The following is a 57,671-nucleotide window of genomic DNA, read 5'->3' on the forward strand; positions in this document are numbered from 1 at the left end:
CACTACTTCAATCACTTGTTGGTGGCGCCCGACGGAAAACGGTTCGTCTTTTTGCATCGGTTTCGGCGCCCCGGCGATCGAACGTTCACCACGCGGATGATGACCGCCGCGCTCGACGGATCGGACTTGCGGGTGATCGATCCGTCGGGAGCGACCTCACACTTCATTTGGCGCGATCCACGGCACATCCTGGCTTGGACCCGCCACGACCTGGCCGGTAACGCGTTCTACCTGTTCGAGGACGCGCCCGAGCCGAAAGTCGAAGTCGTGGGACGCGGCGTGATGACACGCAACGGACATTGCACGTATCTGTCGGGGAACGAATGGATTCTCAACGACAGTTATCCCGATCGGGATCGCTATCAAGAAGTCTACCTGTATCATGTGCCCTCGGGCCGCAAGGTCGTCTTGGGCCGGTTCCGCTCTCCGCCGGAATATACCGGGGAATGGCGGTGCGATACCCATCCGCGATCGAGTCGTGATGGAAAGTTGGTTGTTATCGATTCGCCACACAACGGGCAAGGCCGTCAGCTCCACTTGCTCGATCTTCGTGAGATCGTCGGTTGATCGGCGGATGGAAAAGGCAAGCGAACCGTCGACAAGGCATTCTGCGTAAAGAACACAGTGTGGAAAAGACGGTGGGGCAAACCGGCGGCAAGCAAAACCGAGAAAATTCGAAACCAGCGAAAAGTGAAAAAGGAGGCGGCGTGACGAGCGGGAAGCCGAAGCGGGTGGCGGTCATCGGAGCCGGAATTTCCGGGTTAGCGGCAGCTTGGAAACTCGTGTGCGCAGGCGACGGCGTATCGGTGACCGTCTTCGAAGCGGCCGATCGACCCGGCGGCGTTCTTTCGACCGTCGAAGCCGACGGTTTCCAGGTCGAACAAAGCGCCGACAATTTTATCACGACCGTGCCGTGGGGTGTGCGGCTGTGTCGGGAGCTGGGATTGGAACAGCGCCTCTGTCGCACCTCGCCGCAAGCACGGAAAACCTATGTCGTCTGCCGCCGAAGGCTGCATCCGCTGCCGGAAGGTTTCTTGATGATGGCACCGACCAAGATGTGGCCGTTGGCGACGACGCCCATCTTGAGTCCGGCGGGAAAACTTCGCGCCGCAATGGAATATTTCTTGCCCCCACGCCGCGACGACGAAGATGAGTCGATGGCCCATTTCGTGCGACGACGCTTGGGCCGCGAGGTGTTCGATCGACTCGTGGAACCGCTGATCAGCGCCGTCTATGCAGCCGACATGGAAAAGCTCAGTGTGTTGGCGACGCTGCCTCGGTTTCGCGAAATGGAACGACGCCACGGTTCGCTTATCCGCGCGATGCGTCATCAAATGCGCGAACGACGCCGCAAGGCCCGCGAAGCGGCGGCGAAAGAAGTATCGTCTAAAGGGACGCAATCCGACAGCGGCGCCCGGTTCAGCATGTTCGTGGCGCTTCGCGGCGGAATGGGAGAGCTTGTGGCGGCGCTGTGGTCGCGACTGGAAGAAGCCGGTGCCGATCTGCGATTGGGGACGCCTGTGACGCGAGTGCAACGGGAGGCGTCGCAGTGGCATGTCGAAGTCGATGGACGACCGAGCGAGGCTTTCGACGCGGTTATCGTGGCCGTGCCGGCTTCGGTCGCCTCGCCGCTCCTGAAAGCAGTCGATGCCGAACTTTCGGATCAGTTGGCGAGCATCGACTATTCGGGAACGGCGATCGTTTCAATGGGCTTTCGGCGGGATCAAGTTCGACATCCGCTCGACGGGGCGGGATGCGTCGTTCCGGCGGTGGAGAAGAGCCCGCTGTTGGCCTTGAGCTTCAGCAGCTCGAAGTATCCGTTTCGTGCGCCCGACGATTGCGTGTTGGTGCGGGCGTTTACGGGCGGAGCCCGTGACGAGAAAATGGTGACCGAATCACCGGAACGAATTCGTGACCTCGTCTTGCCCGAGCTGCGGACGTTGTTGGGCATTCACGGCGATCCGGTATTCGAAAATATCTCGCGCTGGCCCGGAACGATGCCGCAGTATCACGTGGGACATCGAGAGCGGACGAACGCGATCTTCGAGAAGGTGGCGGCGCACGCAGGACTGGCACTGGCGGGCAACGCCTACTACGGGGTCGGGGTTCCGCACTGTATTCGCAGCGGACAAGAGGCGGCTTGCCGTGTGCTCGGGATCGAACCGGAAGACGACGGCATGCCGCGATTCGGAACGGCCTGAATGTTCGGCTTGGAAACGGACGCTCGGCTCTTGTCAATTGCGTAGTCGTTCGAGCCTTGCGCGAATCTCGTTGAGTCGCCGTTCGAGCTTCTTCTGCGAAAAGCCGGAAAGTTGGGGTAATGCCTGTTCCCCCCAGTAGAGCGCTCGGCGGTCCATCTCGGCGGCAAGGTATTCGTCGCCCCCGTTGCCTGCGGTCACGGCCGCTTCGTGCCACGCCTCGCACAAAGCCGTCATCGTGTCGGCATCGAGATGTTCTTGGGCGTCGAGTTCCATGACGGCCAGGGTGCGCAGAGATTCCTGGTCGCCTTCGGCAAGAAACGCCAAGCCGCGTTTCCAGTCGTGTTTCGTGAAACAGTAGTAGCGTCCGACAACCGACTTGGCGCCGGCGTCGTCGGGGTTTTGTTGCAGGGCGGTTTGCGCGTCACGGAACGCCTCGAACTCGGCTTTGCGACGGGGAATCGCGTTGATCAAATCGCGCGATTGACGCATCAACGACGTGTCCCGCGCGTCCATGGCATGTTTGTACGCCGCATCTGCCAAGACCGAAGCCGCGTCGAAGTCGTCGGCGGAAAAACGGTTTTGACTCCAGCGCAAAGCCGAACGTGCGGCGGCGACACGTGCCGGTCCCGCCATGCCGCTCGGCGAATCGACGAGGTGATCGGTCAATACGTCGAGAAATTCAGCTTCGAAATACCGGCACATTTCCCTTACCGCCAATTCGACCAGCGTGCTGTTACCGCCCAGCAGCCCTTGGGTGATCGCCTCGTCGAAGAGCGCGTAGCGCGCGATCGGGTCGTCTTCGGTGGCTTTCGCATCCGCCAAAAGGCGTTCGCCGAACCGCACGTGTAATGTCATGCGGCGCGAGATGTCGGTTTCCGACGTCAATTCGCGGTACTCCGCCGCGTAAACGTCGCGGATCTCCGCGCGTTTGGCGGCCAAGGCGTTCTCGTCGACGGGAATGGGGATGCGTTGCGGCGGTTCAGAAGGCGATTCGGGGGCGGTCGCGTCGTCGTCGATCACGGCCGAGAGTTCCGCCGGAAGATTGTCCCGAGGAAAGCCTGCATCGACGGCCACGAGTACCGCATCACGCGCCCGATCGGGCGAGCCATCTCGATCGAGATGCCAAAAACACGCGACGGCCAGCAGGCGTGAAGGCCCTTCGGGAAGCTTCGTTTCGGCAAGACGCACCAACAGTTCGGGAGGCAGATCGGTCAGGGCATATTCGGCCTGTTCGTTTTCTCGCTGCACGACGAGACGTTCCGTCGTGTTCTCGACGACAACCGCTTGTTCGCCGTCGATATCCACTGTTGTTCCCGGTGTGAGGGCTTCGAGCCCCGATGCCGCGAAACGCCAAAACGATCGCCAAGCCTCGTATAGCAATTTTAGTTCGTCAAGTTTGGAGCGTTGTTCGCTCGATTGAGCCCACTGTTCGACGACGGGATACAGGTGCCGTGCAAGTTCCACATCGCGATCGGCCATTGCTTCGCGAAGCCGATCGACCGCAGTGTCGAAGTCGGAGATCTGGGTGATGTCGACCGTCTCCGTCGTTTCGCCGATCGGTTCGGAAGGCGGCGTCGGCGTATCCGAGGAGGTCTCCGGGCCGCCGATCGGCTCTGCGGGAACCGGAACGTCGTCCGATGAAGCCGAGGCCGATGTTGTCGGAGCGTCGGGAACCGCCGGATCGTTCGACGAATCGGGGGCCGCCGGGGATGGGGCAGCGGGCTGTGAGAGGGTGGCGTCTTGCGGCGGGGCGCTACGACCGCCCAGTAATAGGTAGAACCCCCCGGCTAGTAGCGCAAAGGAAAAGCTTCCTGCGACGAGATAGGCGATCCACGGCTGTGGACCTCCGGTGCGCGGAAGCGGAATTTCGTCGTCGAGCGAGACGACCGGCGCATCGGGCGCGACGCCCTCGGGTGCCACCGATGACAAAGGCGGCATCGATTTGACCTGTGCCATCCGCAACTGGGCGTCGTATGCCGCTTTGCTTTCGGGGTTCAGCAAGCAGACCTTGGCAGCGGCGATTTCATTGAGGATACGCTGTGATACGGCCGCACGCGGGCCATTTTGGAACATCCGCACGTAGGCCATCTGCCGATCGGCGGCATTGGCGATCACTTCAGGGTCCGACTCGAACAGCTCCAACCCCAGCAGCCGATAATGATTCGGCGGACGTTCCGGATCCCGGATGCCGAGCCACTGGACGTAGGGGTCGAACGAATCAGTCATGGAAACTGTCGCGGTCGTAGAAGCCGAACCATGAACGAAGGGCACATCGCCGGTGTCGACACGACCTCATTATGGGCCCTCGCCGAACGAGCGACAAGCAATGCTGCTGCGGCAAAGGGAAAGGACCGCCTCCGGGAAAGGAAGCGGCCCTTGTCACCGAGCAAAGTTACATCATCATGCGTTGCGTCACGGATTATAGGCCAATGCAGCGGGGGCGTTGTAACGTCCCTCGGCCGCCACGGCTTGGAGGAAGCGTTTGGCTGCCAGGTATTCCGAAGGCGTCATGTCTCGGATGTGGCTACGCAGAACGTTTTCCATGTTCTTGGCAAGAGTCGTCAACTGGGCTTGGAATGTCGCAGGGGCCTTGCCCTGGGCGCGGGCGGCAAGCAACGCATCCACTTGGGCTCGGTATTGAGCCAGCGATTCGAGTTGCAATGCGGCGGGCCAACGGACTTTTCCGGTGGCGGCATCGAATTGGGCTTCCGTCAATCGAACCGTGCGCACTGCGGAAGTCGGTTGGGCGCTCACTGCCGGACGGGCCTTCGGACGCGTTTGCATCGAGACGTAGGTGTCGCGCGCCTGACGCCGGTCATAGTACGTCTTGGCGGCTTTCAGGGTGTTGTCGAGCGACACCGAACGAGTTTGTTCCAGCATGTTCAGGGTCTTGGCATCGTTGGCACGGGCTTCGGCGATTGCGCGGATGAAAGTGCTCTGCGCGTTCAGCAATCCGGCTCGAGCTTGCATCAGTTGGGCTTCGCCCTGGTAGATGATTTGGGCGGGGCTGAGCTTCGGCGGTTCACCGGCGATTGCCACAGTCGTCATGATCCCGGCGAAAACAACACTCAGGCAGGCGAAAGAAATCTTGCGGTTCATCGTTTCAGTCCTTCCGTGATTTGAGGTGGGAAAGTAGGGAGGTGGGAAAGTTATGAGGTAGGAAGTGGGTGGGATTCTCACGTCGCTCCGTCAGAGATGTCGAATCCCGAGCGGTCCGAGTCGGGGACCTCGCGGTCCCGGTTTCGCACCGGCCGAACGCTCGGACCTTCGTCCGGCCGGTGCTTCTGGCAGTCGTTACTCGTTATTCCTCCTTTTTCAAGGATACGGTAGTCGTTCGTGCCGACGCCCATGGGGCGGGATGTTGATTTCGGTTCAGAATGCTTGTGCCACGTTCGCCGCCGCCGGGGCCTGGATCGCGTCGACGACCATCCGATCGAGGAACTTGCGGGCGGCCATGTAGTCGCTCGGCGAAAGCTCGCGAATTTGCGACCGGAGAGCCGTCTTGAGACGATCGGTCACGTTGCGGACTTTCACGTAGTAGTCACTGCCGACTCCGCAATCGCTCGGCTTACGGGCGGCGTACAGGGCTTGCAGTTCGTTTCGCAGCTTCGCGTAGCGGGCATCCAACAGGGCTGCCGGCCATTTGAGCTGACGGGTGACCGAATCCACTTCCGCCGGAGTGAGCCCTTGCATGCGGACGGCCGCGGTCTGTTGCACGGGCGCGGCGTGCTTGCTGTCGGAAGGCGAAGCCTGCGATTTCACTTGCAACGATACGTAGGCGTCGCGGACTTGGCGGCGATCGTAGTACGTTTTGCAGGCCTTGAGGCTGTTGTCGATTCGCAGGCCGCGGGTTTGCTCCATGGTCGCCAGCCGTTGGGCTTCGCTTTGCCGGGCCGCCGCCAACGATTTGATGAAGTTCGCTTGGGCGTTGATCATAGCCGCGCGGGCTTGCATCAGCTGAGCTTCACCTTGGTAAACGATTTGCATCGGATTGACTTTCGGCGTTTCGGCGAAAGCCGGAAGGCCGAGTCCGAAACTCACGACTGCCGCGAGGGTAATGATGGTCTTGTGCATCGCTAATCTCCTTCAACGTTTCAGGTGGGACAAAGTGAGGTGGGAAAGGAAAGGTGGGATGTGGTGTGGTGTTGCCGGGTGTGGTTCCAAGTTGCCTAGCGGCAACACCGAGCGGGAGCGGTTCTTGTGGTCCGAGTCGTCGTGGTCGATGCTCCCTAAGGTCCGAGTTCTACATGCCTGTTTGTCTTCTACTGTTCCGTTTTCGGTCCGAACGGTCTGGTCTGTGTTGCTTGCTCGAAGGTGTTCTTCTGCTAGGTGCTCTCTTCCTGTCCGAGTTTTGCGTCTATGTGTCGATGGCACCTCCTTTCTCTTGTTCGGATGAATGTGACGGGATCAGAAAGCCTCGGCGACGTTCGCAGCCTGGGTGATCGAGGGGGAAACGGCTTCGACGACCAGGTGGTCGAGGAAACGTCGGGCAGCCATGTATTCGGCAGGCGACATGTTGCGAATCTCGGCTTTCAGCAGTTGCTTCATGACGTCGACATGGCGTCGAACCTGCGTGTAGAACGGGCTGCCCACCCCGGCATCACCGGCGGTGCGTCCGGAGAACAATGCATCGAGTTGAGCTCGTGCTTGAGCGTATCGCTCATTCTGAAGTGCCCGCGGCCATACCAACCGGCGAGCGGCTGCATCCCATTCGTTGGGCGTTAGCCCTTGCATGCGAACGGCGGCCGTCGGTTTGGCGGCGACGGGGCGTTTGACTTGAGCCGTCTCACGGCCGGGGGAGCCGGTGGTTCCCAAGGCTTGGAACGTGTCATGGACATTTCGTTTCTCATAGTAGGTCTTGCATGCTTTCAGGTTGTTATCGAGCGCCACGCCGCGGGTTTGTTCGAGCATGTTGAGTGTCTTGGCATCGGATGCCCGTGCTTCGGCGATAGCCCGGATGAAGTTGCCATGGGCGGTAATCAGCGATGCCTGTGCCTGCATCAGCCGGGCTTGCGCGTCGTACCAGGTGCCCCCCGTGCTGCGGGAAGACGAATAGGACGACGAAGACGACGACCGCGAATAGGTCGGCGACGTCGCGAAAACCGCGGATACCGAAGTGACCGTCAAGGCACAGCTCAGCAGGCAAACAAGGGCGTGACGCATACGCATTGTCAAATCCTCCTGTTAAACTGAAAAAAATCGAACATTCTGTCGCCAACCTTTTACGTTGCTGGGTCGGGTTGGCTGGGGGAGCGCAAACCGGTGGCGCGGAATGCGCGGGATCCCTCCTTCGAGGGAAGCCGAGACGGAGCGGGGTGGTGCCTCGGCTCTTCAGGTGGGACCTTCCTCGACGCTTGTGATGACGGCTCCTAGCCGACGCTCAAACGCCGATTCGGAAGGCGAAGCGCCCAAACGGGGAGCTTCCATGACGTGGGGTCATGTGGTGTTCGGTTGTTGTAACTTGCGTTGTTTCAAGTTTTTATGATGCTGTTTCGGAAGGTGTTTGTGAGGGCGGTAGGTGGGAAATTAAGGTGGGTGTCTTTTGCCTTGATCACGCAATCGATTCGTAGCAAAAAGACGCCGGCAGGGGAAGGCCGGTTACAAATTTTCTCGGCATCCCGTGCTGTTCGGCTTGAACCTTACCTCCTCACATGTGGTGTTTTCGTCAAAATCGTTGCTGTGACTTCTTGTTTCCTGCGTTGGTGACGTGGTGCGTTTCACCCGCGTCACCAGGAAGTCGTACAACTTTGCAGACGTTTACCGAAAAATTTTATACGCCACAAGATCAATTCTCGAATTTCCCGTGCGATCGGTAAACAATGAGCAATGCATACGATACAATGGTGGATGCGGAAGGTGAGCCGACCTGACGCGACTCACCCCTACCGGGCGAATTCCCACCTGCCTGATTGGAAACGACCCTCCGGCAACGGATTGTTCCCGCCTTGGAGACGCGTAGGAGCCTCGATGGCTCGGCAAGCTGCCGTGATTTCCGGTAGACCATCGGCGCGTTACCGCGGCTTTGCACAGTAATCTTCAATCTTCTTGCGCGGGAGCGAACATGAGGAATCGTCCTACCTAGAGCGCATACCCGGTCCGGTTTCCATTCGATAGTCGATGGTGTGGCGATTGTCGGCTATGTCGAATGGACTGTGACCGAAAAGATTTCACGAGAGGTTCGCCGACATGAACGTCGGACAAGCGACAGCACGTATCGAGAAGACGAAGCCGAACGTTCCCGATGCGGAGTCGACGGCCGAGTTTCTCAAGCTGTTTGCCGCGCATCAACAGCGGATTCTCTCGTACATCTTTACTTTGTTGCCGAACGAGCAGGATGCTCAGGATGTCTTCCAGAAGGTCAGCCTCGTCCTCTGGAAGAAATTCGACGCCTTCGACCAAGACGGGGATTTCATGGCTTGGGCGTGTGGTGTGGCGTATTACGAGGTTCGGAATTTTCTGCGGGTATCGGCTCGCAACCGTTTGCAGTTCTGTGACGAGCTGATGGAAAGACTCGCCGACGAGCGAAGCGAACGGGAGCAGGATGCGGATCGACGCCTGGAGATCCTTAGGGAATGCATCAAAGAGCTGCCTGAAAGCGAACAAAGGCTCTTGATGCAGGCCTACGGCGAAGGGCGGCCGATTCGGGAACTCGCAGAAAAACAAGGTAAGGCGCCGCAAACGCTTTACAACCGACTGAACCTCATACGCCGCAAGTTGTTCCACCGTGTCCAATCCGCCTTAGCCGATTGAAACCCGTTGAGGTCAGTCGATGATATCCGAAAAGTTGCGCGAGGAGCTCTACGAGCTGCTCGGTGCACTGGTCGATGATCGTATTACGCCCGGTGAGCACCAGCGGCTCGAACAGATTCTGCTTTCCAGCGCCGAAGCCCGCAAGATCTACCTCGATTACCTCGAGATGAATTCCGGCATCTATCGCTGGGCACTCGAGGAACGCGAGGTCGAACCTCTGGAAAAGCTTCACGACGAGCTGGAAAAAGTTGTCGAACACCGTCGTCCGCCGGCGTGGCGACGCATGGTTGTCGGAGCTGCGGCCGTAGCGGTGGTCTTGGTGTCGCTCGTCCTTTGGGGCAGCGGCTTTCTGGGCCGTTCGACGAATGCCCAATCGCAAGCCGACGAACCGGCCGTGCCGGAATACGTGGCGACCGTGCTCCAAACACAGGGGGCCGTCTGGGAGTTGCCGACACCCGACTGCCGCGACGGTTGGCGGTTGACCGCCGGAGTGATGCGGTTGGAGGCCGGGCTTGCGGAGATCGTCTTCGATCACGGGGCACGTGTCGTGATGGAAGGGCCCGCCGAGGTTGAAATCTGTGATGCCGATCACGTCGATATAAAAGAAGGACGCATCGTCGTTCATGCGGTGGACGTGGACGGTCCCTTTCGGGTCGATGTACCGCAGGCGATGTTGCTGCCAAGGGAAGCCGAGTTCGGCGTCGAACTCGATCCGTCGGGAGATTGTCGCCTTCAGGTCTTTGAAGGCACGGTCCAGCGATCATGGATACACGACGCCATTCCCGAGTCCGAGCGTCTCGACACGTTGGTCGCCGGTGATGCACGCTCGTGGTCCGGTGCGGGGGAACGAGCGGTCGCCTTGGCCCCGGATCGCTTCGTCCGCCGGATCGCTCCCGGCGCCTACACCTCCGATTCGACTGCGTCTTTGCTCGCCCGCGAAAGTTTCGGCACCTATTTGACACATCATCTCGATGATTCGGCGGAAGGCTGGCAGAGTTCGTGGTCGATCGAGCGTGGCGGACGCGAGCTTGTAAACCCCGAAGGCGTCATCATGCGGACCGTCTCTGATCAGCCGGTCGGCCAAGGCGTGCTGGACGTCGTCGGCGATTTGCGAATGCATCGGCGCTTGGCCGATGCGGTCTCGTTGAACGAAACCGGCGTCTACTATTGGGCGTGGTTGCTCCAGGCGGGAAGTTTCGCCGCGGGCCAAGAATGCGAAGTTGAACTGACGTTGCACGATGCGCTTTCCAGTGACGCCGACGATGCGGTCGTCGTGCGGTTGTCGCCCGGTACACACACGATTGCGGTGCGCTGCGGCAAAGATCGTGTCGCGCAGGCGTTCCCGTTTCGGCCGGCAGAAAGCTACCTCGTCGTCGCGAAGTTGATGACCGGTAAGGGGAAGCTTCCCGAGCAACTCTTCGTGCGGGTCTTTTTGCCCGAGGAATCGGTCGATCCGGTCGAGCCGCTACATTGGACGTTGACGACTCAAGGTGCGGCCGTCGACGGTCGATTGGATACCGTAAGTATCGACGTTCGCAGCGCGGTGCCGGTGAAATTGGACGAATTCCGCCTGGCCGACCGATGGCGGGTGGCGGCGGCTCCCTGGATTCAACCCGTCGAAGTACCTCCGGAGTTTACTGCCGGTCTTCTCCGGTAGCGACCGTGCCGAAGGACTCGGCGACGAAAATCAAACAAAAAATAAGCGTCCCCGTGTCGCGATCGGGTCGTGTCGAACCTGAGCCGGGAAACGTGTCATGCCCAACCGTTTCGGCTCTCACGACCAAGTCGCGACGCAGGGACGCGTTTTTTTGTCGATGGGCTTTCTGCCCGCGCTTCAGCTTTTCTGCTTTTGAGAGCAGGCAAGACGAGGACGCTGAAATACGATTAGGAAAGCAAGACCGGCTATTGTCAGCGTCAACAGCAATTGCGCACTTGTCGGTTCGGGAACGGTTGTCGCGGCCGGAGTGTACGTGTATGCGACCTGAAGCCTGGCGTCGGAGATGACGTATTTCTCGTTGATGTAGGCCAGTGGCCTGCCGGCAAGGCAGGTGCTGCGATCCTCGATCGTCGGCGTCGTCTGGTAGAGACCGGTGACGATGAACTGCGCAAGATCGCCGGACGCCACATCGAGGATAGTTGTCGAAGTGCCGCTTGCCGTCGGGTTCCAGTACTTGCCCGAGAACGTTTGGGTCGGCAAATCGACATCGACGAAGAGATCAGGCGGGCTCGACAATCCCGGGAAATCGGTGACGACGTGGACCGGTACACTCCCATTAGGGAACACTTCGGAGAAGGATGCGTCGAATCAAGGGGACCAGGCGATTTCTAGCCGGCGCATATTCGCAGCAAACCGGTAGGAGGCTTTCGAAGATGGTGGATTTCTCCCAAGTGTCTTTACGCGCAGGGCATTTTCTTATGCGTCGAGAAGAGCTGGGGCGATCTGCCCGGATAAGGGGAGAGTGGGAACGCGTTAGGGGCTGCCCGTTCGAATCGTTTGCTCAGCGATCTTCGGCGGGAGAAGCTCTGTCTTCGGCCGCCTTTTTTCGCTGCTTTTCGATTTGTTCGAGTCGCTCGCGCATTGCTTCGAGTTGTTGCTTCAGCGTGTCGAGCGTCTGGTCATCGGTGGGGGGCATCGATGGGAGCGGGGGGAAGGGGAAGTTGCCCGGTGCGGCGATGGGCGGTGCAAGACGCCGTTGTTTCATCCCGTTGAGCATGTCTTCCACCGATTTGCGCACGTCGGCGGGCAGTTGATCGAGCGTGTTCTCGGTGACGTTGTACGTCTTTCCGTTGTGGACAACCTCGATCTTGGCTGGTTGGTTGTTGCTCTTGGTGATGCTGATGCGCATGTTGCCGGCCGGTTTGCCGCCCGCCTGGGGAACGCCCGGTATCGGAACCCGCAACGGCGGAAAGGCGGGGGCGCCGGGAACGAGCAACGGGGCTTCCGCTGAGAAATCCGGCTCGCGCCGTACGATCTCGTGTGGTTTGAAGTATTCGGGTGGACGTTTCTCCGGGGTCACCTGGACGGTCATCCGGCGGGCGTGACGCACGAGTTCGACGGAGATCGCTTTCGTGCCGTCGTAGCGGGCGATGTGTTTGACGAGATCCTCGACCGTCCGCAAGGGGTGAGCATCGGCAGAAATCAACACGTCGTGACGCTCGATTCCGGCTTTTTGGGCGGGACTCTTGGGGGCGACTTCCTCTACGAGCAGGCCCTTGTCCTCCAGCGAAAGCTGGGCACGAAGGGCATCGGAAAGCGGACTGCACGCCACACCGATCCAGTAGTCGGGAATTTCCTCGGCGTTTTCGGGAGCGGTTGCTTCCGTCGGACGGGTAGCCGCCGGTTGCGATTCCTCGGCCGGCGGAGATTCTTCGGCGCGGAGAATCTGCGGGCTCGTGCCGATCAGGGCCGCGACGGCCGCGACGATCAAGGCTTTCCGAAGCGACATGGGCTTACCTCCTTCGGTGAAAGCCGTCGGGCGGGAGGGACCAGGCGGTGAAGTTGCATCGGCCGATGGCTTGGCATTGAACGGGACGGGCAGGACGGGCACCTGACCGCCGCTTCGCCGTGCGTAGGCGGCCTGCACAAAGCATGGCTTTCGCAAAGCGATCGGTGGCGGGCGACCGCTGTGCGGTCGATCAGGCGACGCTTATTGAAAACGTTTGTGACGGATGAAACGAACTTCGTACTCATCGATCGGCATCACGGCTTGGCGACCGTCGGGCAACGATACGGGAACCAATTCGCGATGCTGACGGATCTCGTGACCTTGCTGCAAGAGGATATCGGCAATCTCCGGCGGTAGCGGCGTCGGCAAAATGCCGCACCACACATCTTCGGAGGGGCTTTCTCGCGGGATGACGGGGATCGACAAGGTTTCCACCTTGTTCGAGGATTGGTCGGAAACCGGCACAGTAACCCATTCCCACTGGTAGGGCGAATAGGTAGGGATGCTGGCAACTTGAGGGGCGGCGGGGGCCGCGGACGCGGGCACGCCGTTACGCGGCGGGACAGACGTTTCTTGTGCAAAGTCGAGCGCCGTGTTTCCGCGATGGGTCAGCCACCATGTATGGCCCCATACGCCCACCAGAAAAGCGATCGCGAATCCGGCTGCCATGGCCGTTAGTTTAGCGATTCGCGAGTCCCGGAACGGTCGGCGGCGTGGGGAGACCGAAGGTGCCTCGTGGTCGATTGCCGGAGACGTTGTTTCGAGAACCGGTGTCGGTGCGCGATTCGTCAGGTCGTCGACCATCTCCCCGATTGCTTCCCGCCATGTCTGCGCTTCGAGGAAGGCCAAAGCGCAACGTCGCCACAACGCGGGTTCGGCGTCCAACCGAGTGAGGAGCTCGCTTCGCTCTTCTTCGCTCAATTCTCCGTCGACGAGGCGGTCGAACAGTTCCTCGTCGAGCCTCGCATCGCGATTCGACGCAGTCATCGGTCGTTCTTCCTCGTCTCTTCCAAGTACAACAAGGCGTCTCTCAATCGCTCGCGTGCCCGATGCAGGCGGGTTTGGGCCGCCGAAAAACTGATTCCCAGGTGATCGGCGATTTGTTGGTATTTCCAATTCTGGGCGTATTTCAGCAATAGGATTTCACGATCCTTGCGGGCCAGGCAGTCGAGTGCCTGCCGCACCAGTTGGCGTCGCTCTCGATTGAGCAGCCAGCGCAACGGATCGTCGTCGGACTTCGGTTGTGCGGCTACGTGTTCGGCATAACGGCGCGCGAGTTTGCGCCGCCGACCCATCTTGCGGCGATACAAGAGCGCCTGTCGGACGGCCAGCCGGTAAAGCCACGGCGCCACCTTCGTCGGATCTTGAATCGGCGCCTGCTGTTTGACGGCTGCCAAGGCGACCTCTTGCATTACCTCTTCGACGGCCTGGCGTTCCCCCACCCGAGCGGCAACGACTGCGCGCAACCAGCGGTCATGGCGGCGCAACTGGTCGTTCCAGTCGATCGCCGGCCGTTCGGGCCGATGATCCGTCGATTTCGCGTGCGAGGCTACCATGCTCATCTCGCCTTGATCGTTACCGCCGCAGGCTCTCTGTTGCCGCAACTTCGCCGATCACGCCTCAAATTTCAAGACAAATAGCCTGTTAGGCGGGGTGGATTGACCCGAAGGCGGGGGGCTATGCATCTCGGAGGGGAGGGCGTTGGCCCACCTGCGCCGCCGATCGATACTCGCCGGGAGTTTGGCCCGTTTCTCGCTTGAAGACCACATGCATGTATTCGGGGTGGGTAAACCCGGCAATTTCGGCGATTTGTTCAAGAGAGAGGTCGGTTTCCGTCAGAAGTTGGCGGATTCGCTTGATCTGCACTTGGCGGATTTCTTTTTGCGGCGACCGTTTCAGATACTTCCGAAACCGCCGCTCCAACACACTACGCGAGAGCGGAACGTGTTTGAGAACATCGGCGACGGTGATGCCGCTACAGGCATTTTCGCGGATGAAGCGCGCGGCCGCGGCAATGTCGGGGTCGGGGATCGCGTAGATATCGGTCGACTGTCGTGTCTCGATACCCAACGGTGGGATGAAACGGTGGATCGATTCGGGGCTGTCGCCGTCCATCAGACGGTCGAGCATGGCGGCCGCCTCGTGGCCGATCAACTCGGCGTTGGGGATGATACTCGACATGGGCGGATCGCACAGGTCGCACAAGAGGTGTTCGTTGTCCACGCCGAGCACGGCGACTTCTTCGGGCACCGACGCCCCAATGTTATTGCAGGCGTCGAGCACGTGGAGTCCTCGGACGTCGTTGCCGGCAAAGATTGCGACCGGCTTGGGGAGTCCGGCAATCCAGTCGCTCAAATCGTGACGGAGCCGGTCCCACGACGGCGCTTCGGGACCGTACCAGGCCGATTGAAACACATGAACGTCATGCCCTTCAAGGCGACGGCGATAGGCTTCCAACCGCAACGCCGACCAATGTTCGTCCGAAAAACCGGCGAAGGCGAAGTTTTCGAACGCGCGTTCGAGGAAATGCTCGGCGGCAATGCGGCCGATTTCGAGATGATCGGACCAAACCAACGGATGATCGGCCGCCGGTCGCCGATCGGTGACATCGACGAACGCAATGCCTGACCGGTCGACGATCTTCAGCAACTGCGGAGTGGTGAACCGCGAGATGATGCCGTCGCCTTTCCAGCTCGGCAACCATTCCGGTAACCGCGACGTCAAGTCGCGCTGTTCGAGAAAGACCGACCAGTGATGATGCGAGGCCAAATACTTCGCGATCCCGCGGAGAATTCGGCGTCCGTAGTCGCTGGATGTTTCGACGATCAGGGCGACGCGTCGTTTTTTCATCTTGCACCACCAGCCGAGAATGTCAGGCGGAAGGAAGCGTGCAACGGTGGGGTAAAACACCTATATTAATCGCGACCTGCCGGATTGCTCGTGGCGTTGCCGGTTCCGGTGTGCGTCGGCATCGTCGCGATCGGAAATAGTTCTTAGCTGCTTCGCAGGCGGCACGGTGTGTGGCCGGTGTGAGCCGAAAGCGGCCGAGTCAAATCGAGGCGGCACGGTACGATTTCACATTGCACCTGGGTGAGCATTATACCAGAGGGTAGCAAAAAAACGTATGGCGGACTCTCAGATATTGTCGATCTTGTCGACAATGCGCAGGGCGAAACACGCTTCCAGGCCGTGTCGGCCGCGAAAAACGACGAATCCGCATCCGCCCCGGCTTCGGCGACGACTGTCGCTGCGGCGAAATATATCTCAATAGAAAAACGCTCCCTCTCATTGTGCATTCGCCCGGGCGACCTAAGATAGACTGGTGAGCACAACACCCATGAGCACACGCCCGGCGGAGAGTGAGCTGCTCTTCGCCGGGGTGGGCTTCCCCTTCCAAGTGCTCTCTATCCGAACGAACAAGCAGCACGAAAGTGCCGACGGAAACTCCTTCCGCCGAATGCGGGCGGAATGGGACGGGGGCGAACCAGTTCTTCGGGGCCGCTTCGACTGGAAGGGACCGAACGGGGATGGGAAACGCGACGAATCGCTTTCAGGAGTGGCGGCTCCGGAACTGGTCGCTTTTTTGCGCTGATTCGCCGGCACGCTCTTGATGTTTCGTGTTCCGGCTTCACGGGGGCACCGAAGCCCGGGGGGCGCGGTCTCGTCCGTAGCCCGCTTTTTTGATGTGGCGATCCAGACAATACTACCGCAGTGGTGGTGTTGCGGCTGTACGTGCGCTTTGCGGGCCTGCGGGCAATAAGAGTTCTGAGGCCGTCTTGCGCATCCGATCGGCGGGCGGAATGCGTGCGGATACAGCGTGCTCCGATTAAGCTGGGGATGCCTGGGCGGTATGTGGGGGATTGTTTCCTTTGCCGGGGAGAACGAACGATGCATGTCTTGCGTTGGGTATTGATTGTCGGGGTGTTTGCCGCTTCGGGTGTGATCGGCGGCGGGGACGGCTTGTTACGCGCCGACGATTCCCGCCCGAATATCGTGATCATCTTGGCCGACGACATGGGGTTTTCCGACCCGGGCTGCTTCGGCGGTGAGATCGAAACGCCGAATATCGACCGGCTCGCGGCCCACGGAGTGCGGTTCACGGAGTTTTACAACTGTGCTCGCTGCTGTCCGACGCGGGCGAGCCTGATGACCGGCTTGTATCCGCACCAGGTGGGGCTGATCTTCAACGGGCGCAGCCTCAAGAAGAATTGTGTCACGATTGCCGAGGCCCTTCGGCTTGCCGGGTATCAAACGGCGATGGTCGGAAAATGGCACTTGACGCATACGACCGTGTTGCCCGATCCGGCACGCCATCAACAGTGGCTCGATCACCGGTACGATCCCGGGATTCCTTTCGGGCCGGTCGACACGTATCCTGCGAACCGCGGATTCCAACGCTATTACGGCGTTATTTGGGGGGTGATCGACTACTTCGATCCCTTTTCATTGGTCGAAGGGACGACGGCCGTCGCCGACGTTCCCGACGACTACTACTTCACGAATGCGATTACCGACAAAGCCGTCGCCTATTTGAAAGAGATGGCCGAAAACGACCGGCCTTTTTTCCTCTACTTTGCGCATTGTGCCCCGCATTGGCCGTTGCACGCCTTGCCGGAGGACATCGCGAAATATCGCGGCAAGTACGATGACGGCTGGGACGCCCTTCGCAAACACCGTTTCGACCGTCAGGTGGCGATGGGGCTGTTCGACCCGGCGAATACACCGTTGCCGCCGGTGATGACGCGGGAGCGGAACTGGGATTCGCTCACGCCCGCCGAGAAGGCCTTCGAGGCCGCCAAGATGGAAACGCACGCGGCGATGGTCGATCGCGTCGACCAAAGTATCGGACGAGTGATCGATACCTTGCGTGAATGCGGCGAGCTGGAAAACACGCTGATTTTCTTCTTAAGCGACAACGGTGCCTCGCCTGAGATTCCGCAGCGCCCCGGCTACGATCGATCGTCTCAAACGCGGGAAGGCGAGCCGATCTTGTATTCCGGATTCGAGCGTCCCGGTCCCGAGACGACCTATACGGGCATCGGGCCTGCTTGGGCGAACGCGGCCAATACGCCGTTTCGTTATTGGAAGAAGGAGTCGTTCGAAGGCGGATGCCACACGCCGCTAGTCGTCTACTGGCCGAAGGGACTCAAGCGGCCGGCCGGCTCGTTTTGTGATGAACCGGGGCACGTGATGGATATTCTGCCGACATGTCTGGAGGTTGCCGGGGCGAACTATCCGACGCAATACAAAGGCAATGAGATTCTGCCGTTGGAAGGCAAGAGTTTGTTGCCGGTGTTGCGCGGCAAGAGTCGCGAAGGCCACGATTCGCTCTTTTTCGAACACGAGGGCGGACGTGCCGTTCGACAGGGCGATTGGAAACTCGTGGCGCTCGCACGAGGCGAATGGGAGTTGTACAACCTGGCCTCGGATCGGACCGAAACAAAGAACCTGGCTGATCGTTTTCCCGAACGAGTCGAGAAGATGGCCGCTGATTGGATCGAATGGGCCCGTCGGGTAGGACGGAAATTGGACGCTCAGGGGCGGCCCGTCCGGCAGTGACGAATCGACGCGAAGGCGAAAGAAAGTACGAATTCTCAATCTTGGGAGATAGACGCATGAACTGGAAATCGCAATGGGTGATCGGTGTGCTCGCCGCTGCGGTGGCGGGTTTCTTGCTTCCGCGCGGAGGGGTCGAGGCCGCCGAGGCCGAGAAGCCGAACTTCATGATCATCATCGGCGACGACATGACCTGGCACGATTGCCAACCCTACGGCAACTCGGTGATTCACACGCCGAACCTCCAACGGTTGGCCGACGAAGGGATGTGCTTCGACGCCATGTTCACGGCGACGGCGATGTGTGCCCCGACGCGGCAGCAGTTGTACACGGGGTTGCATCCGGTCCGGAACGGGGCCTATCCGAACCATAGCCGCGTGCGGGAGGGGACTAAGAGCATCGTGCACCATCTCGAATCGCTGGGGTATCGTGTGGCGTTGATGGGAAAAACGCACTACAAGCCGCCGGAGTCCTTTCCGTTCGAGTACCTGGGGGATATCCAACAAGGCAAGATCAACGAAGCCAAGCTGGCCGAATTCATCAATCGCGATCCCGATCAACCCTATTGCGTGGTGGTTGCCAGCCACGAACCGCATAGTCCGTGGAACATCGGCGATCCGGACCAATATGATCCGAAAGAATTCGTCGTACCGCCTTACTTGTACGATTGTCCCGAAACGCGTGAGGCGATGCGGGCATATTACGCCGAGATCACGGCCTTGGACGACGAAGTCGGCGTTTGCTTGAAGCTGGTCGATCAGTCGGCGCACGCGAAAAACACGTTGGTCATGTTCCTCAGCGAGCAAGGTTCGTCGATGCCGTTCGGCAAGTGGACCTGCTACGACGCGGGCATGAAGGCGGCATGCATCGTCCGCTGGCCCGGAAAAGTGAAACCGGGCACGCGAACCTCGGCCTTGTGTGAATACATCGACGTGGTTCCTACTTTCCTGGAGGCGGCCGGGGCCGATCCCGCGAAATTCGATACCGGTTGCCCCGATGCATTCGGCAATCGCGGATTCGACGGGCGGAGCTTCCTCGACGTTCTCTTGGGAAAGAAGGACACGCATCGGGAATACGTGTACGGGGCGCACACGACTCGCGGCATCATCAACGGTTCGGCCTGCTATCCGATCCGCGCGGTGCGCAACGAGCGATTTAAATACGTTTGGAATCCGAATTGGCAAGCCACCTTCTACAATACCGAGGGAACGCAGCCGGACGGCCTGCCGAAGCAGTGGCTCAAGCGACCGGAGGCCGCAGCGAAGGCCCGTGCCGAAGCGTACTATCACCGGCCCGAAGAGGAGTTGTACGACATTCAAGCCGACCCGTTCGAATTGCACAATTTGGCGAACGATCCGCAGTACGCGCAGGTCAAGAAAGAATTGCGTCGGGTACTCGAAGCCTGGATGAAACAGCAAGGTGACGAAGGGATCGGCACCGAGATGAAGGCTTTGGAACGCCAGGGAATGAGCGGAAACAAGACGTGGCGGCCTTATGATCCGGAGAATTCGCCGGCCAAGAAACCGAAACGGGTCCAATCGAAGGCGAACGCAAGAAACGCCGGTCGTGCCGAGTGACGATATCGGCGACGATCGGTGCGCATCGAATCCGAGGAAGCGGGGGCGTCGTGCGTGTCGGATGTGTTCCCCAACGCTGTGTGTATCCTGCATCGGAGGATTTCCCCCATGGCCAAGCTGATGCGTTGTCTTCTACTACTCATCGCGGCGTGCGCTGCGGTTGTCGTCGGGCCGTTTGCCGCCGTTTGCCGCGCGGCGGATCGTCCGAACTTGTTGATCATCCATGTCGATGAATTCAACCTCGACATGTTGGGCTGCTACGGAGGGGAGATCGTCGGGACGCCGAATATCGACTGGCTGGCCGCCCACGGGGCGAAATGCACGAAGTTTTACGCGACGACGCCGGTTTGTTCCCCGTCTCGGGCGGCGTTCGTGTCGGGATTGTATCCGCATCACACGCCGGTGACGACGAACAACATTCCGCTGTACGACCGGATCCGAACGTTCGCTTCCGAGCTTTCGGCGGCCGGATACGCGACCGGCTACGCCGGTAAATGGCATCTCGACGGCGATGGAAAACCGCAGTGGGCGCCCGAACGCAAATTCGGTTTCCAAGACAACCGCTACATGTTCAACCGCGGCCACTGGAAAAAGATGGAAGACACGCCCGAGGGGCCGCGTGTGGCTGCACGAAATGCGAAGGGCCAGCCGACCTATGACGTGGCAGGGGCCGATGAGAAATCGTTTACCACCGACTGGTTGACGACGAAGGCCCTCGATTTCGTGGGCGAGCATGCGTCGAAACCGTTTTGTTTCATGGTGAGCATTCCCGATCCGCACGGGCCGAACACGGTTCGTCCGCCGTACGATACGATGTACGACGACGTCGAGGTGCCCATCCCGGCCAGTCTGCACAAAAAACCGGAGCAAATCCCGGCGTGGGGCCGGCCCGAAAAAGGCGTGAACGAGGCCACGTTACGAAAGATCATGCCGCAATACTACGGCATGGTGAAGTGCATCGACGACAACGTCGGGCGCGTATTGGCCGAGTTGCGTCGTCGCGATCTATTGGAAAAGACGATCATCGTTTTCACGGCCGACCACGGCGATCTGTGCGGCGAGCACGGACGATTGAACAAGGGCGTGCCGTATGAAAAATCGGCTCGGATTCCGTTTATCGTCTACTATCCGCCGAAGATTCCCGCCGGAACGGTCGTCGACGAGGTGCTCACGTGCGTCGACTTCAAACCGACGATCTTGAGCCTGATGGGTGTCGAAGAGAAAACGCCGAGTCACGGACGCGATGCGTCGGCTCTGTTGCAGGGGAAAGCCGTGCCCGGATGGAAAGACATCGCCGTGATTCGGGGTACCGGACCGTGGTTGTGTGCGATCTCGGGCGATTACAAGCTGGTCGTGTCGGCGGTCGATCGACCGTGGTTGTTCGACCTGAAGGCCGATCCGTTGGAACTGAACAACCAGGCCGACAAGCCGGAATATCGCGACGTGTTGCGCCGGTTGGCTCGGGCAATCGTGGACTACGGTCGCAAGTACGACGATCCGTATTTGGAAAACGAGAAGCTCAAGCCTACGCTCGACGCTATCTTGAGCGAGTAGCGAGAGAACGAACGGACGTGCAACGGTCGTGTTGCCGAATTCCTTGTCGCCGGAGACGGAGCGCTCAGGCGGCGTCGTCCGGTTGTTCGTCACCGTGTCGATAGAAGATGACTTCGGCCCGTTCCAAGGTCACGAGGCCGCCGCCGGTGATGACTTCATCGAGGAACGGCAGAAAATCGCGAATGCGATCCGGTTGATCCACGATCTCGACGATCATGGGCAGATCTTCAGAGATTGCCAGGATTTTGCCGGTGTGAATGCGTCGGCTGCGGGCGCCGAACCCCATCGTACCGCGCCAAACGGTGGCGCCCGCCATGCCGCGACGGCGGGCTTCGCGAACGATTTGTTCATACAGCGGGCGTCCTTGGTATTTGTCCCGCTCACCGACGAAGACTCGCAGCAATTGCGCTTCCGAGGGTAAAGGCATCGGTTCCGAGCTCCCAATCAACAGTGCGGAAGAGGCGCACAGTCGCGCGAGGAGTATGCCCCGCTGCGCGTCATGGTACCGTGTAAATGCCCTCGGAGCAAAGCGGAATCCTCGTGAAGAAGGCTATAACATCTTGCCCACCGCGATCCCCAGGAAGACGCAGGCCAAACCCAGCACGTTTTGCACCGTCAAGTTCGCCAACGCCGCGCCGTATTGGGCATCGCGCAAGAACTGGCCGGTTTCGAAAGCGAACGTGGAAAAGGTCGTGAAGGCGCCCATGAACCCGGTGAGGACGATGAACCGGGTGTGCCCGCTGATCAACAAGCGATCTTCGGCCAGCATCCAGATCAACCCGAACAGAAAACATCCCAGGGCATTGACCGTCAGGGTGCCCCAGGGAAAGTCGGCGCTTCCGGTGAGGTTTTGGGCGGCGGTCGCCAGCAGATACCGGCAAACCGTCCCGCAAGCACCGGCCGCCGCGATGATCAAAATCGTTTGCCACATTTGAAACATCCTGGTGCGAAAGAGATCGGATCGACGCGGCGCGGGAATCCCGCCGGGCGGATCGTATCGCCGGTGCCTCTGAGACGCGGGTGATTTCTCGTTCGAAGCCATGGTCGATCGATCACCTACAAGGGCAAAAAGGGCGAGCCCAACAAGTAAACAGCGGAGAAAAACCGACAGCGCGGCGAAACTCCAATTATCATCGGTGATCGGGGCTGAAGAAAGTGCCGCCGGGGAATGCCTCGAAAGCCCCAAAATAGTTGCCGTCGCAAGTTCCGAAAGCAGGCTGAAACCTTTAGTTCCTGAACGCTCGAGACGATGAGGATTCGTTTTCCCATGATGAAGGCAATGCAGATGTACCGCCGGCTCGGATGGATCGGTGTGATGGGGATGTTGTTGGCCGCGACAACGGTCGCGCGGGGGCGTGCGGAGGAGCCGAAGCCCGAACGCCCCAATATCGTGCTGATCATCGCCGACGACTTGGGCTACGGTGACGTCGGTTTCAACGGAAGCCGTCAGATCGAGACGCCGAATCTCGATCGGCTGGCCGCCCGCGGCGTGGTGTGCCGTCAAGGATACGTGTCGTCGGCGGTATGTAGTCCATCGCGCGCCGGATTGATTACCGGGAAGAACCAGGTTCGGTTCGGTTACGACAACAATCTGACCGATTCGACGCCCGGATTCGATCCCGAGTATGCCGGTCTACCCGTCGGTGAGACGACGATCGCCGATCGGCTGAAGAAACTCGGCTACACGACCGGTATCATCGGAAAATGGCATCTTGGAACCCGTCCGCAGTTTCACCCGTTACAACGCGGTTTCGACGAGTTCTGGGGCTTCTTGGGCGGAGGCCACAACTACTTCCCCACGCCGCCGGGAACAGGATATAACGCCCCGATCGAATGCAACTACAAGGAACCGCAGCCGATCACCTACTTGACCGACGACATCGGCAACGAGGCGTGCGACTTCATTCGCCGCCACCGCGACAAACCGTTCTTTCTGTACGCGGCCTTCAACGCGCCCCATGCGCCGTTACAGGCTCCGGAGGCCGATCTGGCTCGCTATGCACACGTTGCCGATAAACGACGCCGCACATACTGTGCGATGGTGTACCGCCTGGACGTCAACGTAGGACGCATCATCGAGACGATCGACACGTGCGGTCTGACCGAACGCACGTTGGTCGTGTTCATCAGCGACAATGGCGGACCGGTCGATTCCAACGGTTCGATCAACGCGCCCCTGAATGGTCAAAAGGGCATCTTGCTCGAAGGCGGAATTCGCGTGCCGATGGTTTGGTCGTTGCCGGGCGTCTTGCCGGAAGGCGAAGTCTATGATCGGCCTGTCTGGTCGCTCGATTTCGTGCCCACGTTCGTGTCGCTGGCGGGTGGAACGGTCTTACCGAAGGAGGAACTGGACGGAACGAACGTGCTCCCGTATTTGACCGGCAAGTCGGAAGGCGGTCCGCACGATGAGATGGTATGGCGGTTTACGATCAGCGCCGCAATTCGGGAAGGCGATTGGAAGCTGGTGCGGCTACCCGACCGTTTGCCCATGTTGTTCGACCTCAGTCGAGACATCTCCGAACAGCACGACGTGGCGCTGGAGAATCTCGAACGGACGAAGGCCATGCTCAAGAAACTTGGAGACTGGGACGTGAGCCTGCCGCACCCGGTATTCATGGAAGGCTATAAGTGGAAACGGCGACAACTGGACCTCTACGACCGCCAATACCCGCTGAGCCAGCCGGAATAGCAGGCTGGGGGGAGGATTACAAGCGGCCGCCGAAAAGCCGGAGCGCACGAAAAAGGAGCGGAAAGCCTTTTGGTAACGAGACTTTCCGCTGCATGTTCTTTTGGGGAAGTACCGGAGGTGGGAGTTGAACCCACACGGGCCGAAGCCCACTGGATTTTGAGTCCAGCGCGTCTGCCATTCCGCCACTCCGGCGAAGATTTCCCTCTAAAGAGGGGGCTCGGCGACCGGCCGGAATAACCCGGCTCACCGCCTGAGCTTGTGCCTATTGTGTGCATCCGAGGGGCTCTCGTCAATAGGCCCGAAAACCCGCCGTAGGGGGTTCTTTTCTTCCAATTCTTGGCTTCGTGCACAAAGCAAATCGGGGTCACGACGGCGTTTGACACCGTGAATCGAAAAAAGGTATCTTTGCCCGGCTCGTAAAAGGGAAATGCACCGGCAAGAGTCGGCGACTTCCCCCAATTTGCGGATAGCACGTAGGGAATTGGATACGATGAAGCTCGTTCTCTTCGAAGATGCCAAAGTTCAACAGCTTTACCCGATGACGCTGGCACGGCCGGCGTTCGCCGTTTCGTGCGGATCGTATCGCCTGGTCGAGCTGGTCGGTCGCCTCGGGCTCGATGCCTATGCGATCGTACGCGAATATTTGCGGGCGATCGTCGAAGCGGAGTTCGGATTGGCGGAGCCGGAAGACGACGGCCGGACGAATCATCTGCTGTTCGTGAACGCCCGGGCGGTGCCGTCGATCGGCACATTGCGCGTCCTCACGCAATTGAAAGAGAATCGTTTACCCAAAGCCGTTCGGGGAGACGGCGAGATTGCGGCGGCGCTGGTCGACATCCGGCAGACGCCCTTACCCGACTCGCTTACGCCCGACTCGGTTGCGGGATGGCTCGAAAGCCTCGAACTCGAGTCGTGCGTCGAGCAAATCGAGATGAGCGCTTATCCGCACGAAGTGCTCAAGCATCATCTGCGCATCACGGCGGCGAATCTCCAAGACCGACTAGCGCAGGGTGATTATCGCGAGGTACGCGACGGCGTGTTCGTCGGCGAGAACGTGTCGCTGGGCGAATATCTCGTGGCCGATACGTCCGAGGGGCCGATCGTGATCGATAGGGACGCTTCGATCGGGCCGTTTTGCTTTCTCCAGGGGCCCGTGTACGTGGGCCCGGGAAGTAAGATCATCGAACATGCGGCACTCAAAGAAGCCGTCGCACTGGGGCATACCACCAAGGTCGGCGGTGAAGTCGAAGGCTCGACGATCGAGCCGTACACGAACAAGCAGCACCACGGCTTCTTGGGACACAGTTACCTGGGGAGTTGGGTCAATCTGGGCGCCGGAACCTGCAACAGCGACTTGAAAAATACGTATGGAACCGTGAGTGTCGAGTACCGCGGCAAGCGGGTCGCCACGGGGATGCAGTTCGTCGGCTGCGTGATCGGCGACTATTCGAAAACGGCCATCAACACGAGCATCTTCACCGGGAAGATCATCGGCGTGTGCAGCATGGTGTACGGCTTTGTCACGACCAACGTACCCAGCTTCACGAACTACGCCCGCACGTTCGGGCAGATGTCCGAGATTCCCGTCGAGGTCGTGCTGGCCGGCCAGCAGCGGATGTTCAAACGCCGAAAGGTCGAGCAGCGCCCGTGCGATATCGCCTTGATTCAGGCAATGCATGCGTTGACGGCTTCGGAACGCCAGCTCAGCGACGAGCCGCTTTCGTTCTGACGATCGCGCGAAACAGACCTTTTCAACCGCCTCGCCTTGGGGATGAAGACGTCCTCAAGGCGAGCTTCGTTTGCTTGCATTGCATGGGCGCGATAATTAGTCTGAGCTAATGCCTTCAGGAGGCGGGCCGTGCAAATAGCGTCTTCGATTTCTTGTCCCCCCAATTGGTTTACGTAGGAGACCGATTTCCATGAGGATGTTCCATCGTTGGACGTTTGCAGCGGCCGCGTTGTTGGTTTGCGCGTGGAGCGGATTGGTCGTTGCGGCCGATTCGCGTCCGAACATTCTGTTCATCATGGCCGACGACCACGCGGCCCACGCGCTGAGCTGTTACGGCAGCCGGATCAACAAGACGCCGAACCTCGATCGACTTGCCCAAGAGGGCATGTTGTTCCGGAACTGCTTTGTGACGAATTCGATTTGCGGTCCGTCGCGGGCGGTGATCTTAACCGGAAAATACAGCCATTTGAACGGGTTCGAACGAAACGGCCGCACGTTCGACGGGTCGCAACAGACGGTTGCCAAGTTGCTCCAAAAGGCCGGTTATCAGACCGCGATGGTGGGTAAATGGCACTTGCGGAGCGATCCCACCGGCTTCGATTACTGGCATATCCTCCTCGGTCAAGGACCGTACTACAACCCGCCGATGAAGACGCCCGAAGGCGTCGTGCAACACGAAGGCTACACGACCGACATCATCACCGACGAGGCACTCAAGTTCCTCAAGAATCGCGACCCGTCACGTCCTTTCTTCCTGATGTATCACCACAAGGCGCCGCACCGCAACTGGTGTCCGGGGCCGAAATATCTCGATTTGTACAAGGATGTGACGATCCCCGAGCCCGAAACGTTGTTCGACGATTACAGCGATCGGGGGACCGCCGCCAAACAGCAAGAGATGACCATCGCCGAACACCTGACGCCGCACGACTTGAAACTCGTGCCGCAGCGTGAAAAGTTCACTCCCGAGCAGGCGGAACGTTTCTACAACGCCTATGCCGATGAAAACAAGGCATTCGAAGAAGCCGAACTCGAGGGCAAGGAGCTCGTGCGCTGGAAGTATCAACGGTACATCAAGGACTACTTGCGGTGTGTCGCCTCGGTCGATGAAAACGTCGGCCGTGTCCTCGATTACCTGGACGAGACCGGCTTGGCCGAAAACACGATCGTGTTTTATACCTCGGATCAAGGGTTTTATTTGGGCGATCACGGTTGGTTCGACAAGCGGTTCATTTATGAAGAATCGCTGCGATCGCCGCTTCTCATCCGCTGGCCCGGCCATACCAAGCCCGGCAGCGTTTGTGAGCGGATCGTGTTGAACCTCGATTTCCCCGAAACATTCCTCGACGTGGCAGGCGTGCCGATTCCCGATGACATGCAAGGCGTCAGCCTGGTGCCGCTTTTGGAAGGGAAGAATCCTGCCGATTGGCGAAAAGCCATGTACTACCGCTACTACGAATTTCCGGCGGTGCACATGGTCAACAAACACTACGGGATTCGGACGGAACGCTATACGCTGGCATTCTTCCACGAACTGGGGGAATGGGAGTTGTACGATCTCGCAAAAGATCCCCATCAACTGCACAACGTCTACGACGATCCCGCGTACGCGACCGTGGTCAAGGAGTTGACGGCTGAATTGTATCGTCTCAAAGAGTACTACAAAGACGACGACACGATTCGGGGAGAGCCGATCGGCAAGCCGAAGACGAAGAAATAGCGGCCGTCGACGGCACAGATATCGAATCCGGCGTCGCAGATCGTCGTTTCTGCGGCGCCGTGTTCATCCTTGGACGATAGAATGCATTGTGCCGCTCGCCAGAAGGGCGGAGGAATCACCACGCAAACAGACACAGGGAGCAACATGCCATGAAACGGCGAACATTTTTGGGCAGGGCAGTCGGCGGCGGGGCCGGTGCCGTGTTGGGAGGCTGTTTATCGAACTTGCCTTCCGCCGAGGCGGCTCCGATCGACGCCTCGCCCACTGCCGTTGTGCCGCTGGGCAAGCACGTGAAAGCCTCGCGGATCGGGATGGGCTTCGGTATGCGCGGCTGGCTTCGCGAGTCGAACTTGTCGCGGCGAGGCCTGGATCACGCCAAGAAAGTCGTGCGCTACGCGTACGACGCCGGGATTCGTTTCTTCGATAACGCCGACTTGTACGGCAGTCACGGCTACGTGGCCGAGGCTCTGGCCGATCTGCCTCGCGACAGTTATGTGCTCTCGACGAAGATTTGGTTTCATCCCAACGGCCTGCCCGAGCAGGAACGCCCCGATGCCGACGTCGCCGTCGAACGGTTCCTCAAGGAATTGAAGACCGACTACATCGATGTCGTGCAAATCCATTGCATGTCGAAACGTGGATGGCCCGACGAGATGCGCAAGCAGATGGACATCCTCGAACGACTCAAGCAAAAGGGCGTCGTTCGCGCGCACGGCGTGTCGTGTCATTCGCTGGCGGCCCTGGAAGCGGCGGCCGAATCGGATTGGGTCGACGTCGTCCACTCGCGGGTCAACCACAAAGGTGTGAAGATGGACGGCAAACCCGAAGAAGTCGTGGCCGCGTTGCGAAAGATTCACGACGCCGGCAAAGGTGTCGTGGCGATGAAACTCTGCGGTGAAGGTGCCTTTCGTGACGATCCGAGTCTGCGCGATGAGTCGATTCGGTTCGTTCTCGGCACCGGTTGTGTCGATGTCATGATCGTCGGATTCGAGCTTCCCGAGGAAATCGACGATTTCAAGGCCCGTACGGCGAAGGCCTTGGCTGCCGTGGCGTGAGCGAACGACCGCGTGCGGCCGCCGTCGGTTACCGGGAAGCATTGATACGGAGAAAAACCGCCGATGAAAATCCGGTTGTTGACGGTGGTTGCGTCGGTCTGTTGTGCAGCGATCCAAAACGTTGGGACGGGCTTTGCCGCCGAAAAACCGGCCCTCCGTCCCAACGTCGTGTTCATCCTGGCCGACGATTTGGGGTTCGGGCATTTGGGGTGCTACGGTGGGAAAACGATCCGCACACCCCATTTGGATCGTTTGGCTGCCGACGGACTACGGTTCACCCGGTTTCACGCGGGAGCGAGCTTGTGCCTGCCCTCGCGCTGTTCGCTGATGACCGGCTTGCATACCGGGCACACGCGTTGCCGCGTGAACGGCGGCAGAGGACGTCACCCCGAGATCGCCGAGGAAGACATCACGCTTGCCCGCGTACTCCAAAGAGCGGGTTATTCGACCGCCATGATCGGGAAGTGGTCGCTGGGCGACGACTTTCGCGGTTGCGTCGTGAAAGAGCACGACCGAGACGGCACAGGTGCGATCTACAAGCACGGATGGGAGTATTACTTCGGCGAGCCGAACCAGACGTATTGCCACGAGTATTTTCCGCTCCAATTGTATCGATTCGATCCGCACGGCATGTTGGGGCCGGCCACGCCCGACGATCGTTTGGAAGTCGTGCCGCTGCGCAACGGGGACGATCGGAAACTCGATTACACGCATGACTTGTTGGTCGATCGGACCTTGCGTTTTCTGGAGGCTGCGGCCGAAGCCGAGCGTCCGTTCTTTCTTTACCTGTCGCTGACCGTGCCTCATGCGGACTTCGTCGTTCCCCAGTTGGATCCGTACACGGTCGACCGGCCCTGGCCCGAGGCAGCCAAGGCGTTCGCCTCGATGATCACGCGAATGGATCGCGACGTGGGACGCATTCGGCGGACGCTCGAATCGCTCGGAATCGCCGAGGATACCCTGGTAATCTTCACCAGCGACAATGGCGGATTTCCGCAATTCGACGAGATTTTCGACAACAACGGTCCGCTCGAGGGCTTCAAGGGACAGGAAAAAGTCGGCGGCGTACGGGTGCCGTGTATTGCGTACTGGCCGGGAACGATCCGGCCGGGGCGAGTGTCCGACGAACTTCTGGCCTTTTGGGATGTGATGCCGACCTTGGCGGAGCTGGCCGGAACCGAAACACCCCAACCCATTGACGGCGTCTCGTTCGTGCCGACGCTCCTGGAAAAAGGGGAGCAGGAACATCACCGTTATTTGTATTTTCGCCGAGCGTCGGCGAAAGATTATCTCGTCATACGCGGTGAGGGAGAAACGCGGTCCGACGAAGCGATTGCGGCCGAGGCCGAAGGAGAGGTCGTCGTGCCGACGTTTTCAGATCGCCCGTAATCGCATCTATGCCCGCGCTGCTTGCGCAAAAGAGTCACCGCAATACGCGAACGGCCGGTCCGACGGGCGGCGGATAGGTCCTCCAAACGAGCGTGCGGACGGCAAACTTCCGGTCGCACACTTGCCGCGAAGCGAGCGGTGGACGAGATGGTTTCGCGCGGCCGGTCAGCGGACCTCGATTTCGTTGTCGAGTTTTCCCGGAGCGAGCATCATCGCGGCATGTTGCGCCCGTTGCTTCATGTAGTAGGTCGGGCAACGGCCGCTGATGACGATTCCGTCCCGGTTGATTTCGACGTGGAGATGACGGACACAGCCGCCCGTCTCCCGCAGGATTGCTTTGGCGATGTCTCCCGCGAGTCGGTCGCGTTCGGCCTGGCTGGGACCGCGCACCGTCTCAATGGGGAGCATCTCGGTACGGACGACGGTTTCCTCGTCGTACGGTACGGAAGCCATGGTTCCCTCCAACCGGACGTCGGTGACAGATCCTTCGGTTCCGACGACACGTCCTGTGAAAGGAGACACTTCCATTGTCCCCGCCGATTAGGCACTCAGCGGGTACGGAGAAACCGGTCGGCACGACGCGACCGCGGTTCAATCCAGGTGCAAGTCTTCCGCTTCGTTGTCGGGAAGAACCTCGATCTCGTTGACCAAGTGCACATCGGCGTCTCGCAATACCGCGCGAACAACCTCCTGTGCCAATTGTTTGTGATAGAAGCTGGAAACGACCCCGGAGATGAGAAGCCGATCGTTATCTTGAACCACCCGCAACTGTTGCAATTCCACAATGGGACTCGATCGCAGTGCCGATTGGGCACGCGGTTCCACCGTGCGTGCGGGGGTAGCGGCTGTGGGTGTCGTTTGGCCGTCCATGGTATTACTACTTTTCCAAAACCCGGTCGACCTGGCAACGGTCGATCCGAGCTTCCAGTTGAGTTGCCCCGAACGAGCCGACTACGCTGCACATGGCGCCGGCAGAGCTTCCAAACTCGGCGTGTCGGCACACATTTACTCAACAGCAATGTATCGAAATGTCCCAAGGGCCGTCAAGTCTATTTCGTCAATTTTGAAGACAAAGCGCGATCAGGCAGCCGGCGGCAGTGTGGCCAAAGAAAAACCCGGCGAGCAGACGCCGGGTTTCTCGGCAGGAAACAGTAGCGACCGAGAAAACTCAGCCGATCTTGCCTTGGGCCTTGAGGTAGGCGATCACCTCGTCGGCTAATTCTTCCGGCGACTTGTTCGCCGAATCGAGAACCAGTTCCGGATTTTCCGGCGCTTCATAAGGGTCGTCGATTCCCGTGAAGCCTTTGATTTCACCTGCTCGCGCCTTCTTGTACAGTCCTTTCGGATCGCGAGCTTCACACACTTCCAGCGGGGCATCGACGAAGATTTCGATGAAATCGCCGTCGGCGAGGGACTCACGAACGCGGTTGCGGTCGACACGATACGGGCTGATGAAGGCTGTGATCGCAATCAAACCGGCATCGCAGAACAGCTTGGCCACCGCGCCGATGCGGCGGATGTTTTCTTCTCGATCTTGGGCGCTAAAGCCCAGTCCGAAACGCTTGGCGAACTCTTCGCCGTGTTTTTCTTTGAGCATTCCGGGGGCGGCATTCAAGCCGTGGCGGATGTTGTCGCCGTCGAGTACGTAGCTGTGCACCCCCATTTGGTGGAGCTTATGATCGACGAGATTGGCGACCGTGCTCTTCCCGCATCCGCTCAGCCCCGTAAACCAAAGCACACACCCCTTGTGCTTGTTGAGCGCCTCACGCTGCTCTCGAGTTACCGCGTGCTCGTGCCAGTAAACTTGTGCATCACCAGGATTCGTCATTGAAATACATTACTCCTTGACTGTGGGTAGATTGACGTCGCATGGAATTTGGCCGCTGAACCCGGTCCGCGGGCTGGTTGGTGCGGACGAAGAAAGCTCATTGTAGTAGGCGAGGCCGACACGGGCCAGTTGCACCCAATTCGGGGTGGCCGGCGGCCGATTCGCTTCATAAATATAACTTAACCCAGAAACATACTTTCGTATAGGGGCGGCGGGCTGGTAAAGGTAGGAAAGAAGGGTGCTTTGGGGTGGCGGCCGGCATTCGTAATTCCTTGGCCTGCAATGGTTTTCGGCTTGACGATTCTTGCGCGAACGCGCAAAAAAATGGGGTCGCAACGAACAGTCACCAGGGGTATAATCCCTTGTCCAATATACAGCCCTGTGGTTCGGGAGTGGTGGCCATGTCGCAAACGGAAACGGTGATGGGAAACAGCGAACATCAAGCAAAGACGGTTTTGGGACTTTCCGCCGAAACGATGTACGAAAAGTGTATGGCGCTGGCCCGAAACCTTTGGTGGAGCTGGCAGCCCGACGTGATCAACCTGTTTCGGGATCTCGATCCTATCCGTTGGCGACAATTGGGCCACAACCCGATTGCCTTGTTGGAAGAAATCACGCCGGAGCGGTTGGAGACCCGCGCGGCCGAGTTGGCCCTGTACAGCCGCATCAATCATGCGTATCGGCGGTTGCAAGAATATCTGCAAGAGGTCACCTTGTGGCGCCGCACAAATGCCGGTGTGCTGGGGTCGAAGCCGGTTGCCTACTTTTCGCTCGAGTACGGCGTTCATGAGTCGGTGCCCATTTATTCCGGCGGCTTGGGGGTGTTGTCGGGCGACCACTGCAAAAGCGCCAGCGATTTGGGCGTGCCGCTGGTGGCCGTCGGGCTGTTCTACGATCAGGGGTATTTCAAGCAAGTCCTGACCAAGGACGGTTGGCAGGAAGAAGAATACCTCGACGTCAAGCCGGAAAACCTGCCGATCGAATTGGCACGCGATGCAAACGGCGAGCCGGTTACCGTGTCGATCGATACGCGTAGCGGGCGGCTGTTGGCGCGGGTTTGGTTGATGCGGGTGGGCCGTGTCAACGTCTACCTGTTGGATACCGATACCGATGGGAACAGCCCCGAGGATCGCGAGCTGACAAGCCGGCTTTACGGCGGCGACATTCGGACCCGTATTCGCCAGGAGTTGGTCGTCGGCGTCGGTGGCGTGAAGGCGTTGCGGGCGCTGGGGATCAAACCCGGAGTGTACCACCTCAACGAAGGACACTGCGCCTTCGCCGTGCTGGAAGTGATCCGCGAGCGGATGCAGGACGATGGCCTCAGCTTTCAGGACGCTTTGCGGGAAGTGGCGCGGTGCACGGTCTTTACGACACATACGCCGGTACCGGCCGGGCACGACCGATTCGATCCGGGATTGATCGAAGAACACTTGGGACCGCTACGCGACAGCCTGGGGATTTCGCACGATCAGTTGATGGCGCTGGGCCGCGTCGAACCGGCTAACCCGCAAGAACCGTTCTGTATGACGGTCATCGCTCTGAAGGTGTCGCACAAGGCGAATGCCGTCAGCTGTCTGCACGGCCACGTGTCGCGTCGCATGTGGTCGAACCTGTGGTCGTGGCACGTCGAGGACGAAATTCCCATCGGGCACATCACCAACGGTGTCCACATTCCAAGCTGGCTTGCGTGGCAAATGAAGGTCTTGTACGACCGCTATTTCCCCGCCGGCTGGTACGAAAAGATGGGCGAGCCGGAGGCTTGGCAACACATCTATTCGGTTGATCCCGGTGAATTGTGGGAAACGCACTTGACGTTGAAAACGCAGCTCTTGGCGTTCGTACGCCGCCGTATCAGCAGGCAGTGCCGCCGCCGCGGCGAGCCCGACGAAGTCATCGAAGCCGCCCGAAACGTCTTGGATCCCGATGTCCTCACGATCGGTTTCGGACGTCGCTTCGCGACCTACAAGCGGGCAACGCTGTTGTTGACCGATCCGGACCGCTTGGCGCGGTTGGTCAACGATCCGAATCGTCCTGTGCAGTTCGTCTTTGCCGGAAAAGCACATCCCGCCGATCAGCCGGGTAAGGAATTTGTGCAGCGAATTGCAAACCTGCGGAACGATCCGCGGTTCGCGCATCGCATCGTGTTCATCGAGGACTACGACATCAACGTGTGCCGGCACATGATTCAAGGGGTCGATGTGTGGCTGAACAACCCGCGACGTCCGCTGGAAGCGTCGGGAACGAGCGGCCAGAAGGCCGTTCTCAACGGCGCCTTGAACTGCTCGATTCTCGACGGTTGGTGGGCCGAGGCCTACGACGGGACGAACGGGTTCGCAATCGGCCACGGCACGTCGCATGTCGACGACGCGATTACCGATCAGCGTGATGCCGAGTCCCTCTACCGCGTGCTGGAAGAAGAAGTGATCCCGATGTTCTACGATCGGGACGCCGACGGCCTGCCGCGGGCGTGGGTACGGCGCATGATGAACTCGATCAGTTCGTTGGCATGGCGGTTCAGTGCCCACCGGATGGTTGCCGACTACGTCAAGTATGCGTATCTCCCCGCCGCCGGCGGCGTGAGTTGCGACATGTCGAAATAAGGCGATCGTTCGCACGGCAAGTGGGGTGCCGTCGGCGAACCCTGCAAGCCTTTCTTCCGTAATGCCTTCCAAGCGATCGAGCCCTTTCGAGGGCTCGATTTTTCTTGATCTTCTTGAGAAAATCAGCGTTTTCGACGTGTCGGCCGTGTCGGCGAGACGTTCCGAATCGCGGTGCGGCGCGATCCTTTCGGGGATGAGGCTGCTTTCCTCGCGAGTTCCGACGAGGCCCTTCCATGCCTGCGGTATACGTCTATCGTCATCGTGTTCAGCCCGAGGAGATCGATCGCTTGGGGCACGTGAACAATGTCGTGTACCTGAAGTGGATGGAAGCGGCCGCTGTGGCGCATTCGAAGGCGCAAGGCTGGCCGGGAGATCGCTATTTGGAGCTGGGAAAAGGTTGGGTGGCGAAGTCCCACTGGATCGAATACCACCATCCGGCACGCGAGGGTTGGAACATCGTCGTTCGCACGTGGGTGGCGTCGATGCGAAAATCGAGTTCCGTTCGGCGGTACCGGATCGAACGTGAAGACGACGGCACGCTGTTGGCCTCCGCCGAAACCCGCTGGGCGTTTATCGACTACGCCACGGGTAAGCCCGTCCGCATCGCACCGGAAGTGATCGCCTCGTACGAAATCGTGGGAGACGAGCCCAATCGTTGACAGGTCTACGCGTCGTGCAGGAGACGGCAGAACGGGAGAACCGCTCATGAAAGTACTGGTTGTATTGGGACATCAACGGCCGGGCAGTTTTTGCCACGCCATTGCCGAGACGGCTGTCGACGAATTGAAGTCGCTGGGGCACGAAGTCGCGTTTCACGACTTGTACCAAGAACAGTTCGATCCGATTCTCACGAACGACGAGATTGCCTCTCCTGCGAACCCCGAACCGAAAGTGCCCGACGAGATCCAACAACACTGTCGTGAGTTGGTGGAATGCGACGGGTACGTGATTGTGCACCCCAACTGGTGGGGGCAAATGCCTGCGATTCTCAAAGGTTGGATCGATCGCGTGCTGCGACAAGGCGTCGCTTATGCGTTCACCGAGCAGGGGGTGGATGGGAAACTGAAAGACAAACGCGCGCTCGTGCTGACGACCTCAAATACGCCGCGGGACATCGAGTTGAAGGTGTTCGGTGATCCTTTGGAGAATCTCTGGAAGACATGTATCTTCGGTTTTTGTGGTGTCGAGCGGTTCAAGCGTCGTAACTTCGAATCGATCGTGCTGAGCACGCCCGAGCAGCGGCAGGGTTGGCTCGAAGATGCGAAGACGCTCGTCCACGAAATGTTCGGCGCGGAATAATGCGCTGCTCCGATGGGGGGGATTGTCGCTAAATCCGAGAAAATCGACGCAATCGGCAAAGCTTAACTGCCGATAAGTCGTAATGTGCCCGTGGGTGTTTCTGCGAGAACGGGCCATGTTCGGAGAGGGACGGACCCCTTCAGGAGGAGCAGTCGGATGCAAGTGAAGGTCTACGTGCCGAAGGTTGTCGAGATTCCGAGCGAATACCTCCCGGCGTTGGCAAAGCGGGCGGCGGACAGCCTCGGCGAGCGGGCCGAGGAGGTCTCGGCAACTCGTGGTCATCTTGTCCGCCAAGCCGTCCAGGACGGCTTGTTGCGAGATCTCGACTATCTGATCGGCGAGGACGGGACGGTCGATTTGGTTTGCGATCCCGGGATGGAAATCCCCCTTGAGTTGGACAACAAGACGCTGACGCTGGCGGAGCTGCTGGAGGCTCTCCAGTACAAGCGTAGTTGGACCAGCATGAAGGCCGCCCAATCCGACGCAGCATGATGTCCGGTTTGTTTGCCCAATTGCGAACTTTGGCGATCCGCGGGCGCGCGCCCGACGACGAGCGCAACGCTTCCGATGCCGCGCCCGAATCGCTCATGGTCGATCTGTTCGAGGCGCGCGAGAAGGCGCCCCGTCGAACGGATTCCGAGCCGACGCCGATCGATTCGGCGTCGCGCGACGGTTCGCAGGGCCAATCGACCGGTTCGGCGGAACGTGCCGCGTCGCTGCGTATGCCGCGGAATCGCCCTCGAACATCGGTTTCGTCAATCTTCGGTGACGAAAGGCAACCCGCACACCTGCCGCAGCCTTCGACGACCGTTCGATCGAGCGGAAACTCCGAATCGCCCAGCCGCGGGAGACCGGAGATATCGACACAAGCCGAATCGCTCGTTTCGCAGGTTCGGCGATTGCGGGTGGTTCGCGAGGAAGATTCCCGGCAGCCGTCCGGAAACGGAATCGCTCGATTCGACAACGTGCCCACGGCCGAGGATGGTTCAATTCTCCTGGAGTGTCCGACCGGCGAGCCGGAAGAAGCCTCGCGAGAAGTCGTGGGCCGACCGTACCATGTCAACCCGTATTGGCGTCGGACGACCAGCGAGGCGTTGGACCTTCGACGCATGATCGAGGAACGGCGCCGACAGTTGACGGCCTCACGTGCGGACAACATTCGAGCGGCCGAACCCGTTCATCACACCGTCGAATCGCGCCTTTCCGGCGGTTCCGGCTCGCCAGCGGATTCCGACGGACGCGTTGCGGAACCGATGTCCAGCCGCGCTTCGAAGAGAAACGCATCGGTGGACGTGGCGGGCGAGGCTCGTTCTGAAGCGGACCACGATGCAGCCGACGAAACCCAGATGCGGGAGAAGCTACGGTCCGAGCTGATGTGGGTCGTGCAATCGTGGCCTCGTCTTTCTCCGCAGGTTCGCGACGCCGTTCTGGCCGTCGTTCGTTCCGGCTTGACCGACGAGGCGTCGCCGTCGCGATCGGTAGCCGGCGTCTGAAGAAGACGGTGGTTCGGGGGCTCGTCGGGACCGCCAATCGCGGAATTTCTTTTCGTTGGTGCGATTCTTGCAAAGACGCCTGTTTCTAAGCGGTGTTGTCGGGTGAATAGGAAAGGTGCGTAAAGTGCGTGGGTTGCTTGGGGTTTGTCGTACGCGCCTTTTTTTGGGCGGAGATGGGTTTTACCCATCCGATGAGTAAGGACGACGGTGCGGACAGTATCGAGACAGTGCGAGGTGAAAAGGGGCGGTCGCCGATCGTCTCGATTTTTCAGCAGGTGAAGCGATGGCCATGGATTCGGCATCCCGCGGCACAAGCAGGCAACGTCCGTTGAGTTGTTCTCTGTGCGGCATGCGCTTCGTGCCTCCCGAATCGGCGCAGGATGCCGACGTGATCCATTGTCCGACCTGCGGGCTGGGGCATCCGAACCCCGATCGTCGGCGACGTGTGCAGGAGGAAGCAGAAACCGACCGATCGCCCGAGGCGGTTCTCGATCGCTGGTTGGAAGGTTCTCCGGTCGTTCAGGCTTCCCGGAAGAAAGAAGACTGGGAGCTCTTGGGGCGTTGGTGCCGAATGCATCCGGCGCTGTCGCTGTTCGTCGCGTCGGTTTCGGCGGCGGTCGTCGTGCTGGCCGTCACCTTGGCTTTCCGCTTGCAGACGGCCCAACGACGATTGGAACACGCAGCGGTTCGGTTTGCGGCGACGGCCGAGGAACGCGATACTCTCCGCAGTGATCTCCAAGAATCGCGCCGGCAGTTGCTCATTTGGAAGAATCGCGCCGAGGCCAATGCGGCCGCCCTACTCAGCGGAAAAGAGGAGATTCGTCGCCTCGAAACGCAATTGGCCGATGCCCGAAAAGAGCTCGCCGAGGTCCGACGGGAACAGCTTGCAATCCGGCAGGGGACCAGCCGAGCCTTGGCCGAGGAAATGTATCGTCGTTCGGTGGCCTTGTTGCGGCAACAGCCCGCCCAAAGTTTGTTTTTGGCGGGCGAGGCGATCGACGCATTGACGAGCACCGGAGATCGGCCGCAGCCCGAGATGGAGCAGGTGTTGCGCGATGCCTTGGCGGCGGCCGGCGGCATCGGATTGCTCGGGCACAACGGTCCGGTCGAAGCCATTGCAGTCAGTCCCGACGGCCGTTTCTTGGCGAGTGCTTCGCGCGACGGCACGGTGCGTCTCTGGGACTTGAACGCCTCGGATCCGGCCTCCGGCGTCAAACGGCTCAAAGGAGATGAGAGTCCGTTTACCGCCTTGGCGTTTGCCGCGGGCGGCGGCAAGTTGATCGCCGGTTGCGAGAACGGTTCCGTCTGGTTGTGGGACGTGGAGGCCGCGGGGAACGAATCGCAGGGCCTGCGGTTGCCCGGTCACCAGGCCAGGATCAACGTGGTGTGCGTCGGTCCCAACGGTCGTTGGGCACTGACCGCCTCGGGAGATTTCGGGGAAAACGACAATACCGCCCGATTATGGGATTTACGAGCGGCCGACCCAGCCGCGGCTTGCACGGTGTTGCGAGGGCATACCCGACCGATCCAAGCGGCGGCGTTTTCGCCCGACGGTCGTTGGGTGATCACCGCCGGTGAGGATCAGACGGTGCGCGTCTGGAATCTTGCTTCATCGTACCCCGCCGCCGAGCAAGTCATTCTCGAGGGGCACGAGGGGTGGATCACCTCGATCGCCGTCTCTGCCGACAGCCGGTTTTTTGTGACCGGCAGCTACGACGGGACGGCCCGAGTGTGGGATCTCGCCTCGCCGTCGGTCAACAACCCGGCCCTGGTGCTCGGTGGTCACCAGGGTTGGGTGTCGACCACGGCCGTCGATCCGTCCGGACGATGGGTCGCGACGGGCGGTTTCGACAAAGTCGTGCGTCTGTGGGACGTGCAGACTTTCGGCGCAACGCCCAAACCGATTTTGTTGCACGGACACGAGGGCCGAATCCAGGTGTTGCGATTCACGCCGGACGGTCGATGGCTGATTTCCGGCAGTGAAGATCACACCGCCCGCATTTGGAACCTGCAAGCTGAGGATCCGGCCGAAAATGCCATCGTGCTTCGCGGTCATACCGGCCCGGTCAGTGAAATGGTCGTCAGTCCCGACGGCCGATGGCTGATCAGTGCGTGCGACGGTACCGACGCCGAGCAGGACTACTGTATCCGCCTCTGGCCGTTGGATCTCAAAGAATTGGTGCGTGCCGCTCGCCTGGCAGCGGCCAAGCGGCTCAACGAGAGTCAACGCAAGGCCCTGGTCTTGGAAACGGCCGCGCGACTGGAACGTCAGAATCGATGAGGGCGCGCCGCCGGAAGATGCGGCGGAAAGTGAACTCTCGAAAAACGAGCGGTATTCTTTGCTTCCGCGAAGAGCCTATTCGTCGTGTGTCGGCCGAGTTCGTCCGGCAGACCGTTTCGTCATTGGGCTAGCGTCGCACGACCAGCCAGCCGGCCATCGCCCACACGCCAACGAAAGAAAGCCCCAGCATGGCTTGAACGAGGGTGAGATTCACGGTCCGATTCCTTGCGTGTTTTCTTCGGTGACGGACACGAGGTGTGTCCCTCTATTCGCTACGATGCCTTTCGGCCGTCGGATTATCGACGAGAAGATGCGCGCGGCTGGATTTTCGAATCGTGCCGCCGGAGAACCGGCAGGACGGGAGAAGACACCCCGCCTTGCCCAAAGTACCGATGTCAGGCATGCCGCGGACCATGAATCTCGGAGCTCAGGAGAACGCGATTCGCAAAAGAATCAGTCGGTCATCATGCCCTGGGCGAGCATGGCGGCGCCGAGAGCGCCGGTGCCGGCGTTGCCTTCGCGTGAGAAGGCGAGCAGGTCGTTCAGAAGCTCTTGCATCTGCGAGGCGATGCCGACCACGTAGGCGGTGCGATCTTCGTTCTGCTCCTCATCGATCGCTTGTTGCAGCCGCGCGGTTTGTTCGACCAAACCGCGACAGATGTGGCTCAGTCGTCGAGGCCGGTTGGTCAATTGTTCGACGCGTTCCGGCGCGAGCATGCCGGAAGCCGTCACCATATTCCGGAACCATCGGAGCAACGTACCGCGGCTGATCGCACCGACGGGACGGCCGTCGCTGACGATGATGATTCGTCGGATGGCCACCCGGCACATGAACTCGTAGATCGACCGAATGGGCGTATCGGCTTCGTAAGTAATGACGTGCGGACGCATCAACTTGGAAACCGGTTCATCCCATGACTTGAGCGTCACCAGGGCTGCCATTAGGTCTTTCTCGGAAAGGATGCCGATCAGCTCTCCGCGATCGTCGACCACCGGCGTCGAGGTGATTCGCGAGCGCAGGAAGTAGTCGGCCGCATCACCGATCGACATGTCGTGACGCATCGGGGCGACGATCGGCGTCATGACTTGTTCGGCGGTGACGCCGTGGAACAGATTGCCGAACGTTCCCGGCTGGTCCAAGTCCAAGTGTGCCGTTTCGCTGAGCGATTGGAATCGAATCACGCGATCCCGGCCGCTGCGCTTGGCGCACAACAAAGCCTGATCGGCCTGGTCGACCAGCATTTCGGCGGTAAGCGTATCGTCGTAGACCTCGGCGATGCCGATGCTGGCCGTGACCTGCAACGTCGTATTGCCGGCGTCGACATGCGTGGCCGAGAGCTGCTTGCGAAAACGCTCGGCCCATGTCTCGGCGTTGAGTTCGTCCGTTTCGGGAAGAAGAATGCAGAACTCTTCCCCGCCGTAGCGGGCAAGGATATCGCACTTACGCGTCGAGCGACGGAGAACGTCGGCCACAGTTCGCAACACGGCGTCTCCGGCCGGGTGACCGTGCACGTCGTTGATCCGCTTGAAGTAATCCAGGTCGACCATCACGCACGACAGCGACGTGCGATGCCGCTTTGTGCGGGCGAACTCCTTTTCGGCGATTTCGTAGAAGGATCGCTGCGTCAGCAATCCGGTGAGTGCGTCGGTACGGGCCATCTGCTGGAGTCGATGCTCCAACGCGAGCACCCGCTCACCGGCGTGAAGCCTCGCCAACAGCTCGCTTTGCCGAACGGGCTTGTGGAGAAAATCGTCGGCGCCGACGTCGAAGCCTTGGACGATCTCTTCGGTGGCCGAACGCCCTGTGACGAAGACGACGTACACGTAATGCGGCAGGGCGAGCGAACGGACTTTGCGGCACAATTCGATGCCGCTGATCTCGGGCATTTCCCAATCGGTGATCAGGAAGCGAGGGCATTCGTGTTCCAACAGTTCCAGGCCTTCCCGGCCGTTCGTGGCCGTTTGGACCTCGTACCCCGCCTTTTTCAACCAATGCGAAAGCAGACGCAGGACCGACGGGTCGTCGTCGACGAGCAAGACCTGTTTGAACGTGTTGGAGGTTTCCGCACGAAGATCCTTCATGATCTGCAAACGTCCTTGGTGCCGATCCGACTTCTTGAGTGTGCACACCGTTCCGCGCGGGGTTCACGCGATGCCTCGCAACGAAGACAGGTGCAGACTCTGCCCGAGATGCGTCCAGTCAATGGTAGCTTGCGTTTCCCGGGAGACGAGCGAAGGACAGGGGACAGGAGGGAAATTATTGTCGGGCGAATGCTTAGGTTTCCCTCTCAATCGTCCCGACCGATGATCACGCTATTCGCCGCACAAGCGGTAGATCCTGTGTGATCGCGAGAGTCGGCGTAGACGGCGCCGAAATAAGACAGGCGGGATACCCGCAGGCCCCCGCCTGTCGTCAAATTGCCGCGTGAAGCAGCGCTGCGTGCCTGTAAGATGCGGTTGCTATTCTTGCGGCATGGCAAGCAATCCCAGGCCGACGTCGATGAATTGACCGCCTTCCGTCTGACGGCAGTGAACGGCGATCGTGTTCTTTCCTGCCTTCAGGGCCGCTTTGGCCTCGGGTGCAATCGTCAGCTCGACGTAGTCGGTCGTGTAGCCGGTCGTCTTTGCTGCCAAGACACCGTTGAGGTAGATCTCGGCATCCTCGTCGTGGTGGACGACCAGAACGAGGTCGTTTTCGGCAAGATCGCCCGGCAGCTCGACGGAACGGCGGATCCAGATTTCCGCGCCGTCCCACTTCGTGCCGACGATCGCCCCCGGCGTACCTTCCGTGCCGAAGCCGCCCGAGCCTTCCGACCAGTGCGAATCGTCGTAATCTGCGGCAAACCATTCGCCGGTCGGGGCTTCGGTCGTATAACGCCAAACCGATTTCGCTTCGGCGGCGGTGGGAACGATCGTTACCAGACGCGGCACCTGCCCGCGATTCGCAGCGGCGATACGATCGATGTCGACCTTGACGATTTCGCGGTCATAGGTGAGCAAACCGTTGCATTCGGTTTCGACGTCGGTGATCTGCGTGTACACTCCGGCCGCCAGCCCCTTGGTTTCGGCCAGTTGCCACAACCGACGCATGAGCGCGATGTAACGGCTGTTCAGTTCCTCGGCATTCGCCATCGACCGATAGCCCCAGTTTTCCTGCGTCCAGAGGTGACCGGGAACCGCTAGTCCCAGGCCGCCGAATTCCCCCAACACGCCCGCGCGGCCGTCCTTGGGTTCGGGCGCACCCGGACCGGGGTAGCGATGGATATCCAACACGTCACCGACGCCTTTATCCGTCCAACCGCTGGCGTTGTTGATCAACCGGGTCGGGTCGAGAGAGCGGACGAACTCGACTCGGCTTTCGGTGTCGTGCTGTCCCCAGCCTTCATTGAAGACGACCCACATGATGATCGACGGATGGTTGCGGTGCTCGTGGATCATCTCCGCCAGTTCGATTTCAAACTGCTTCTTGGCCTCGTCCGACTTGTTGTTGCCGCTGGGCATATCTTGCCAAACGAGCAGGCCCAGCTTGTCGCACCAGTAGTACCAACGCTTCGGTTCGATCTTGACGTGTTTTCGCGTCATGTTGAAACCGAGGCGTTTGGTGATTTCGATGTCATATCGCAAGGCGTCGTCCGTCGGGGCGGTGTAGATCCCGTCGGGCCAGAATCCTTGGTCCAACGGCCCCATCATGAACAGCGGCTTGTTGTTCAGGTGCAGGCGGACGAAACCGTCGGCCGCTTTGGCGACGGATACCTTGCGCATGCCGAAATAGCTCGTCACCGAGTCGATTTCTCGGCCGTCGCGCAGCAATTCGACGCTCAGGTCGTACAGAAAAGGATCGTCGGGCGACCAGGTGCGAAGTTTATCGGCGGGAATCGTCAGAAAGATGGTTTCGTCCGGCTTGCCGGTCGCTTCGGCCACGATCTCGTCGCCTGCTTCGGCCGTCAGTCGGACGGTGACGCCTTCCGTGTCGCCGCCGACGAACACGGTCGCTTCAAGGCGGCGCTCGTCCAGGTTCGGATCCAAACGCAGGTCGCTGATCGCCGTCGTCGGCACCGGTTCCAACCACACCGTTTGCCAGATGCCGGTGCACGGCGTGTACCAGATGCCTTTGGGGTGTTTGACCTGTTTGCCCCGCGGTTGATCACCGGCGTCGCTCGGATCGAACACATCGACGATCAGCTCTTGCGGGCCGTCCGGCCGCAGCGCGTCGGTGATGTCGAAAGTGAACGCATCGTATCCGCCGCGGTGTGTTCCCAGTTTGCGGCCGTTGACCGTGACGGTCGCTTCCCAGTCGACCGCTTCGAAGTGGAGAAGGATACGCGATCCTTGCCACCCGGCCGGGACGCGAAACTCGCGTCGGTAACGCAGCCGCTCGGCTTGTTCCATCACGCCGGAAAGAGCCGACTCGACCGGGAAGGGAACCAGAATCTCTCGCGGTTCCGGCGACTCTCCGAGCGTGACTTCCCAAACACCGTTCAGGTTCAGCCATCGATGCCGCACCATTTGCGGACGCGGGTACTCGGCGTGCGCGTTCTTCGGCGAAACCTGTTTGGCCCAGCGGGTTGTCAGCGGTCCCTTCGCAGGCGACCACGCGGCGGCAGGTTGCGTGCTCGACAGCACGCCCGACAGACAAATCCCGACGAGAAGGTAATGGAACCTCATGCACAAGCCTCCTGTGTGAAAAAGGTGAGAAACGCAGGCGGGACGACGAATCGCATGAGGCGGTCACCCCAAGGAGGCAAACGGCGTGGCGCAATGTCGCCATGCACCTGTACTGCAGCTTGGGGGGACTTGCGCGCAAAGGCGACCGACCAATGCAAAAACGGGAAACGCCGCATCCCTGATAACGTCGCGGCTAGTTTAAATAGCCGATGCGGGCAATTCAAGTTGCGGCGTGTGAAAAAGAAGCCGTCGGGGGCTCGGCGTCAGCCGTATTTTCCGGGCGGTTTTCCGCTGATGTACTCTCGCCAACCGTCGAGATGTTCTTTGGGCAAGCCGATTTCGCGGGTGAACTCCGATTCGACCTGCGCTTCGGTGTCGGGAACGACCACGCGGACCTTTAGACGGCCGTTCGTCTTGTAGCGGAAGATGACGTCCACCGGCCATTTTTCCGGTAGTTCCGGCGGCAGGTTGTGAACCGTAACCCGCCCGATCGGTGAGCAGTCTTCCGGTGACGGGCTTTCCCCTTCGACGATTTCGACCAAGATCGATCGTTGGTTTGCCTTATGGGTGCGGAACGTGCGTTTCGCGGTGACCGGAAGATGCGTATTACGGGGGATGACGACGCCGGTGCGTCGCCGTTTCGTCAGCGGATCGACGCCCACGACTCCCAGGCTGTGCGAGTTCACGTTACGGATCCGAAACGTAGTCGGCTCGCCCCGGGCCTTGTCGAGGATTCGACCGGCATGATAGGCCGCACCTTGGGCCACGGCCTCATCGGCGGCGACCGACGTATCCGGCTCCTTGCCCGAGAGTTCCGTGAGTAATCGGCGAACCATCGGCATGCGCGTCGAACCGCCCACCAACAACACGCGATCGATTTCATCCCATGTCAGTCCCGAGGCCTTCAACGCTTGGACCGTCGTGAATCGTGTGCGGTCCAGCAAATCTTGCGTGGCCTCTTCGAATTCGGCGCGGCTGACCTCGAACTGCTCGATCTTGCCTTGGCATTCACAGGGAATGATCGCCTTTTGGCGGGCGGAGAGCGTTCGTTTTGCGTCTTCGCACTCGCGCCACAACTTACCGGCGGCGGTCGAATCTTCCCGCGGATCGACATAGTGCTTGCGGATGAATCGTTCGGCCACGAGGTCCACCAATCGCTGATCCCAGTCCCAGCCGCCCAGGTGGACATCGCCGTCGATGGCCAACGTCACGAAGTCGCGTCCTCGCAGCTCCATCACGGTGACGTCGAACGTCCCGCCGCCAAGGTCGTAAACCAGGATGCGTTGCGGACGATCGGTCGGGGCTTCATCGTCCATCAGCCCCTGTTGATGCCCGAACGCCAACGCGGCGGCCACCGGCTCGTTGATGATGTCGAGAACGTCGAGGCCCGCCATGTATCCGGCATCTTGGGTGGCCTTGCGGCGAACCTCGTCGAAATAGGCGGGCACGGTGATGACGACGTGAGAGAAATCGCCTAGTTGTTTTTGGGCATCGACCCGCAATTTGTTGAGGATGAATGCTTCGATGACTTCGGGAGGATAGTGTTTTCCTCCCAATACCTTGTGATACACGCGGTAGCCGACGTCGCGCTTCGAACACTCGGCGACGTGGTCCGATTCGACGGCGTAGGCCTTCAGAGCTTCCTTGCCGACGACCACTTCGTCTTCGTCGAATAGGACGACGCTGGGCGTCAGGCGATCCCCTTCGGCATTGACGACCGTGACGGGGCGTTTTGTCTCATCGAGGTAACACAAGACGGAGAACGTCGTCCCCAAGTCGATGCCGACTGCCGGTGTATCTTTCTTGACTTTCATACGCTCTTCCGATCCGCCGATGTCCGTCAACCTCGCGGGGACCACACGTTCCGAAGAACGGCGTTCCCGTGGCGATCACCGCTCGAACCGCGACTAGGTGCAATGTCGAACCATGCGCCCCCCAAAAACGGGGAATCCGTTTGCTCCACAAGTATACGCTATCGTTCGCCGGACAAGGTACCCCACCGGGCCGCTGCATTCAAAACAGATCAAGGATGGCACTGTCGGGAAGCAGCCATCGAACGATGAAATAGCCGAGAACGAGGCCGCCCAACGAAAACAAGACGAATCCCGTCCAAGCGATGGTCCATCGCGGTACGGAAAACCCGAACGGGGTAGGCACCCAACGGGTGCCGTTCGACGAAAACGCCCGTGAGCCGCCGTTGTTCTCGTGATCCGCCGTGCGGACGGTGGGGGCAGGTGCATCCGATGCGTGCGGCACTTTCAGCACGGCCGTTTTGCTCGGTGTAGTTTTGGCCGGAGCCGCCCCGTCGGCACCGGTGAGAAGCATCTCGCGGGTTACGAGTTGCCGTTCGGCTTTGAGCGATTTCTTTGGGGGCGATATCGGCGGCCGCGAGGGCGGCGAAACCGGAGGCGGTTCGGCAGGGGCGACTTTGGGGCTTTCCTGCTGGGATCGTGACGCCAATATTTCTTCGACGGCTTCTTCGATCGCATCGAAGCCGGGCATCTTGTCGACCGTCGATTGCCAGCGGGCGACTTGCTCGGGGGCAAGGTTGTCCGTTCGGCGGATGGTCAATTCGGCCCGGCAGTCCGTGTCGGGAATTTCCACTTTCACGTCCAAACGCCCGTTCGACCGATAGGCAAACGTCACCAATACCGGCCAACCTTTCGGTAAGCCCGGCGGCAGGCGTTCGATCACGACCGTGCCGATCCGCGAGCAGGCTGCCGGATCGGATGATTCGCCCTCGATCACGGGAACGGCCAGCGAGTCTTGGTTTTCGCGTTCGGTGCAAAAGACCTCTGTTTTCGAGACGGGCAGTTTGCTGTTGCGAGGAATGATCGGAATCTTCGTTTTGCCGCCCGTGCCGGGGTCGACTCCTTCAACCCCCAACGTGTGCGCGTTGACTTCGACGACCTTGAATGCGGCGACAGGCAACTCAGGATATTCTTTCGCGAGTCGATAGCCTGCGTAAATCGCTGCTCCGCGGGCGACGGCCTCGTCGGGATTCACGTTCCGACACGGCTTCTTGCCCGAGAGCGCCTCGAGCATTTGCGGGATCATCGGCATTCGCGTGGCGCCGCCGACGAGAAGGACCTCATCGACGTCGTCCCATGTCATGCCCGCTGCTTCGACCACATTTTGGGCCCGAACGGCCGTCCGCTCCAGTAAGTCGGCCGTGCAACGTTCGAAACGCGTGCGGGTGATTTCGGTCTCGAAGAAGCCCTCGTTGAGCATCACGCGAAAACGGGTTTTGCGTCGGGCGGTAAGGGCCGCCTTCGACTCGACGACGGCTTCGTACACTTTCGCCCAGCGCGCCGGATCGTCGCGCGGATCGGCAAATCCGGCGGCGACCATTTCATCGGCCAAGTCATCGAGCAATGCGAGATCCCAATCGTAGCCGCCCAACTCCATTTCGCCGTCGATGGCCAAGGTGTCGATTCGGCCCGGTTCGAGATGAACGAGCGTGACGTCGAAGGTGCCGCCGCCCAGGTCGAACACCAGCACGTTCATCGGCTTCCGCGAGCCGCCCTCGGCCGATAGATAGCCCAGCGATTCGCCGAAGGCGATTGCCGCGGCGGTCGGTTCGTTGAGAATATCGAGCACGCGCAGTCCCGCCATTTCGCCCGCGTCGGCGGTCGCCTTGCGTCGCGTTTCATCGAAGTACGCCGGGACGGTGATCACGCATTGCGATTCGCGGCCGACGTTCCGGACGATGTTTTCTCTCGCTTTTCGCAGGATACAGGCCTGGATGACCGGCGGCGGCAGGCGGCGTCCGCGGATCGTGCGGCTGAACGTCGGGCATCCCATTTCACGCTTGACCCAGCGAGCGACTTCGTCCGGGTGGAGGACCGCCAGCCGCTGGGCCTCGCGTCCGACGACGATCTCGCCGTCGGCGAACCGAACGACGCTGGGCGTCACGTTTTCACCCGTCTCGCCGAGCACGACCGACGTCTTGCCTTCGTCGTCGAGATACGCCACGACGGTGTTCGTCGTGCCCAAGTCGATGCCCACGGGTTTGGGGATGCCCATAAATCGACCGTCCGATTCGATACTGTGCTGCGATAAGCGGTCGCCCGACTGTGTTGAACTGCACGGCGACGAGGCCGCCTCGTTTCCGGCAACGCGGCCGAAAATGCGATGCGGCGGCGATCGAGAGAATCTCGCGCAACTCGATGAAGAGAGTCTCTCTCTGTTCCTATTTTGACTCTACTTGGCGGGTGGAGCCAAGACAACCGCCGACCGCGCCGCCGGGGCGTTTTCGAATGTCTGCCGATCGGGCATCAAGGGACGCGAAAAACGGCTCGAATTCGGGAGATCGTCTCGCCGGCGTCGAAGGTGTGGCGGCCGGGGCGGTAATTCAGGTAGAGACGATCGACCGCGCGCCCGCGGGAGGTTTTCTCGGCCCCTCGGTACGCGATGGACGCGCCGGGCGACAGATCGATCCGAAGCAGGTCGTCGATCTGGAGTTGCCGCACGTCGCCCCAGTCGTGGGCAGCCTTCGAATGCGCGGCAATCTCGATCGTGCGTCCGTCGACCGTCACGGCGCGCACGCCGTCTTCGAATATCCAATCGGTATTGTTTAGTATTCCGATCAATCCTGTCACGATTGGTCCCGTGGTAGTTTCGCGCTCTGCGACGAGGGTTTCGGAGAAGGTGAGCGTTCCGTCGGCGCGGGATCGGAGGTGGATGTCGCCGCGGATTGCGTCGCCGTGTCGGACGGTCAATATTGCTTCGAAGCCGGAGTCGGGCGCGGTCGTTTGCAAGGAAGGAAACTCGATGGAGACGATCTTCAGCGGCAGCGGCGAATCGTCATCGGCCGAGGTGATGGCGCCGAGCAAGCTGCGGGGTGTCGGATCGATCAAGCGGTCTTCTTGTTGCGGCAGGAATTGAATCAGCGGTTGCGCCCCCCAGCTCAGCGAATGGATCGCCTGCGGTGTTCGGTGGATCAGAATCTTGCCTTCGCGCAATTGGAGAATGCCCAACGGTGCATGGAAAACGTGCTTCGGGTCGGGAGGCGGTGCGAAATGCAGGTGAAGCCACGCGCGCCCGAGGGCCGAGGCAATGTCGGTTTGTGTCGAGGGGAAGAAGTATTGATCGGGATGGTAAATCGCTCCTTCCGGCGAACGGGCTTGCATCCGTTCGATGATCTCGACCGTCCGTGAAAGCAGCGGCCAAGCATCGGGATCGTGGCCGTAGACGTACACCAGCGAGTGCCGCGTCAGCGAAATCGGCTGCCGGAACAGCGTCCAATCCTGCCCGCTGGGATACACGTAGCTGCCGTCGGGCGTGATGAACCATTTCAGGTTGTCGTAAATGCCCTGCACATTGTACGTGAGGGCGTCGGGGGGACGACGGCCGGTCATCCGAAAATCGGTCGCCGCGGCAAGGGATAGGGTGAAACACCCCATGTAGTCCGGGTGCACGAAGCCGTGGTTTTCGACGGTAAAGTCGTCGAACATATTCGCACCGAGAAACTGTTCGCGCACCGGCCGTCCGTCGACGATCGTCTCCGATTTCGCATCGGCTGGACGCAGGAATGCCGAAAGCGCCCAGCGTTGGAATTGACGTTCCCATTCGGGAAACGCCGGATCGTCGGGCATCAAGAGCATGGCGGTCGAGAGAACCTGTGCGTTCCAGGCGTTCTCTTCGGCTTTCGTATCGTGGCGAAGTTGGAAAGGCGGATCGGCGCGTGCGATCCGCTCGGCCTCGTGCCGCACGACCTTCCGCACGCCTTCCTGGAGATCGGCCGGCAGCTCGTCCCACACGAACCATGCCCCGCGACCGAGCATTTGCGTCCAATGGGCCGACTGCCAGTGGTCGCCCCAGGGGCGGCCGTCGTCGGTGCGACGCGTACCGGTCTTGTGCGTCTCGACCAGGTAACGCATCATCGGCACGATCGTTTCATCCAAGAGTTCGCGACGCGAGACGCCGACGATCGCCGAGTCGTACGGCCCGAACCGGTACAAGAAACAAAAGGCTTGCAATGCCCCGGTGTTCGGGCGAATCCAATGTTCCACACTGCGGCTTTCGGTGAGCAGCTTTCGCGTCTCGTCGCCGTGCCAAGGATGCACCAGGCCCAGCAAGTAGTGGGCTTGCCGCATGTTGCACATATAGATGCGGTCGCACAACGCTTGCACCTCGGGAGAAGTGATTTCGGGGAGGTGCGGGCGCAACGGCGTTTCCGCCGCGGAGAGCGTGAGAGGTGCCACCAAGACCAACCACGCCGAAAGGGCGAGCATCGACACCAGGGTGATGTTTCCCACGAACGGCTGCTCGGGCCGGAATCGTCCGTTTGATCCGTTTCGTTGATACACTTGCTCGTCTCCTTCAACGGAGGTGGCGCTGCGGAACAATAACGGCCAATCGTGGGGGGACGAGGAGTCTACTTCGCGGCGGCACGGACGACGTATGTTCCCGCCGAAGCGGCGAACATCCACGTCCCGTCGTCCTCGCGCGTCGCCTCGATCGTTTTGCCCGATTCGTCGACGATTTCGACGCGGGTGAACGTGTCGGGGACCCGCACCCGGAGCGTTTGGGCCGTCGCGGGGGTCAGCTTTGCTTCCATCGATTCGGGCGTCCAGGTCAGGGCGACACCGACGTTGCCTCGCGCCCGCAGCCCTTCGATGCTGCCGGAGGGCCATGCGTCGGGGACGGCGGGCAGCAAACTGATTTCGCCGCTGTGACTTTGCAGCAGCATTTGGGCGATTCCCATCGTACCGCCGAAGTTGCCGTCGATTTGGAAGGGCGGGCAACTGTCGAACATGTTCGGCAATGTGCTCTGCGTGACAAGCTCCCCGAACAACTTGTGGGCTCGATTGCCGTCGCCGAAGCGTGCCCACAGGCTGATCTTCCAGGCCTTGCTCCAGCCGGTTCCGCCGTCGCCGCGGAACTCGAGCGACTTTCGAGCAGCGGCACATAGCTCGGGCGTGCCGCGCAGAGTGATTTCCTCTCCGGGGAAAACACCCCAAAGATGAGAAACATGCCGATGCTTATTGTTCGGGTCGTCCTTGTCTTCGAGCCATTCTTGGAGTTGACCGTATCGGCCGATTTGGTTCGGGGCGATTCTCGACCGCATGTCGAGCAGTTGTCGGCGAAATTCCGGATCCACGTCCAGGATTTCGGCCGCTTTCGCTGTGGCGGCGAACAGGTAGCGGATGATTTGATGGTCCATCGTCGGTCCCATCACCAGCCCGCCCTGTTCGGGCGAGTTGGACGGCCCCGAGATCAGCCAGTGCTCGGGTGACCGAGGATCTTCGATCAGGTAATGCGTGAAAAACTCGCAGGCCTTTTTCATGAGCGGATAGGCCCGCTCGGCGAGAAACTTGCGGTCTTGCGTGTACTCGTAGTGCCACCACAGATGCTGGCACAGCCATGCGCCGCCGGTGGGCCAAATGCCGTGGTTCGAGGCGTTGATCGGGGCGGTTCCCCGCCACAGGTCGAAATTGTGATGAAGGACCCAACCCGGGGCATCGTAATGCACCTTGGCCGTGCGCGCGCCCGAGATTGCCAACTCGTCGAGCACGTCGAAGAGCGGCTCGGCGCACTCCGAAAGATTGCACACTTCAGCGGGCCAGTAATTCATTTCGACGTTGATGTTCGTCGTGTATTTCGATTCCCACGGCGGCGTCAGGCTCTCATTCCACACACCTTGTAAATTGGCCGGTTGACTACCGGGGCGGCTGCTGGAAATCAGCAAGTAACGTCCGAACTGAAAGTACAGGACGGCGAGGTCCGGATCGTCCTGCTTGCCGAAATCGCGAATTCGTCGATCCGTCGTTTGGTGTACGGCTTCCGTCTTCGGAAGTGAGAATCGTACGCGATCGAACAGGGAACGATAATCCTGCACGTGACGTGCCAGCAACTTTGCGTAAGGGAGAGAAACGGCCTTTTCCAGTGTTTCGACACACCGGGCGGAAGGGTTCCCGCCGACGTCTTCGAAGTCGCGGTAGTTGGTCGCCGCCGTGAGCAGGATGGTAACGGCATCGGCCTCGCGGACCTGGAGCGTGCCGTCGAGGGCTTTCAGCGACCCGCCTTCGGGGCGGACGACCGCGCGGGCCTCGAACCGGATGACGCTCGGCAGGCCTTCGTTGGTGCGTTTGCTGATGTAGTCGGCGACGCGGCCGCGAAGGATGATCGTATCGTCGGCGATGCGCACGTCGTGTTCGGCGTGCGGCGTTTCCAGAGAAGCCGTGCAGGCGACTGCGCCGGGCTTGTCGGCTTCGATCCGCACGACGATGACTTGATCGGGATAGCTGGCAAAGACCGTCCGTGTGTACGTGGTCTCCCCGATGCGGTAGGTCGTGACGGCCCGCGCCGATGAGAGGTCGAGTTCCCGTCGATACTCGCTGATGTCCTGGGTATCGCCGAAATCCAAGTACAAGTCACCGCACGGTTGATACGGGGTTTGCCGTAGCGGAACGCTCATGAAATGTTGCGACGCCAAGGCCTGGGCTTCTTGCTGTTTTCCTTCGAACAGCAGACGCCGGATCTCGGGGAGATAGCGAGCAGCACCCGGATGCGAATAGTCGTGCGGGCAACCGGCCCACACGGTGTCTTCGTTGAACTGAATCCGTTCCCGGTCCGTTTTTCCGAACACCATGGCGCCGAGCCGGCCGTTGCCGATCGGTAAGGCCTCGGTCCATTTGGTCGCCGGTTTGTCGTAGGTCAGGCGAAGGGAATCGTCGGCCGTGGCGACGCTCGTCGCGGCCAGTGCCGTAATCAACAAGGAGGCGAAGCCGAGTCGGCGGGGTTGGAGAAAACGGATGCGCTTCATGGAAGGCCCTCTCTTTCGATTTCAGCAAGAAACGGGGGACCGCGAATCGGCAAAACCGGGGATGACGTGCCGCAGGGAGCACGGATTGTTTGCCGAAAGCGGTTTGTCGGTCGGCAGGCAACCGCGTTATTCGATTTCGGCGCGATATGTTTCGCCGGATCGAACGGAAATCTCCCACCGGCCGTCTGCCGTGCGTGCCGGAGCGAAATCACCGTCGGTCGCGGTCCACTTTACCTGGTCGACGGTCTTCGGGAAACGAACGAGATGACGTCCGTCGCTTTGGGGACGAAAAACGACACGCGTCGGTTTCTCGTTTTTCCAGTCGATGTCGATTTCGACGTTGCCGCGGGCGCGGAGGCCGGAGACCGAGCCGGCGCCCCAATGGTTCAGCGGCCAGGCGGGAAGAATCGCGATCTCGCCGGCATGGCTTTGTAGCAACATTTCGGCCAGCCCCGCGGTGCCGCCGAAGTTGCCGTCGATTTGGAACGGCGGGTGCGTGTCGAACAGGTTCGGCAGCGTCGATTTGATCAGCAACGCCTGGACGTTTTCGTAGGTCTTGTCGGCATCTTCCAACCGTGCCCAAAAGTTGATCATCCAAGCGCGGCTCCAACCGGTGTGTCCGCCGCCGTGCGCCAGGCGATATTCCAGCGACTTACGCGCGGCGTCGGCGTAATCGGGCGTTTCGGCCGGGGAGAATTGATGACCGGGATGCAAGCCGAACAGGTGCGACACGTGTCGATGTCCCGGCGAGGGTTCGTCGAACGGCTCGGCCCATTCCATCAAGCGGCCGTCGTCACCGATTTTCGGCAAGGCGAGTCGTTCGCGGGCTTCACGGACACGACGGGTGAACGCGTCGTCGATGCCCAATACTTCTGCCGCATCGAGCAGATTCGTGAACAAGTCCCAGATGATTTCCTGGTCCATGGCGCAGCCCATTGACAAGTGAGCTCGCTTGCCGTCGGGAGTTGCGAACACGTTCTCCGGCGAGGTCGACGGTCCCGAGACCAGTTTGCCGGTCTTCGGATCCTCACAAAGCCAATCGAGGCAGAATTCCGCCGCTTCCCGCATCACGGGATAACCTCGCGTTCGCAAGAATCGTTCGTCGTGCGTGTACAGGTAGTGTTCCCAGAAATGGCGTACACACCATGCGGCCCCCATCGGCCACATGCCGTAACCGGTCCTGCCGATCGGGCTGGTCCACCACCAGGCATCGGTCGTGTGATGGGCCACGAACCCACCGCAGTTGTACACGTCGCGGGCCGTCTTTCGACCTTGCGGCCGGAGGTTTTCCACCAGGTCGAAGAACGGTTCGTGGCATTCGCTCAGGTTGCAGACTTCGGCCGGCCAGTAGTTCATTTGAACATTGATATTGATGTGGTAGTCGCAATTCCACGGGGCGTTGATGTGTTCGCACCAGAGGCCTTGCAGATTCGAAGGCATGCAGCCGGGCCGCGAACAACTGATCAGCAGGTACCGACCGAACTGGAAATAGAGGGCGACCAAGCCGGGATCGTCGGCACCTGCTTGAACCGATTTCAGCCGTTCGTCGGTGGGAACGGAGGACTTGTCGGGACCGTCGATTGATAACGCCACGCGATCGAACAGGCGGCGATGTTCTGCGACGTGGTCGACCAACAGGGCGCTGTATCCTCGCTTCGCCGCAGCCGCGATCCAGTCGCGGCATTGTTGCAGCGGATCGTCGCGGTTGTAGGTCGTGGCAGCGGCCAGCAGGATCGTCAGGGCGTCGGCCTGCTCGACTTTCAATGCGCCGTCTTCGGCCTTGATGTGTCCGTTTTCCGGGATCGCTTTGAGCAACGCCTCGTAGAACACACCGGGGAATTCTTTGCCCGCGTCGACTTGGCCGTGCATTCGAAGCCCGTCGTTGCCGACGCACTCGGTTGCGAAATTCTCAGGCCGATCGAGTCGAAGCGTGCAGGTGATGCGGCCGGGTTCGTCGGCCTCGAGTCGAACGACCAGCACCTGGTCGACCGGCGAGCTGAAGACCGTGCGACGGTAGCGAACGCCCTGATGGGTGTACTCGACCGAAGCGACCGCCTGCGACAGATCGAGACGGCGCACGTAATCGGTGGCCTCGTCGTGCCCCAGGTCGATTTTCAGGTCGCCCAGCGTCTGGTAGCTGCGGATCCAGCGCGGCCCTAGAAACTCGCGTTGAACAAGCGCTTCGGCCTCGACGTAACGGCCTTCGAAGCAAAGTTTTCGGGCCTCGTCGAGAAAGCGATAGGCGCCCTTGCGGTCGCGATCGGCGGGCGAACCGGCCCACACGGTATCCTCGTTCAGTTGGATGCGTTCCTGGTCGGTCTTACCGAAGACCATCGCCCCGAGACGTCCGTTGCCGATCGGTAACGCCTCGGTCCACTTGGCAGCCGGTTGCTTGTACCACAGCACCGGCTTCTCGACGGCGAAAGCCTGGGTGGTCAGGAAAACAGCGACGACGATCGACAATCCGATCGACAACCGATGGGAGAGCATGCTGTACTTCATGGTGATCTCGAGTGCGTGAATGGGGGGAAGGAAACCTCTGACCGAAGATTCAGCGAACGATGCGGACGTCTCCAAGCCGATACCAGCCGTCGGACAACCTGCCTTCGATTCCCAGTTGGACAACGGGTGTGATTGTATTGTCTACAATGCCAATGTCCAAGGAGTAGGAACCGGCAGGAAGGGTAGCGGGCAGGGGGATCTCCGCTTGACATTCGACGGGCGGTCCCGGCGGAAGATCGGGCGGATTTTCCAGGAACGACTCGGTAAAGACCTCGACCTCGCCGGGCATCCAATCGTTGACGGTGATTTCCGTCGCATGCACGGTCGCATTGCCTTGCCGGTCCAACGGCCTCAACCGAAACGCCACATGGTACGGTCGATAACACGGTGCCGAACCGACGTTGCGCCACCGCATGGCGATGTCCAACGTGTTGTCCGGCGTCGCGACCGCGGGATACGACGCTTCTTCCAGCACGAATCGGTATCCCAGGCGGCGGAGAAAGCGTTCGACTTCGGCCCGAACGTTTTCTCCCTCGGGGAGCGGTGCCGACTTGTTGTTGATCGCCGAGGCATGCACGGCCAAGGCGTAGTTGAAGATATACCGCAGCGACCAGCCTTCATCGACCCATTTACGGATATCCCAGCAGGTTTCGAAGGCGACCGGCGCGCGTTTCCAGGCGTCGAGGGCATCGGCTGCGACGAGCCAGCCGGGATAGCCTTTCCGCATGTGGCACCACGAGCGCGAGAAACCACCCAGGTCGCCCAAACAGTCGGCACGCCATCCGCAGCCGTGGCGAACTGCGTAGGCGAGCATCTCTCCGCCGCCGATGAGCATCAAAAGCGGCGTCTTCCGGAACGATTCGAGATACGTATCCACGATGCGGCGTTGGGTTTCCGGGCTCGGCATCCCAAGGGAAGACGATTGCGACATGTGCCATTCGCCCCACCAGCCGACCGACCCGAGATCGATATGGCTGATATCGGGATGGCCGTCGTATCGCTTGCCGAGTCGACGAATGAAATCGAGATGGGCTTCGAGCACGACAGGATCGTCGAGGTCGGGAACTTCAAGGGGCAGGGGGGAAGCGCCATACCGGGTTGTTACGACGCGGCCGCCGATTTTTTCGAGCCAATCCGGGTGGTACGGCTGCTGCCGGTAGGTTGAGCAACACATCACGCGGAAGGCGAGTTTCTGACCGGCTTTGCGGGCAGCCGCCAGCTCCCGGTCCACGAGGGCCGTATCGATGCGCCCTCGCTCGGGTTCCAGCGTTCCCCAACCCCATCGAAGATAATAGATCGTCGAAGGAATTCCTTCGGGCAGATTCCGATCGTTGTCGGCGGTGTGATGGAACGTCTCCCAGCCGACATCGGGATTGGCGAGGATGGCGTCGGTCGGCTTGGGACGAACGACGATGCGATCAGAGGGCGGTGTTTCTGCTGCCGTCGGCATGGCCTCAAGAGGCGAACGCGCCCGGGATTCGGTTCCGCCAAGAACCGCCGAAAGAGGCACGCGGGCAAGGGTGATCGTTTCGTAGGGGTGACTCTTGCCGCGCTCGTACAGGCACAAGATCGTGCCGTCGTCGCGAACGGCCAGGCATGAATAGGCCGAAGGCCCTTCCCACAACACGAGCTTGGCGGGCCAGGTTCGGCAGTCGTCCAGGCTGGCTCGCAACGTCATCCGAACTCGGGCGTGGGAATCGGCAGGGTTCGAAAACAAGACCACACCCGCCTGTTCGGCAGAAGGAAAGCGATAGCGTCGGATGCTCGCTTGGCAAATCGGTTCGGGAAGCGATTCGTCGAAACGGACGGGCGACCACGTCATGCCTCCGTCTCGACTGACGGCGACGGCCCGACATGTCTTTGTGCGGTCGTAGTTTCGCATGTTCAGCAGCAGTCCGCCGTCCGACAACTCGACGGCCTCGCATTCGTTCCAGGCGGGTTCGACGCTGCCGCCTAGGTGCCATGTCTTGCCGTGGTCGTCACTGTAGATGATATGAGAGCCGCGATCCTTTGTATCGGCGACGATGTGATCGCAGGGAATGACGAGTCGACCGGATCGCATGGCAATGCCGCAACCCGGTCCGGTGGCGTACCATGTCCAATCGGGGCGCTTGAGCGATTCGGTCAGATCGACCGGTGTCGTCCAGGTGCGACCGTCGTCGTCGCTGGTGCTCAGCCACACCGTGCGCGTGCCCTTGCTCGTTTTTGCGATGATCTCGCTTTCGTGATCTTCTCCCAGGTTGTGAGTCATGAACAGGAAGATGCGGTTGGTCGTCGGATCCTGGACAGGGCAGGGGTTGCCGCAGGTGTTGCCCTCGTCGTCCCATACAACCTGAAGGGGGCCGAACGTTCGGCCGCCGTCTTCACTGCGTTTCAAAACCAGGTCGATGTTTCCGGAATCGCCCCGCCCGTTCTTTCGGCCTTCGCAAAAGGCCAAGACTGTGCCTGCTTTCGTAACGAGGACCGAGGGGATGCGAAAGGTGTGGTAGCCTTCCGTGCCCGAAACGAATACCGGTTCCTGCACGACGGCGGCCTCTGCCGGAGTTTCCGCGCTTACCCGATCGGAA

Annotated in this window: 41 protein-coding genes and 1 tRNA gene (2 of these 42 running past the window's edge); 19 read left to right on the top strand and 23 right to left on the bottom strand. The window is 60.3% G+C overall.

Annotated features, from left to right (window positions below; genetic code table 11):
* Together ACYQ2I_RS05585 and hemG are read left to right on the top strand one after the other, a co-directional pair.
* Nucleotides 1–567, top strand: partial view of a TolB-like translocation protein gene (locus tag ACYQ2I_RS05585; protein WP_460166014.1) — the 3' end only. The gene continues 711 nt to the left of window position 1, outside the view; only the last 567 of its 1,278 coding nucleotides appear in the window; the start codon falls outside the window, past its left edge; it ends in the stop codon at nt 565–567.
* A 140-nt stretch (nt 568–707) separates the two neighbouring features.
* A complete protein-coding gene (gene hemG / locus ACYQ2I_RS05590) occupies nt 708–2,201 on the top strand; it encodes a protoporphyrinogen oxidase (RefSeq protein WP_460166015.1) in 1,494 nt (497 codons plus the stop codon).
* Between the two features lie 33 nt (nt 2,202–2,234).
* Here hemG and ACYQ2I_RS05595 read toward each other — a convergent pair whose 3' ends face one another.
* From ACYQ2I_RS05595 to ACYQ2I_RS05610, 4 genes are all read right to left on the bottom strand, one after another.
* Entirely contained in the window at nt 2,235–4,427 is a 2,193-nt protein-coding gene (locus ACYQ2I_RS05595) for a hypothetical protein (protein WP_460166016.1), read from the bottom strand.
* A 186-nt stretch (nt 4,428–4,613) separates the two neighbouring features.
* Complete coding sequence (locus ACYQ2I_RS05600) at nt 4,614–5,300, bottom strand: hypothetical protein (RefSeq protein ID WP_460166017.1); 687 nt, start codon at nt 5,298–5,300, stop codon at nt 4,614–4,616.
* Nucleotides 5,301–5,573: 273 nt separating this feature from the next.
* On the bottom strand, nt 5,574–6,275 hold the full coding sequence (locus ACYQ2I_RS05605) for a hypothetical protein (RefSeq protein WP_460166018.1): 702 nt from the start codon (nt 6,273–6,275) through the stop codon (nt 5,574–5,576).
* 333 nt (nt 6,276–6,608) lie between these two features.
* Entirely contained in the window at nt 6,609–7,370 is a 762-nt protein-coding gene (locus tag ACYQ2I_RS05610) for a hypothetical protein (RefSeq protein WP_460166019.1), read from the bottom strand.
* 1,017 nt (nt 7,371–8,387) lie between these two features.
* On the opposite strand from ACYQ2I_RS05610, the gene ACYQ2I_RS05615 reads away from it, so the two are divergent.
* Together ACYQ2I_RS05615 and ACYQ2I_RS05620 are read left to right on the top strand one after the other, a co-directional pair.
* On the top strand, nt 8,388–8,951 hold the full coding sequence (locus ACYQ2I_RS05615) for a sigma-70 family RNA polymerase sigma factor (RefSeq protein WP_460166020.1): 564 nt from the start codon (nt 8,388–8,390) through the stop codon (nt 8,949–8,951).
* Between the two features lie 19 nt (nt 8,952–8,970).
* Entirely contained in the window at nt 8,971–10,608 is a 1,638-nt protein-coding gene (locus tag ACYQ2I_RS05620) for a FecR family protein (protein WP_460166021.1), read from the top strand.
* Between the two features lie 177 nt (nt 10,609–10,785).
* On the opposite strand, the gene ACYQ2I_RS05625 is transcribed toward ACYQ2I_RS05620, so the two are convergent.
* The 5 genes from ACYQ2I_RS05625 to ACYQ2I_RS05645 all read right to left on the bottom strand — a co-directional run bounded on the left by ACYQ2I_RS05625 (nt 10,786) and on the right by ACYQ2I_RS05645 (nt 15,247).
* Nucleotides 10,786–11,184: a hypothetical protein gene (locus ACYQ2I_RS05625; protein ID WP_460166022.1), complete on the bottom strand. Its 399-nt coding sequence runs from the start codon at nt 11,182–11,184 to the stop codon at nt 10,786–10,788.
* Between the two features lie 265 nt (nt 11,185–11,449).
* The gene (locus ACYQ2I_RS05630; RefSeq protein WP_460166023.1) at nt 11,450–12,397 is read right to left on the bottom strand and encodes a PDZ domain-containing protein; all 948 of its coding nucleotides are present in this window, start codon (nt 12,395–12,397) and stop codon (nt 11,450–11,452) included.
* Between the two features lie 201 nt (nt 12,398–12,598).
* The gene (locus ACYQ2I_RS05635; RefSeq protein WP_460166024.1) at nt 12,599–13,384 is read right to left on the bottom strand and encodes a hypothetical protein; all 786 of its coding nucleotides are present in this window, start codon (nt 13,382–13,384) and stop codon (nt 12,599–12,601) included.
* Complete coding sequence (locus ACYQ2I_RS05640; protein ID WP_460166025.1) at nt 13,381–13,959, bottom strand: RNA polymerase sigma factor; 579 nt, start codon at nt 13,957–13,959, stop codon at nt 13,381–13,383. Before ACYQ2I_RS05640 ends, ACYQ2I_RS05635 begins: the two co-directional genes overlap by 4 nt.
* A gap of 115 nt (nt 13,960–14,074) precedes the next feature.
* A complete protein-coding gene (locus ACYQ2I_RS05645; RefSeq protein WP_460166026.1) occupies nt 14,075–15,247 on the bottom strand; it encodes a XylR family transcriptional regulator in 1,173 nt (390 codons plus the stop codon).
* A gap of 487 nt (nt 15,248–15,734) precedes the next feature.
* Between ACYQ2I_RS05645 and ACYQ2I_RS05650 the strand changes: the two genes are divergently transcribed.
* From ACYQ2I_RS05650 to ACYQ2I_RS05665, 4 genes are all read left to right on the top strand, one after another.
* Nucleotides 15,735–15,989: a hypothetical protein gene (locus ACYQ2I_RS05650; RefSeq protein WP_460166027.1), complete on the top strand. Its 255-nt coding sequence runs from the start codon at nt 15,735–15,737 to the stop codon at nt 15,987–15,989.
* Between the two features lie 296 nt (nt 15,990–16,285).
* The gene (locus ACYQ2I_RS05655) at nt 16,286–17,956 is read left to right on the top strand and encodes an arylsulfatase (RefSeq protein ID WP_460166028.1); all 1,671 of its coding nucleotides are present in this window, start codon (nt 16,286–16,288) and stop codon (nt 17,954–17,956) included.
* A gap of 56 nt (nt 17,957–18,012) precedes the next feature.
* On the top strand, nt 18,013–19,530 hold the full coding sequence (locus tag ACYQ2I_RS05660; protein WP_460166029.1) for a sulfatase-like hydrolase/transferase: 1,518 nt from the start codon (nt 18,013–18,015) through the stop codon (nt 19,528–19,530).
* 108 nt (nt 19,531–19,638) lie between these two features.
* Nucleotides 19,639–21,084, top strand: coding sequence for a sulfatase-like hydrolase/transferase (locus ACYQ2I_RS05665; protein WP_460166030.1), 1,446 nt, complete (start codon nt 19,639–19,641; stop codon nt 21,082–21,084).
* A 64-nt stretch (nt 21,085–21,148) separates the two neighbouring features.
* Here ACYQ2I_RS05665 and ACYQ2I_RS05670 read toward each other — a convergent pair whose 3' ends face one another.
* Nucleotides 21,149–21,511, bottom strand: a complete 363-nt coding sequence (locus tag ACYQ2I_RS05670) for a DUF190 domain-containing protein (protein WP_460166031.1) — start codon at nt 21,509–21,511, stop codon at nt 21,149–21,151.
* A 123-nt stretch (nt 21,512–21,634) separates the two neighbouring features.
* A complete protein-coding gene (gene crcB, locus ACYQ2I_RS05675; RefSeq protein ID WP_460166032.1) occupies nt 21,635–22,015 on the bottom strand; it encodes a fluoride efflux transporter CrcB in 381 nt (126 codons plus the stop codon).
* Between the two features lie 336 nt (nt 22,016–22,351).
* Between crcB and ACYQ2I_RS05680 the strand changes: the two genes are divergently transcribed.
* Nucleotides 22,352–23,773 carry a sulfatase gene (locus ACYQ2I_RS05680; RefSeq protein WP_460166033.1) on the top strand — a complete coding sequence of 474 codons (1,422 nt, stop codon included), beginning with the start codon at nt 22,352–22,354 and terminating at the stop codon, nt 23,771–23,773.
* A 109-nt stretch (nt 23,774–23,882) separates the two neighbouring features.
* Here ACYQ2I_RS05680 and ACYQ2I_RS05685 read toward each other — a convergent pair.
* Nucleotides 23,883–23,965: transfer RNA gene (locus ACYQ2I_RS05685), tRNA-Leu, on the bottom strand.
* A 298-nt stretch (nt 23,966–24,263) separates the two neighbouring features.
* Here ACYQ2I_RS05685 and ACYQ2I_RS05690 point away from each other — a divergent pair.
* From ACYQ2I_RS05690 to ACYQ2I_RS05705, 4 genes are all read left to right on the top strand, one after another.
* On the top strand, nt 24,264–25,502 hold the full coding sequence (locus ACYQ2I_RS05690; RefSeq protein ID WP_460166034.1) for a putative sugar nucleotidyl transferase: 1,239 nt from the start codon (nt 24,264–24,266) through the stop codon (nt 25,500–25,502).
* A 190-nt stretch (nt 25,503–25,692) separates the two neighbouring features.
* On the top strand, nt 25,693–27,222 hold the full coding sequence (locus tag ACYQ2I_RS05695) for a sulfatase family protein (RefSeq protein ID WP_460166035.1): 1,530 nt from the start codon (nt 25,693–25,695) through the stop codon (nt 27,220–27,222).
* A 149-nt stretch (nt 27,223–27,371) separates the two neighbouring features.
* Nucleotides 27,372–28,277 carry an aldo/keto reductase gene (locus tag ACYQ2I_RS05700; protein ID WP_460166036.1) on the top strand — a complete coding sequence of 302 codons (906 nt, stop codon included), beginning with the start codon at nt 27,372–27,374 and terminating at the stop codon, nt 28,275–28,277.
* A 63-nt stretch (nt 28,278–28,340) separates the two neighbouring features.
* Complete coding sequence (locus tag ACYQ2I_RS05705) at nt 28,341–29,666, top strand: arylsulfatase (protein WP_460166037.1); 1,326 nt, start codon at nt 28,341–28,343, stop codon at nt 29,664–29,666.
* A gap of 165 nt (nt 29,667–29,831) precedes the next feature.
* Here ACYQ2I_RS05705 and ACYQ2I_RS05710 read toward each other — a convergent pair whose 3' ends face one another.
* The 3 genes from ACYQ2I_RS05710 to cysC form a co-directional block, all read right to left on the bottom strand.
* Complete coding sequence (locus ACYQ2I_RS05710; RefSeq protein WP_460166038.1) at nt 29,832–30,119, bottom strand: hypothetical protein; 288 nt, start codon at nt 30,117–30,119, stop codon at nt 29,832–29,834.
* Between the two features lie 138 nt (nt 30,120–30,257).
* Nucleotides 30,258–30,536: a BON domain-containing protein gene (locus ACYQ2I_RS05715; RefSeq protein WP_460166039.1), complete on the bottom strand. Its 279-nt coding sequence runs from the start codon at nt 30,534–30,536 to the stop codon at nt 30,258–30,260.
* A gap of 298 nt (nt 30,537–30,834) precedes the next feature.
* Nucleotides 30,835–31,494, bottom strand: a complete 660-nt coding sequence (gene cysC / locus ACYQ2I_RS05720; protein ID WP_460166040.1) for an adenylyl-sulfate kinase — start codon at nt 31,492–31,494, stop codon at nt 30,835–30,837.
* 401 nt (nt 31,495–31,895) lie between these two features.
* Between cysC and glgP the strand changes: the two genes are divergently transcribed.
* The 6 genes from glgP to ACYQ2I_RS05750 all read left to right on the top strand — a co-directional run bounded on the left by glgP (nt 31,896) and on the right by ACYQ2I_RS05750 (nt 39,167).
* Complete coding sequence (gene glgP / locus ACYQ2I_RS05725; protein WP_460166041.1) at nt 31,896–34,094, top strand: alpha-glucan family phosphorylase; 2,199 nt, start codon at nt 31,896–31,898, stop codon at nt 34,092–34,094.
* 233 nt (nt 34,095–34,327) lie between these two features.
* The gene (locus ACYQ2I_RS05730) at nt 34,328–34,753 is read left to right on the top strand and encodes an acyl-CoA thioesterase (RefSeq protein WP_460166042.1); all 426 of its coding nucleotides are present in this window, start codon (nt 34,328–34,330) and stop codon (nt 34,751–34,753) included.
* A 46-nt stretch (nt 34,754–34,799) separates the two neighbouring features.
* Nucleotides 34,800–35,393 (top strand): NAD(P)H-dependent oxidoreductase, encoded by a 594-nt coding sequence (locus tag ACYQ2I_RS05735; protein ID WP_460166043.1) that lies wholly within the window; start codon nt 34,800–34,802, stop codon nt 35,391–35,393.
* Nucleotides 35,394–35,549: 156 nt separating this feature from the next.
* Nucleotides 35,550–35,885 (top strand): hypothetical protein, encoded by a 336-nt coding sequence (locus ACYQ2I_RS05740; protein WP_460166044.1) that lies wholly within the window; start codon nt 35,550–35,552, stop codon nt 35,883–35,885.
* Nucleotides 35,882–36,886, top strand: a complete 1,005-nt coding sequence (locus ACYQ2I_RS05745; RefSeq protein ID WP_460166045.1) for a hypothetical protein — start codon at nt 35,882–35,884, stop codon at nt 36,884–36,886. Before ACYQ2I_RS05740 ends, ACYQ2I_RS05745 begins: the two co-directional genes overlap by 4 nt.
* A 289-nt stretch (nt 36,887–37,175) precedes the next feature.
* Entirely contained in the window at nt 37,176–39,167 is a 1,992-nt protein-coding gene (locus tag ACYQ2I_RS05750) for a hypothetical protein (RefSeq protein ID WP_460166046.1), read from the top strand.
* A gap of 453 nt (nt 39,168–39,620) precedes the next feature.
* Here ACYQ2I_RS05750 and ACYQ2I_RS05755 read toward each other — a convergent pair whose 3' ends face one another.
* From ACYQ2I_RS05755 to ACYQ2I_RS05790, 8 genes are all read right to left on the bottom strand, one after another.
* Nucleotides 39,621–41,249 (bottom strand): diguanylate cyclase, encoded by a 1,629-nt coding sequence (locus ACYQ2I_RS05755; RefSeq protein ID WP_460166047.1) that lies wholly within the window; start codon nt 41,247–41,249, stop codon nt 39,621–39,623.
* Nucleotides 41,250–41,627: 378 nt separating this feature from the next.
* On the bottom strand, nt 41,628–43,832 hold the full coding sequence (locus tag ACYQ2I_RS05760) for a glycoside hydrolase family 2 protein (RefSeq protein ID WP_460166048.1): 2,205 nt from the start codon (nt 43,830–43,832) through the stop codon (nt 41,628–41,630).
* Nucleotides 43,833–44,095: 263 nt separating this feature from the next.
* Nucleotides 44,096–45,646, bottom strand: a complete 1,551-nt coding sequence (locus ACYQ2I_RS05765; protein ID WP_460166049.1) for an Hsp70 family protein — start codon at nt 45,644–45,646, stop codon at nt 44,096–44,098.
* A gap of 199 nt (nt 45,647–45,845) precedes the next feature.
* A complete protein-coding gene (locus ACYQ2I_RS05770; protein ID WP_460166050.1) occupies nt 45,846–47,858 on the bottom strand; it encodes an Hsp70 family protein in 2,013 nt (670 codons plus the stop codon).
* Between the two features lie 251 nt (nt 47,859–48,109).
* Entirely contained in the window at nt 48,110–50,143 is a 2,034-nt protein-coding gene (locus ACYQ2I_RS05775; RefSeq protein ID WP_460166051.1) for a hypothetical protein, read from the bottom strand.
* Nucleotides 50,144–50,211: 68 nt separating this feature from the next.
* Complete coding sequence (locus ACYQ2I_RS05780; protein WP_460166052.1) at nt 50,212–52,602, bottom strand: glycoside hydrolase family 95 protein; 2,391 nt, start codon at nt 52,600–52,602, stop codon at nt 50,212–50,214.
* 126 nt (nt 52,603–52,728) lie between these two features.
* A complete protein-coding gene (locus ACYQ2I_RS05785; protein WP_460166053.1) occupies nt 52,729–55,104 on the bottom strand; it encodes a glycoside hydrolase family 95 protein in 2,376 nt (791 codons plus the stop codon).
* 49 nt (nt 55,105–55,153) lie between these two features.
* On the bottom strand, nt 55,154–57,671 hold the 3' portion of the coding sequence (locus ACYQ2I_RS05790) for an exo-alpha-sialidase (RefSeq protein ID WP_460166054.1). Its footprint extends 104 nt past the window's final position; the window shows 2,518 of its 2,622 coding nt (coding positions 105–2,622); its start codon lies beyond the right edge, outside the window; the stop codon is at nt 55,154–55,156.

The sequence above is a fragment of the Thermostilla marina genome (assembly GCF_054657455.1).

Bases quoted from the DNA above. Each gene is read 5' to 3' on its own strand.
- ACYQ2I_RS05605 (WP_460166018.1), bottom strand. From the start codon at position 6,275: ATGCACAAGACCATCATTACCCTCGCGGCAGTCGTGAGTTTCGGACTC.
- ACYQ2I_RS05710 (WP_460166038.1), bottom strand. From the start codon at position 30,119: ATGGCTTCCGTACCGTACGACGAGGAAACCGTCGTCCGTACCGAGATG.
- ACYQ2I_RS05700 (WP_460166036.1), top strand. From the start codon at position 27,372: ATGAAACGGCGAACATTTTTGGGCAGGGCAGTCGGCGGCGGGGCCGGT.
- ACYQ2I_RS05760 (WP_460166048.1), bottom strand. From the start codon at position 43,832: ATGAGGTTCCATTACCTTCTCGTCGGGATTTGTCTGTCGGGCGTGCTG.
- ACYQ2I_RS05785 (WP_460166053.1), bottom strand. From the start codon at position 55,104: ATGAAGTACAGCATGCTCTCCCATCGGTTGTCGATCGGATTGTCGATC.
- ACYQ2I_RS05615 (WP_460166020.1), top strand. From the start codon at position 8,388: ATGAACGTCGGACAAGCGACAGCACGTATCGAGAAGACGAAGCCGAAC.
- ACYQ2I_RS05640 (WP_460166025.1), bottom strand. From the start codon at position 13,959: ATGAGCATGGTAGCCTCGCACGCGAAATCGACGGATCATCGGCCCGAA.
- ACYQ2I_RS05705 (WP_460166037.1), top strand. From the start codon at position 28,341: ATGAAAATCCGGTTGTTGACGGTGGTTGCGTCGGTCTGTTGTGCAGCG.
- ACYQ2I_RS05680 (WP_460166033.1), top strand. From the start codon at position 22,352: ATGATGAAGGCAATGCAGATGTACCGCCGGCTCGGATGGATCGGTGTG.
- ACYQ2I_RS05780 (WP_460166052.1), bottom strand. From the start codon at position 52,602: ATGAAGCGCATCCGTTTTCTCCAACCCCGCCGACTCGGCTTCGCCTCC.
- ACYQ2I_RS05670 (WP_460166031.1), bottom strand. From the start codon at position 21,511: ATGCCTTTACCCTCGGAAGCGCAATTGCTGCGAGTCTTCGTCGGTGAG.
- ACYQ2I_RS05645 (WP_460166026.1), bottom strand. From the start codon at position 15,247: ATGAAAAAACGACGCGTCGCCCTGATCGTCGAAACATCCAGCGACTAC.
- ACYQ2I_RS05610 (WP_460166019.1), bottom strand. From the start codon at position 7,370: ATGCGTATGCGTCACGCCCTTGTTTGCCTGCTGAGCTGTGCCTTGACG.
- ACYQ2I_RS05660 (WP_460166029.1), top strand. From the start codon at position 18,013: ATGAACTGGAAATCGCAATGGGTGATCGGTGTGCTCGCCGCTGCGGTG.
- cysC (WP_460166040.1), bottom strand. From the start codon at position 31,494: ATGACGAATCCTGGTGATGCACAAGTTTACTGGCACGAGCACGCGGTA.
- ACYQ2I_RS05765 (WP_460166049.1), bottom strand. From the start codon at position 45,646: ATGAAAGTCAAGAAAGATACACCGGCAGTCGGCATCGACTTGGGGACG.
- ACYQ2I_RS05695 (WP_460166035.1), top strand. From the start codon at position 25,693: ATGAGGATGTTCCATCGTTGGACGTTTGCAGCGGCCGCGTTGTTGGTT.
- ACYQ2I_RS05620 (WP_460166021.1), top strand. From the start codon at position 8,971: ATGATATCCGAAAAGTTGCGCGAGGAGCTCTACGAGCTGCTCGGTGCA.
- ACYQ2I_RS05745 (WP_460166045.1), top strand. From the start codon at position 35,882: ATGATGTCCGGTTTGTTTGCCCAATTGCGAACTTTGGCGATCCGCGGG.
- ACYQ2I_RS05730 (WP_460166042.1), top strand. From the start codon at position 34,328: ATGCCTGCGGTATACGTCTATCGTCATCGTGTTCAGCCCGAGGAGATC.
- ACYQ2I_RS05755 (WP_460166047.1), bottom strand. From the start codon at position 41,249: ATGAAGGATCTTCGTGCGGAAACCTCCAACACGTTCAAACAGGTCTTG.
- ACYQ2I_RS05650 (WP_460166027.1), top strand. From the start codon at position 15,735: ATGAGCACACGCCCGGCGGAGAGTGAGCTGCTCTTCGCCGGGGTGGGC.
- ACYQ2I_RS05595 (WP_460166016.1), bottom strand. From the start codon at position 4,427: ATGACTGATTCGTTCGACCCCTACGTCCAGTGGCTCGGCATCCGGGAT.
- ACYQ2I_RS05665 (WP_460166030.1), top strand. From the start codon at position 19,639: ATGGCCAAGCTGATGCGTTGTCTTCTACTACTCATCGCGGCGTGCGCT.
- ACYQ2I_RS05770 (WP_460166050.1), bottom strand. From the start codon at position 47,858: ATGGGCATCCCCAAACCCGTGGGCATCGACTTGGGCACGACGAACACC.
- ACYQ2I_RS05635 (WP_460166024.1), bottom strand. From the start codon at position 13,384: ATGACTGCGTCGAATCGCGATGCGAGGCTCGACGAGGAACTGTTCGAC.
- ACYQ2I_RS05600 (WP_460166017.1), bottom strand. From the start codon at position 5,300: ATGAACCGCAAGATTTCTTTCGCCTGCCTGAGTGTTGTTTTCGCCGGG.
- ACYQ2I_RS05655 (WP_460166028.1), top strand. From the start codon at position 16,286: ATGCATGTCTTGCGTTGGGTATTGATTGTCGGGGTGTTTGCCGCTTCG.
- ACYQ2I_RS05690 (WP_460166034.1), top strand. From the start codon at position 24,264: ATGAAGCTCGTTCTCTTCGAAGATGCCAAAGTTCAACAGCTTTACCCG.
- ACYQ2I_RS05630 (WP_460166023.1), bottom strand. From the start codon at position 12,397: ATGTCGCTTCGGAAAGCCTTGATCGTCGCGGCCGTCGCGGCCCTGATC.
- ACYQ2I_RS05740 (WP_460166044.1), top strand. From the start codon at position 35,550: ATGCAAGTGAAGGTCTACGTGCCGAAGGTTGTCGAGATTCCGAGCGAA.
- crcB (WP_460166032.1), bottom strand. From the start codon at position 22,015: ATGTGGCAAACGATTTTGATCATCGCGGCGGCCGGTGCTTGCGGGACG.
- ACYQ2I_RS05715 (WP_460166039.1), bottom strand. From the start codon at position 30,536: ATGGACGGCCAAACGACACCCACAGCCGCTACCCCCGCACGCACGGTG.
- glgP (WP_460166041.1), top strand. From the start codon at position 31,896: ATGTCGCAAACGGAAACGGTGATGGGAAACAGCGAACATCAAGCAAAG.
- ACYQ2I_RS05735 (WP_460166043.1), top strand. From the start codon at position 34,800: ATGAAAGTACTGGTTGTATTGGGACATCAACGGCCGGGCAGTTTTTGC.
- ACYQ2I_RS05750 (WP_460166046.1), top strand. From the start codon at position 37,176: ATGGATTCGGCATCCCGCGGCACAAGCAGGCAACGTCCGTTGAGTTGT.